Raw genomic sequence first — 46,757 nt, forward strand, 5'->3', positions numbered from 1 at the left:
ATGTTAGGGCGACCAGACATTTTTATTGGCTCCTTTACTTCTTACATAAGTCTATCACATCTTTAAAAAAATGGTATCACTACCAATTTTTACAAACTTCTCAACCTGCTCAAATCCTAACTGCTCCCACACTCGTTGTGCCCGCTTGTTAAAGCCCGCGATCGTCACGCGCAACTGCTGCATCCCATAGTGCTGTGCCCCATATTCCGCGACAGCTTGAGCATAATATTTTCCACGTCCTTGACCTACCAAATCTGGTCGTATGCCTATACCAATGTCAAGGGCTTTCTCGCTGTAGTCTCCACCTGGCACTTGACCATCTGAGCCGAAAGAGCAATAGCCTTCGAGTTCTTCTTGCAAGTTTAAGATCGCATAAAAGGCGTTTCTTGAATCAAGCAGATAGCACAAGTCCTCTTGAAGAGTATTGGCATCAAAGTTGTAGTAGTCATACGGAAAAGTGTAGCGCCAGTCCAAGATTGCCAGTGCCTGTTCCTTCTCAAGTAGTCGAAATGTAAGCCCCACCTTAGCTTTCCTGCAATAGTGCAATCTAATGTTCGCAATCACCGGACGGAGATAACTTCTGCTAAAAACAGCATACTTCAAAGTTCCGTTGCACTGCGGTTCTTAGATCGCAGATTGGTCAAAAGGGTCTGTAGGCGTACCCTGATGAAACACCATTTGCCAACCTGATGAATCTAACCGCCAAATCGACGAGCGGTTAGTGTGACGGAACAACTCTCCTGATGGATTCACATGAGCATCTCGATAGGTGAGTAACGCGATCGAGTCTGAGAGCTTGTTCACAACAAAGTCTTGAGCGTGAACCTGCGGTAGCTCCGGATCACTTGGCAATGACATCAGTTCATAATCGCGCGTATATGTTGCTCCTGAGCGACCGAACTCCTTGAAATCATGAGCAAGCAACTGGGCCAAGCGCTCTAGATTCCTGCGGCACTCAGGTCGATGAAGTTCGCACTCTAGTTCGCGCAGTGTGGCTAGCAGTGATAGGTTCTCCATTGGATTACTCCATGACTTCGGGTGAAAGGTTGCTCCATTTCATTGGTATTCCCCATATTCCATGCTTAAAAAAGCGATCGCCACTTTGTCTAAACCTCACTTTCTGATAAAAGCCAACTGCTTCTTCTGCGGCGTTGACAGTAACTTCATTCAAATTATAGCTACATCGGGTGAAAAGTTCTCGACCAATTCCTTGCCCAGAAAATTCTCTTCGGACAAACAGTAATGACAAATGATTGCCCCTCTTAAAGGCAATAAATCCAACAACGATTTCATTCCACGTTGCAACTAGCGTTTTCTCATCACTCAAGATTCTGTCTCTTAATTCCTCTGGATGACAAATCTGTAGCCATTCGGCAACACTTTCTGGTGTACCATCTGTAAGTTCCCATAGAACCGCAGCAGCCCACATACAACCACTGATTTGATACTCGTCTCCAATCTGCGGGAGTCTGTAGGTAATTGTGTCCATGACTGTATGTAAATAACCTTTCGGCAACATTAATCTGAAAGGAGTAATGGTTGGGTTACTTTCCTGGAGACTAAAACGGAGCGGCATAACGGTGAAGTTATGCGGCGGCAGATAAACTCGAACTCAGCACCAGCGGCTTTCGACCGTCCGCTGCCATGAAGTGTTAACTCGCGCCACGCACCCTGGCATACATAAACGCATCTCTAGGGATTGCTGAAATGTTAGGACGGATCTGATAACAGCGCAACCTCCCTTCACACACTAAACCACTCTTTTCCAGAACTTTAACTGAAGCAAGGTTCTCCGTATCGCAAGTTGCCCAAACCCGATAAACTTCTGGCAAGCTGATTGCCCATTGCACTACTACAACAGCCGCTTCTGTTGCATATCCTTGTCCCCAATATTTTTGATTTAGCAAATAACCAAAATCAGCCGCATGACCTTCTACACAACAGGCGATTGTACCGATGGGTCGGTCATCAGGTTTGACTATAAGAACCCAAGAAAAATTGCCTGATTCCCATTGTTTGACCTTGCCCTGAAGAGATTTCATAACCTCGCTGACATCAGTGCGGGGGCAGTAATCCATGTAGTAAATGACTTTAGGATCGCTAGCGTATTCAAAGATTGCCTCTGCATCTGAGAGACGAGGGCGGCGTAAAATAAGCCTTTCCGTTGTAAACACTTCAGGAGCTTGTAACACGAGAGGGCTGCGAAGGTCATTGCTGAATGATTCTGAGCTTGATTGACTTTCTGATGAAGAATTTTGCATTTGTGACTGTGTTATATTGATTTGGATCACACTACTATAATCATTCTTGGCAGCGATCTGTTTTTCTTCTTGGGAGAAAGTCCTTCCTTCGCCTAAAATCCCATCTTCCTCTAATTTCAATGACCAGCTAAGAACGACATCCCGTACAGCCTCTAGCACACCTTTTGCTTGTGATATATCAATATGTATTTACATTTCCAATGGAATGTCATCGTACTCTCTTAAAAATTATTCCAATGCTGGTGGCCTGGTAATTAAAGAGGAGTTTTTATCCTTCAAACTTTCAACAAGTGTTTCTATTTCACTGATTGGTTGAAGAACAGGTCGTTTAGATATGAACTCGTGAATCAGAGAATGAACTATGACTGGTATCCATCCCTAATAAGGATTACGTGCCTTTAAATCTCCAAACATGAAGCGATATTGAGGGAGATATGATCTCCCAGGATAGCCATTAAGTTCTTTTTCTACCCATTGCTGAAACTCCTGAATATTGAGTTTCCTTGCAACAACCAAAGCTTTTCTTAGTAGAACTAACACGGAGATTTCTGGATTAAGCGCATCTCTTTGTAGTTCCAAAACTAATGAACCCATAAAGCTTCGTTGACCTTGCTTCAAAAACTGCATTTTTCTTCTAACGTGTCATTTAAATTACTCTTTTGAATTGCCCTGTCTATAATTTTAAAGTGCTGCCCTAACCGATAGCCCAGCATCATAACTTATAATTATGTTGCAGTTGCGGTACAATACTGCATATATTCTCAAGATACCGCATATCGATGACGTATGTCAACCGCTTCTTACTCCCCATCAGAATATCCTTTCCTCGATCGAGTTCGCCACATGATTTGACTCAATTACTTAAGCCGCCGCACTGAAAAAAGCTATCTATATTAGATTTTAGATTAGAGAGCATTTAGAGTCGATCGCACACTTTCGGCGATCGGTGCATTATGATAAAGCAAGCAGCGATAAAGTCTCATCTTCATAAAATAACTCGATCGCGTTAAAATCCCGACGCAGCAAATTTTCAATTTGCAATGTCGAACAGTTTCCCAGGCGAAGCCAAATAACTTTCGGTGGATTCCCCAATACTAAGCTCAGGTCGTGCATATCCGCGTCTTTCGAGACAATCATCAAATTATTGTCTTTTGCATAATCCCAAACTATTGGGTCGATCGTTGCTTTCATTCCCACATCTCGAACGTGAAGCGAATTTGGGAAAATATCGCTCAAACGATTCGGCAACTTGGGCGACAAGTTTTCATCAAAAAGTAATTTCATGCCGATAAGGTCGCAGTCATAAACCGACGCTCGCGGTCAGCAGCATAAGCAATGCAGGCTTTTAAATCTTCTCGCGTCAAATCGGGAAAATCGTCGAGAATTTCTGCTTCGGTCATCTCGGAAGCCAGGTACTCAAGCACTTCATAAACCGTAATTCGCAAGCCGCGTACACAAGGCTTACCACCGCGTTTATTTGCTTCGATCGTGATGTGGTTTCGGTAGTTCATAGTTGGAATTTTTTAGAATCTCCTCGTTTGAGGTTTGGCGAAAAGATTGGATATACTAGCTTGTTGCATGGGTGCGCGATCGAATAATTGTATTGCAGTTGCGGTACAATACTGGATATAATCGAGTAATACCGCAGCTCGATCGTGTATGTCAACCCCTTCTTAATTATATTTTAGATTAGAGTCGATCGCACACTTTCGGCGATCGCAAAAATTGAGACATTCATCACAACTTCTTCACGCACGAATAACTGTAACGGTTCGCCCCATAGGTGTCAGATGAATTTCAGTATTCAATCGTTCTTCTAATTCAAGCGCATTCTCGCGACGATCGAATATCACCAACCAACCAGAATCTTGTCCCAATCGAGCCAAATATCCATCTAACTGTTCCAACCCTTTACTCAACGGATCGACTTTCCGAGTTCGCCAAACCTTCAGTTCAATTCCCAATGTTACGTCACCATAACGCAAACATAAATCCATTCTGTCGCGTCCGATCGCATATTCCCGTTCCAACGTTCCCCCACCATTAATCACCCGATGCAGAAACGCCATCAACACTAAATGCGGGGCTATTTCGGGATAAGATGCACTTTTGAGTAACGGTTCGCCATGTTGCAGCCAAAACGCGAGAAACGCTTGCAGGAGTGCATCTGGTAGTAGTTCGCCGCGATCGTTCAACCAACTCGGACGGATAATCGGTAAACTATCTTGCGGCCCTTGCGCCAAAACTCGCGGCAACACTTCTCGATAAATCGGATTGGCGATGACTAAACCCCCGGCTGGATCTCGTTTGAGCAAGCCCAAATCTACGAGGTATTGGCGATCGTCATTAGAAGATTCTGGCAATTCTCGTCCGGCTAGCATCGGCTCGATAATGGCTTTGACTCGGTTTTCTCGCAGTCGTTCTGCCAAACTATCTAAATGCGTATCTTGCCGTTTTATTAGAATTTCTTTGGCTTCTAAAATATGTTGTGGTGTAATTTCTATAGATTCATCGGTAACTAATTCTTCTACAATTTCCTTAGCTAAAGCATTCACTAACCAAGGTTGTCCCTGAGTCAGTTCAAAAGCTAAGGCTACGGCTTCAGGTGTAAAAACTTGTCCGGTATCTTGGGTATGTTGCGCGTAGAGTTCCGCGACTTCTGAGGCATTAAAATCTCTCAGAGTAATCGATCGCACTTTAATATTAAACGGACTGGATGTATTGAGTCGATCGCTTCCCCCCGCAGCCACTTTGTAATCGCGAACATCCCGCAAACCAATTAAACCCACCGATTGCGGAAACGCTTTCGGGCGATTGGGATAACCATCGCGTAATTGGCGCAGAATAGAAATCAAAGCTTGGTCTTGTAGTGCGTCAATTTCATCGATGAAAACCACCAAAGGACGAGGAGAAGATTGTGTCCACAGGCTGAGTACATCGCCGATTTGCTGTCCCGGTTCCGACGATGGCCAAGCAGGCGGCTGCAATTCTGGGGGAAGTCGAATCGAAATCGCCCGTCGCCAAGCACCGAGAATGGCATCCTCTGCACCCGCGATGTCTTGACTGAAGGGTGCGCCGACTTCAACTGACAGCATCACGGCGGTGTATTGTCCGCTTTCGGTGAGTTGTTTGGCTAACGCCAGCATAGCGGTGGTTTTCCCCACTTGCCGGGGTGCATGGATGACGAAATAGTTGCGTTGAGCGATTAACCTTTCTAAGCTTGGTAAGCGTACCGTGGGCGACAGTGCGTAATGAATGTCTTCTTGGCAGGGGCCAGCAGTATTGAACCAACGCGGCATAGGTCAACTGGGGCGAATGGGGCTGCTCTCAGTTTAGTGTACTGTTGTTGGAATGGCGTTCTAGTGGTAAAGCGGGGGTTTGTATCGACTCTTCGGCCCCGATGAAACTCTCTCAGAGCGAAAGTCGTGCTCGATTCTTGATTCATAGAAGGGAAGAACCCCAACTCCCAACTGCCAAAGTTTCACTCTTCTACCCGATCGCCCAATTCCGCCAAACGAGTGCGAGACTGCCACCATTTCGGCTGCACTTTGACAAATAACTCCCAATATACTTTGCCTTCAATTAACTTTTGAATCTGTTCTCGCGCCGCACTGCCGATCGACTGTAAGCGGAAACATATAACTCAAATGAGTGACACTCAAATGTGTGAACTCACACAAGTTTCACTATAAAAAGCGACTGTGAAGCCACCGAAGACAGCAGTTATACCTGAAATATCAAATGAAAACACTCGAATGCACAGAGGATTCCCATCATGTTTACAGAAGAAAAAACTCTCAATAATCAAGCTATCGCTGTCGTCGCCGATACAACTTCTCAATCAACTCTTGCAGTTGCTGAAGCATCTGGAATCATGAAACCCACTTTAAAGCGGGGTTCTACTGGTCAAGCGGTCAAGGAACTACAACAGCTTCTATTTCATTGGGGGTATTATTTTGGTGCGATCGATGGTATTTTCGGCATCTATGTTGAAAACGCCGTCAAAGGCTATCAACACCGCGTCTTTTTAGCTGAAGATGGGATTGTCGGTTCTCTAACCTGGCAAGCACTATACTCTGGTGCACCTGTGAATATGCCGACTCTCATGATTGGTAGTTCAGGTAATGCCGTCAAAATTGTTCAGAATGTCTTGAAATTGAATGGATACTATTTCGGTTTTGTTGACGGATACTTCGGGGTTATGACCAAAGTAGCGACCATCCAGTTCCAAACGATGAAGGGTTTACCAGCCGATGGAATTGTCGGGCCGAGAACTTGGCACGCTTTGAGCAAGTTACCGCACTAAACAACGGTATATCTCACTTGTATAGGACTTACGTGCCGACTCTAATTGTAGGGTGCGAAACCCGCACCTTACAACTACGGAAGTTTAATTTCTCGGTTGTTGCGTAAGTCCTGTTAGTTAAGCTTTAATCATTTATGAGGTTAATCAAATGACACATTCTGCTATCCTTGAAGCTACAGCAAATTCTGCAGAAAACGGACAATATCTGGCTGAATTTTTTCAGGAAAATAATGGAAACTACTCGGCAATGCGAGCGATGAGTTTTATTGCACTGATTGCAGCAATTGGGTTTGGCGTCATCACAATAAATAGCAAGAATGCTGATGGCAAATACATTACAACTTCTTTTTTAGTTGCTGCTTTTGCACCAAAAGCTGTTCAAAAATTTGCCGAACGTCCTTAAAGAGTTGACAGTTGACAGTTGACAATTGACAGTTGACAGTTGACAGTTGCTGGCGGAGTTTTTAGGACAATGATTTAAACTGAACTTCTGCCTGCGAGGGGAAGTTCAGTTGTAAAATCTCTCAACGATCGCCCTTATTTGCTCCATCAGTTCGCTTTATTCTTCTACCCGATAGCCCAATTCCGCCAAACGAGTGCGAGACTGCCGCCATTTCGGCTGCACCTTGACAAATAACTCCAAATACACTTTGCCTTCAATTAACTTTTGAATCTGTTCGCGGGCCGCACTGCCGATCGACTTGAGCATACTGCCGCTTTTACCGATTAAAATACCTTTTTGGGAATCCCGTTCGACGTGAATTGTCGCTAGAATCCTAGTAATTTTTGCTTCTTCTTGAACGATGTCGATCGCAATTGCTACCGAATGCGGCACTTCTTCCCGCGTCAGCAGCAAAATCTGTTCCCGAATCAATTCGCCCATAATAAAGCGTTCCGGCTGGTCAGTCACCAAATCTGGCGGATAATAATAAGGCCCAACCTCCAAATGTTCGATTAACAATTGTTGCAGGGGCTCGACACCCTCGCCCGTGAGAGCCGAAAATTTGACAACGGGCCACTCAGGATTGACAATTTGCTCGTAAGTTCGATCAATCAACACGGAATCCTCCGGTTGTTCGTCCAACTTATTCATCCCCAAAATCACCGGAACTTTGCAATTGCTGAGAATTTCGACAATATATCGATCGCCCCCTCCCGATTCCACCGAACCATCCACCACAAACAGCACCACATCCACCGACTGAATCGCTGTGCGGGCATTCTGCACCAAAACCTTGCCCAATTGGTGATGCGGCTTGTGAATTCCGGGAGTATCTACAAAAATTATTTGTGCTTCAGGTGTCGTCAGGATGCCCCGCAGCCTGTTACGCGTCGTTTGAGACACCGGCGAAGTAATCGCAATTTTCTGCCCCACCAACTGATTCATCAGCGTTGATTTTCCGACATTCGGGCGTCCGACAATACCCACAAAGCCCGATTTGTAACCCGCCGGAGCTGCGGGAACCCCCATAATGTCCGATACGTCGATAAATTTACTATCTTCCACCAAAATCACCTATTTTCAAGCCCCTTCTCTGTCTATTGTCGCCTGAAAATACTCAAACGCCCATCAATGCACTGTAGCATCTTTCTCGTCCTGCTATCGCCCGCAACACTCAAAGCTCGATCGAGCCGCAAACCAGTGTTAAAACGTGATACGCGATCGGCAAAACTTGATATCTGAGACAAAATTTGATAAAGTTCCAATGACATCGCTCAAAAATGAATCATTCTGGTAAAACCGACTCCCCAATGCTGTAACAACTTCAGATGTGTAAATATCTAACTCAACTGAAACTTTTCTACAGTTTGTCAGGCCAACCAGTTTTAACATTTTTGAAGATGTTTGGTAATAACTTAGGTAAGTTGAACTCAAACTCAAAAGCTGAATATCATCAGGCGCTTTCTCAATAAAAGCTAGTGTCTTTTGAGCCTACCTAAATTAGTGCTAATCGTCATAAAGTTGAGGAGATGAATCAGATGAAATCGAAATTATTTTGGAGTTGCTGCACCGTTTTGGTAGCAAGCTTGCCTGTTCCCGCATTGGCTCAAACAAGCCCTCCCACCAGCCCTCAAGCAGGTATTGACTACAAGGGTGGCTCGAAGAATTACCAGTTGGTACCGGGCAGAATCCAGGACAGAACGTTGCCCAGAGCCTTTGACTTTCCAATTATTACCAATGTTGGTACTGACACTAGCATCACCTCGGATTTCCTAATTACCGATCAGTTTCGCGCCCCAGCGGGTCGTACAGAATACACCAGTGCTCTCACCGCCTGGGCAGCATCAATCAGAGAATGTCTCGCCAAACAACCACTCTTGATTCGAGCCAGCACTAAGAACCCGATTCAGATTAATGGTAGAGTAGGCACGATTGTCAGAAACGCAAATAACCGTGCAGTTTGCAAATAAGCCAGCAATATCATGGGGGCTAAATTGACCGTAATTGCTGTAAGGGCGGGTTCACCAATATCTCCCATGCAATCATCGATACAGTAAACCCGTCACCGCAGCGATATTGGGGTCAATCGAGGCCAGTTGATATAACTTCCGCTATCTTAAAGATAAAAACTAGAGAGTGTTTTTGAACAAAAAGAGCAATAGAAAACCTATTGCTCTTTTTGTTGGCGAAATTTCAATTAATATCTATTAGGGCTTCTATGATATCGGCTGAAATGACATCATAGAAGAGGTTTGTAGTGAGGAATGCAAGTCCTTAAACTGTGATAAGGACTTGCATTCCTCACTGCAAACGACATAATTACGCAGAAACCAGATTTTTTCCAAAAAATCCCGTGGAACCCGAGGGATATGGATTTTAAAACCTGGTTTATGAAAGTTTGTCTGCGTAATTCACGATTTAGTAGCGCAAAATTCATGTGTACTCAGTAAAATTTCGCCATAATCAGGAATCCAAGCTAGCCACTGTTCTTCCGAAGATTCACACAACAGCCACGCTTCGTCAAAGCTGAATGCGGTTGGCGGATTGAACAATTTAACCCACATAGAAGGAGCCAATTTTGGTGCAGGTACGGCGCAGCCAAATCTTTCCCAGTCGCGGACACTGGCGAAGCTTCCGGGCGTTGGTTGGGATTGCCAAGTACGAATATCTGTTTGCAGTTGCATAATTACTCCTGTCTAGCTAAGAGTCTGCACCAGGGCCCGGTTGAAACAACGCAGAGCAAAGGCGCAGATAAACTTTGATTATGTAGTCTATGTTACGGAATTATCTATGCGAATGTGTAACGTTGTAGCAAAAATTTACAATCGAGAGGAAAAAACTGGCTCAAAGCTGAAAAGGTCGATCGGCTATTGTTCAGCTCGGCAAAAATCGCCTACCATAGCAAAAAACATCTGATTTATTTCAAAAATTCTGACATGAACCCAACTGCAAAATCCCAGTGGAAAACTCTAGACCGCTTTGTAGAAATCAACTCACGTTGGGTAAAACTAATCGCGGAACATCTCGAAACAACAGAAGGAAAAACAGTAGAATATTGGCGAGTAGAAAGAGCAGATTCAGTTGTAATCTTGACCATTCAAGCTGACAAATTGCTGTTTCCCCCACCGATGTATCGCCCCGGCGTGGCAGAAGCAACCCTGGATTTTCCCGGCGGTCGCGTAGAAGCGGAAGCCACACCAGCAGCGGAAGTTCCAGCTATACTCAAAAAAGAGCTAGGCGTGACAGAAAGTGCGATCGCCCGCATCGAACCGATCAACACCCTTGGCTGGGCAATAAACAGTTCCTTCTCCAATCAAAAACTCTACGGTTTTGTTGCAGAATTGCACCCTACAGCAACAGTAAGCCCCGAACTTATCGGTGCTGAATATCCTGTCACCCCAGACGGAATTCGCGACTTGCTCAAAAAATTAACTTGCCTCCAATGTCGAGCCTTACTGCTAGAATGGCAAAATCAAGTCGATTTTAGATTTTAGATTTTAGATTTTAGATTTTAGATTGGGGAATTGTCCCCCGATGCTCGCTGATTTGAATTTTAGGACTTACGCTTATAAACCAGGTTTCTCTGCCAAATCTTGGGTTCAGCAGCAAATTATCTAAGAAAAAAACCTGGTTTCTAGCCCCTTGTCTGTAAGTCCTAAAATTCCTGAAAACCCAAATCACCGGAACTAATCATGCCTCTCAATAATGAAGTTGCTGTCGAATGCCTCGACGTGACATATCGCCTCAACCGCAGGCATTTAGTAGACCAACTCAATTTCAAAGTGCTGCAAGGAGAAGTTTTAGTATTGCTGGGACGCAGCGGTAGTGGCAAAACTACTACCATGAAATTGATTAACAATTTACTAACGCCAAGCAGCGGCGAAGTTCTTGTCATGGGAAAACCGACAACTCAGTGGAACCCAATTCAACTGCGCCGAAAAATTGGTTATGTGATTCAAGAAATCGGTTTGTTTCCCCATTTTACCGTCGAGCAAAACGTCGGTTTAGTGCCAAAATTAGAAGGTTGGGAGGGCGCTCGTATTCAATCTCGCGTCCGCCAACTGTTAGAATTAGTCAACCTCGACCCCCAGCACTTCGCCAAACGCTATCCCCATCAGTTATCCGGCGGACAGCGGCAGCGGGTAGGCGTCGCTAGAGCACTGGCGGCTGACCCTCCGATATTGTTAATGGATGAACCGTTTGGTGCTTTAGACCCGATTACTCGTCTGGAATTGCAGCGGGAATTCGGTCAATTGCAACAGCAACTCGGCAAAACTGTGATTTTTGTGACTCACAGCATTCAAGAAGCTTTTTTGTTAGCTTCTAGAATTGGTTTGATGCAAGACGGACGGTTGGTTGAATTGGCAACACCTGATGATTTTCTCAAATCTCAGCATCCAGAAGCTGGGGCATTTCTTGAATGTTTGCAATTACCCGGGACGGGGTAATAATATGATGTGCGATCGCATCATTCGTTTATGGCTATGGGTCGCTTTTTGAAGCTGATGGCGGGAAATTAAATATATTGGTGAACCCACTCCTACGAGATATTCGATTATACCATAATTTACAATTCCGAATTCCTAATTACTAATTCCCACATGATGCAATTTATCAACCGCTATGGCGCTGAGATAATTCAGCGCGCCAGTGAACACTTATATTTAGTAACTGTTGCAATTTTTATCGCTCTTATTGTGGGGATTCCCCTGGGAATTTTAGCCACGAGAAAACCAAAATTGAAAAAGCCAATTTTGGGGTTTGCTAATATTATGCAAACAATTCCTAGTTTAGCTTTGTTTGGCTTGCTAATCCCTGTGCCGGTATTGGGGGGAATAGGCGATCGCACGGCAATTATCGCCCTCACTCTGTATTCTTTACTGCCAATTATCCGCAATACTTATACTGGTATTGTCGGGGTCGATCCAGCGATTACGGAAGCCGGAAGAGGCATGGGGATGACTGATATGCAACTGTTATGGCAAGTGGAAATTCCCCTGGCACTGGGCGTGATTCTGGCGGGGGTGCGAGTTGCTGCTGTAATTGCGATCGGACTTGCTACAATCGCCGCAGCAATTGGCGCGGGTGGCTTGGGGGTGTTTATTTTCCGTGGCGTTGCTACCGTCAACAATCAGTTACTTTTGGCTGGGGCAATTCCGGCTGCTTTAATGGCCTTAGCTGCGGATTTTGGGCTGGGTTTGGTAGAAGCGCGCCTCTCTAAAAGTACCTTAAAAACTATTAATGAGGACTAAAATTCTGGCTACCTTCCGTCAGCGTTGTCACTCTCTGCGAACCAGAAGCATTCGCAGGATTCGCTATCAGATTGCGGATTTCATTTGAGCGTTCAATGTACTCTCGATCGCTCAAAACAGCTTGGCTTCCCTCCAGGGAAATAGCATCTGCCAAATCGATCCAAGAACGGCAACCGCCGTATTCAGGAATGTAGGGAATTTCGCGGATTTCTGCAAGGCGATAAGCCCGCAGCAAGAAAATATAAATTGGCTGAGTTTGTTTCCATTTCAGGCGGTCACTGACAAATTTTTCATTCCAAATATGGTACGGAAATAGCGCAGTAATTGCCGGTTCCCAAGCTACCAAAAAAACATCAGTAATCTCCGCCCAACTACCAATTCTAATAACTTCAGGATGCCAACCAGATTCAACAGTATTGACTTGATGTGCAAACTCCGGCTTTAATAAATCCGGCTGTTGGTGTTCAAAAGTTGGATACAGCAAAACCTGTTTGTCAGTGACATTAAACTGTCCTGCTTGCTCGCGAATTCCCCCCTTCCGCAACAGCACAATGGTTTGACCTTGTTCCAAAGCATTAACTGCTACATTCCATTCTTTCAGCGCCCTAGTAGTTGATTTCATGGGAATTTAGTTGGGTTTTAACAATAGTAACAAAAATCGGTACTTTCAAGCAAGTACAGCCATTTCTTCCTGTTAAAATTGGCGTAGTCCTGACTATGCAGGACTACCCTTTATTGCTAAATTCTCACTGCAAAAGATGCTGCTAATTCCCGTTCTGGTTCCATGCCAACTGTAGGCGGCATGGAACGATTTGCTACTTGCTCGATCAGTTGTAAATGTTGTGGCAGCATTTTAGCTAAACTGTAGCGTTCTAGGGCGGTTTGACGGGCTTTGATGCGAATGTCTGCCATGCGGGTAGGATGGTCTAAAACTTCATCAATGCGATCGGCTACTTGTTTCGGTGAGAAGTAATCGACTAGCAAACCGTTTTCTCCGTCGCGGATAACTTCTCTGACTGGCCCTGTGTCGGAACCGATTACTAAACATCCGGTTGATAGAGATTCAATCATTGACCAAGATAGCACAAAAGGTCGGGTCAAATAAACGTGTACGTCGGATGCTTGAATTACTTTTAGATAAAGCCCGTAAGGTAGGGGCCCGACAAAGTGAACTCGCGACAAGTCTAGGGGTACTTTTTTGAGCATATGGTCTTTGTAAGACTCGCCGTTGGGTAAAGAACGCCCATAACAAACTCTTTCTGAACCAACGATTACGACGTGACAGTTGGGGCGGCGTTCTTGTACATAGGCGATCGACTCAATGAATTCGGGAAAACCTCGGTAAGGTTCCATTCCCCGCGATACGTAGGTGACAATTTCATCAACGCCAGACAAGTCTAAGTTAGGCAAAACCAGTTTAGCACCGGGGTCTGGTTTGAAGTAATCGGTATCTACGCCGTCGTGGAGTGTGGATAATTTTTGTTGTAATTCTGGGGGAAATTGCGATCGCTGCCAATAAGTGGGGGACAAACCCCAATCGCAAGAGTATAAATCGATCAAAATCGGCGCATTTTTGATTCTAATTCTGGCCATATCGTCAACTGTTAAAGGTTCCGCTGGGTCGAAATCTGCGTCGGAACCAATAGCATGATAAAACCACTCGAAATAGCACAAAAGCGGTGTATTTGGAAAAGCTTCTTTGACAAACAATGTCGGCCCCCAACCGGAATGTCCGCAGATAATATCGGGTACGAAACCGTCTGCTTTGAGTTGTTCTGCCATTCTAAATACGGCTTGTCCGTAGATGACGGCACTTTCTAAAGGGCGGACGTATTGGTGAGTCTGCGCGTGGGGTTCCCGGCTGGGGGTAAATGCTGCTTTCCGCACGCCGGGAATGTTCCACTCTGGGCGCTCGTTTTTAGTGCCGAAAACAATTTGATTTTTGGGATCTGCGCCTAAAGCCGTGATAATGTGGCGGTATTGGGCGGGGAAGTTGGGATGGAGAAATAATGCTTTCATTGTCAGTTGTCTGTTGTCTGTTGACTGTTGACTGTTTTCTGTTGTTAGTTGGAATAAAATATTTTGAGGCGACTAAAAAGCTTTGGTTTTATTCATTGGGGGTTGGTGCTTTGCAGATCCAGACACAATCTCGCGGTACTGAAGATGTATTTTTCAGGATAATTTCATAGTTTAAATGATGGAGAAATTTTTCCATAATTGTATCAGTCATAACTGAAAATGCAGTGCCGTCTCTGCGTCCCAGCAGGTTTTTGTCCCACTCGCTGGCGAATTTTTGCCACCCTAATTCGCTGAGAATATTCCCGTGGTGAAAGACGCAAATTCGATCGCCCCGCAGCAGTTTGGGAATTCGAGTCAGGTAGTTGAATATATCTACTGGCTCTACGTGTACCATTGTATCGTAACAAAAGCAGACATCGGCTGAACCTGGAGCGATGCCGTCTAATGTTAAACCGTCGAGTTTTACGTAAGAAACGCGATCGTCTCCCAAGCGCGATCGGGCCGCTTGCAGCATTTGACTGGAAATGTCGGCACAAATTAGTCGATCGCAATATTTCAGCAACAGCGAACCTGTTTTTCCGCCACCGATACCAATTTCTAAAACCGTATGTTCTTGTTTGATGTACGGTGCAATAAATTGCTGTTCTATCAAGGATTCATATTCTGATAGCGAGTTAGCCGCACCGGCACCTTTCCCTATCCATTCATCGCCCAAATAAGCGAGTTCAGGATTATTGTTTTTCCATTCTTGGGCGTAGCTATCCCAAGCTTCTTCGTAATCTATTTTAGGCGGTATTATTTCCATTTTTTTTTTTTCTGTCTCAGAATACACAAACAAAAGTCGCTTGATAGTCCTCCCGGCTGCTCCATTAAGATTTGTTCAATCTCCAGCAATAACTGGACGATCGTTTCACTCTTTGGTTCTCCGTCTGAAAGTCGAGCGTGATCTAAAAAAGGGTAAAGTTCGTGAAGCAACCCCCCACCGGCTAGATTCAACACTTCCACATCAAAGTAGAATTCTAAAAACGGAAGTATCAGCTTTGACCGGACTGCTTCTGAAGGGTCTCTCGCCAATACTTTCTCAATACTTGGACTAGAAAATTTTTCAGTTGTTCCCGACCTTAGCGTGTAGTGAAAACATTTGTAAATGCGATTAATCACATCCTCTTGAGCTTGATTATATATATTGTAGCAATCTCCTATGTATTCATTGACAATAAAATATCCATCGGGTTTTAAACAGTTCCGAACAATTGATAAACATCGTTCTAGTTCTTTGACGTGATGCAGCGAACCCGAGCAAAAAACTAGATCGTATTTTTTCTTATCATCAATCGCAAAAAAATTAAAGTCATCTTGATAAAAATTAATCTCTACTCCCGCTGCTGCGGCATCTTTTCTAGCAATTTCTAAAGAACTTTCGGAAAAGTCAAAGGCATCAATTTGAGTTGCTAATCCTAATTTAGCCATGAGAATTTCGTGATTTCCCACTCCGCAACCAATAGACAAAAGACGATCGAACCGTCGATTTTTGAAATAATTTTTGACTAACCAGGTTAGCCAGTAACCGTGACTCTTACCACCTGACAGCCGATGGTTTATAGCTTTTTCGATAATCGGATTAGACAACCAGTAACCCTGCTTCCCAATTGCGGCTGTTGGGTTACTCTCCCAGTAATTTTTAGCTGTTAATTCCTTGGAGGTGTTCTCTTCCCTGCTGATCGAAATTTGACGCCCTACTTTTTTACCAGTGAGTATTGAAGGATTACTTTTTAGGAGTAAAATAACCTTCTCTAAAAATTTGACCATAAGCTTGAGTCATTTCTGCAAAACTATTCAACGACTCTAACACATATTTAGCATTTTCTGCTAACCGTTGCCGCAAAGATTTATCTTCCAATAAACTATGCAGTGATGCCGCTAGTTCTTCTGGGCGATCGGGCGTGTAAAACAAACCGTTAATTCCCGGTCGCACTTGTTCTTTAATCCCAAAAACGGGCGTTGTAATAATTGGCAAATCGCAAGCCATCGCCTCCAAAATCACTCTTGGAAAACTTTCGACGCGAGAAGTGCAAACAAAAATATCAGCGGCTTTGTAATATTTTCCCGTCTCACCAGTTTCCGGGACTACTGTCACCCTTAGCCGCAACTCGGCTGGCAATTCCCCCACCAACTCGGCTAATTTATTGCTGTAAATACTCGGGCGATCGCCCACAAGAAAACACCTAATTGTATTGTGCCATTTCTCAGGCAAAAGTGAAAGTGCCTTAACTAAATCCTGCTGTCCTTTGCGTTCGCATACCGTTCCCAGCAGCAAAATGACCACATCTTCCGCTGCAACACCTAAAGTTTTTCTAGCCAATTCAGAATTCTCCGAATTTTCCAGTTTGCTCAAATCTAAGCCGTTGTGAATCACTGTAAAATTGTGGTGGCTGTTGAGAGGCAAATACCTGTCCCGCGTTGCATCTGCCACAAAAATAACTTTGTAAGGAAAGCGAAAACACTCTAAAGCTCTCGCCGCAATCTCCGAACCAAACCTGTTAAAATAAGTTTGCCAAGGTTCGCTTTCGTGGACGTTCCACACCGCCGGAATTCCGATTTGCCGTGCGGCATCAATTACAAAAAAGTTTTCTAAAGTATTGGCATAAATTGCATCTACTTTTAAACTGGCAATTTCTGTGCTAAAACTGCGGATGGCTTCATCATAAGCATCGCGCTGGTAGATGTGTTCGAGAGGATTGTCGCGCACAATTACTTCAATTCCCTGCTGTTCGTAAGCTTGACGCAGGGGCCCGTCTGTTACGCAAAGTACGATCGGCTTAATCACACCCTCAGCCGCTAATTTCACTGCAATTTCGTACTGATGCAGCGGCGCCCCCGTAAAATCCAGCGAATTGCTGCACATCAAAACTCTGATAGGATGAATCAAATTCTCTGCTTCTGCTATCAACAAACCAGAATCATTAAATTTTACTTCTTCCTTATCTATTACATCCGTTACATCCGTTACATCCGTTACAAAATCCGTTGCCGAACCTTCTTCCTTCATAAAAACCCGTCGAGGTTGAATATGAAAATACTCATCTTCTAAAGACAAGTGAGGACTGTAAAAACTGTCATCTTTGCCCGCATACTTACGCCTAAAAGCCGCCACTTCTTGAGGATTGTCGGTAAAACCCCTAGAAGTTCCCTCTTTGTGCAACAACTCCGCATCGGGACAATATACGCAGCGATAACCGCGTTCTAACAGTCGGTATCCGTAATCTGCATCATTGTAAGCAACAGCAAAATTCTCCTCATCAAAACCGCCCAATTCTAAGAACAATTGACGCGGAGTAATCATGCAAGCCGCTGTTACCGCAGAGTAATTTCGCGTCACCATCGCCTGAGAAAGATAGCCTCGATTTTCGCTGTTCATCAGCTTAAAAGCGTGACCCGCCAAACCGTGATGCAGCCCGTGAATTACGCCCGCGTGCTGAATTCTGCCGTCTGGATATAAAAGCCGCGCGCCGACTGCACCCACTGCGGAAATTTGAGCATATCCCACCATTTGACTCAGCCAGCGCGGGTTAATTACTTCAGTATCGTTGTTCAAAAACAACACATATTCGCTATCAACTTGTTCGGCCGCGCGGTTGTTAATTGCTGCAAAACTAAACTTGCCCCCAGGATTTTTTATCCTCAAAACTTGGCAATTTAATTGGTTTAAATATTCCAGAGTTTTAGGATCGTCGCTTTCGTTGTCGATAACGGCAACTTGAAAATTTTTGTATGTGGTATTTTCCAGAGAATCTAAACAGGCTTTGAGCAACTTAAGCTGATTTTTAGTAGGAATAATTACCGTTACTGATGGGCCGTTATCCGGGAACTCCTGGGCAAATATGCCCAGATTTTCTTTAACTGCCCATGCGTGCTGAGCGACATTGCCGTTAATTTTTCGGCGGTTTAGTGCGTCTTGAATGGCTTGTTGACCTGCGGCAAAGCTGGCGGGTTTCGCGGCCCCAGATATGGCTGTAGAACCGGGTGCGGTTCGCCAGTGATACAGCACTAGCGGCAGGTGCGCGACGTGGCGAGAAATTTCGGTTGCTCTTAAGGCAAAATCGTAATCTTGCGAGCCTTCCAAACCTATCCGCAAACCGCCTATTTGTTCAAAAATGTGTCTTCTGACAGCGCACAAATGACCGAGATACATATAGGAAAGCAGCAGTTCCGGCGACCATTCCGGTTTGAATTGCGGGGCGAATCGGCGACCTTTAGTGTCGATTTTGTCGTCGTCGGAATAGAGAAAATCGGTGGCTGGATGCGCTGCAAAATATAAGGCGACTTCGCCTAATGCGTCGGGAGTTAGTTCGTCGTCGTTGTCTAAAAACAGGATGATGTCGCCTGTTGCGAGGGCGGCTGCGCTGTTGGTTGCGGCACTGATGTTGCCGTTTTCTGTACGAAATGTGATGCGGATACGATCGTCCTTTTGGGCCCAGCTTTTCAAATTTTCAGCAACAGTAAATTCGGTGCTGCAATCATCGGCAATGCAGAGTTCCCAGTTTGGATAAACTTGATTGATTACGCTGTCGATCGCACTTTCGAGAAAATCTATCTGCGGGTTGTAAACTGGCATTACTACCGAAATTTTTGGCAGGGGTTCCTGGCAGGATTTTAACCGAGAAATCAAGTAATCGCGCGCGCGATCGTTCCACTGATTCACATCCAGCCAAGCGTCATACCTATCAATAGGTTGAGGCACCACAAAACCCGCAGGTGGCAGTAAATCCCCCGGCGCACTAAACTGTTTTTGCTGCCGATAAATCTTCCCCAACTGGCGGAGCACTTTCACAATTTCCCAGGGCAGAGGCAAAATTCTACCAAGACGCTGTTTTCTTTCCCTCGCCCGCTGCTGAATTGCGGCTGTAAACCTTGATAACTCCTCAAACTTATCTGCACTTCGCTGCCAGATATGGTAGCGCCGCACAGTCAATTTTTTCGGCGCTTGAAAAGACAAAATTTCCCCGGTTTCTAACTCAGCTTGCAGAGAAACGTGCCATTCCCCAGGCGGCAAATCGACAAGGGCCTCAAAACCGCTTTCCGAACTGTTAACCCAGTCTGGGAACACTTCGCCGACATCTTTTCGCCGTAAACCGTAGGCGCATTCTACAGAAGTATCGCCGCACAACAAGCTTAATTTAGCAATTTTGCGATCGTGGTGGCAGCACCAACCGGCAAATAAAATTTGACCCTGACGCTGTTCCCACACCACCGGTACATCTAACGATGCTTGAATCGTTGAAACTAACAACGGATAAGCTGCCAACAAATGCCATTTACCTCGATCGTCTTGCGCTTCCAGTAGCACTTCGTGCCGTCCCGCAGGCGCTTCCAATTGAATTGTAAAACCTGATTTCTGCGCCGCCGGAATATTAGAGTGTGCTAGCGCTATATCACTTCTATCTATGCCGTAAACGCCTGGGAAACTCTGGTCTTTAATTCTGGCGCGGACTGCTGTAGTCTCTCTTTTTTGGTTAAAAACCCAGCCCACAATTAGCAGGTTGGAATCACAAACTTGCCAAGTAGTGGGTCGATCTAACGAAAAAATAAATTTAGGGAACCAGTCGCGGATTTTGCGCTGAACTTCCCACAACTTTTCTCTCACTTGCCACCATATTGAAGACTTGATTATAGCAAGTTCGGTGCGAAAATTTTCATTTTCATGGCGGGAGTTTTCTAATTTTTCTTGAGTATCCTTTAATTTTTCCTGATTTTGACTTTGTGCGGTTTCTAACTGAAGTAACTCAGCTAACTTTTGCTGCAAGATAAATTCAGTCTCTTCAAATTGTACCTGAGTTTGCCCTAATTCTGCTTCTAATTCTAATACTTTCGCTAAAGCTGTTTGAAATTGCGATTCTTTGCCGGCAAGCTGTACCTGAGTTTGTCCTAATTCTGTTTCTAATCCGAGGAGTTTCGCTAACGCTTCTTGAAATTGCGATTCTTTGCCGGCAAGCTGTACCTGAGTTTCCCCTAATTCTGCTTCTAATTTTAAGACTTTTGTTAAAGCTTCTTGAAATTGCGATTCTTTGCCTGCAAGCTGTACCTGAGTTTGTCCTAATTCTGTTTCTAATCCGAGGAGTTTTGCTAAAGCTTCTTGAAAATTTGCTTCTTTGCCTGCAAGCTGTACTTGAGTTGCTCCTAATTCTGTCTCTAATCCCAACACTTTCGCCTGGGCCTGGTGAAATTGTTCTTGCCACTGTTTGAGTTCGGAAGAGCTAGTTTTTTGCTGTTTTTCCAGCAAGCGGATTTTTAGCCAATCTTCAAATGGCCAGACTGGAGAGGCTGGGAAATGAATAACTTGATCGATCGCATCTTTCGATTCGCTGCTCAGATTGCCAGCTTGGGTTTCCAAAAGTTCATAGAGTTCTAATGCTTCGGGAAAATATTTTTCTATTAAACTCGGTCTGTGACTTTTGACAATATCGTTGACTAATAAAGATTCTTCAAAATTGTCGCCCGGTATTGCACCTAAGTTAACATTAAATTTTTCGTTGACTCGATCGAGGAAAAGTTCAGGAGTGTTGCCGATGGGGTAAACGTTGGCTAGGAGACAGCGATGGGGGAAACGTTCGTAAAGTTCTAAAACTTTTTGATTGTAGTGAATCCACATTTTTACTGCCATTTCGGGATTTTGCAGCAAGCTGACATCTGTTCCCCGGCGGTAAAGGGAATCGACTACTTCCCAGGGCGATCGATAAACACAGATAAAATTAGGTTCGGGGAGCAAAGTCAGCCAAAAATCCCAAAAAAGGGCTGTTCGCGGGTCTTTCCAACCCCAATGTTTGTGAGGAAGTTGATTTTGGTCGATCGCGCGTTTGGCGATTTCCACGTATTCTGCTGCTACCGGAATCGTTTTTTCCAACGTACATCCGAGTTCATCAATACCGTGCGATCGCAACACACTTTTGTGAAACTCCACAAAATCAACATTCTCGAAATGACCTTTCACATTTCCGTCAGCCGGACCCACTAACTTTTTGCCAATATCAACCCCAACTTTCTGAAACAAAGAAGCTGTTAAAGACGTACCGGAACGGTGCATTCCGGTAACAATAAAAACCGATGGTTTGCTGTCATTTGTACTCACAATTTATCTCCCTTCTCCCTCGCCCTAATTCCCACACCAAATTTACTCGTTACTCTCCCGCTAAGCCCAGGGATTGCCTGACTTGAAACCACGCGCTTCTGAGCTTCCAGAACTTGCTGCTTTCCATTGCCAAAACCCGACACTTCGCTTGCTCTAGTTCTTCCTTGAGATTAATTAGCTGATTTTGTGTTTTATCCAACTGCGTTTGCACAGATACTAACTGCTTTTGAGTTTGCTCCAATTGCGTTTGAGCTGAAACTAATTGAGTTTGAGTTTCTTGCAAGTTTCTTTGATATTCTTCCAACTTTGTTTGAGTAATCATTAACTTATTTTGATTTTGCTCCCCTTCTGTCCTAGCCGACGCTAACTGAGTCTCAAGTAATTTGAGTTTGGTCTTAGTAGACCCCAATAAAGACTGCGATTGTCTTTGGTTAATCAGCGAGTTAACAGTGCAAGTTTCCAGAATCCATTCCCAACCATAGTTATTGATTGCTTTGACTATTAACACATCCTCCAGCGCCACAGTCTTTTTGGGTAAATAACAGCTCCAACCAGACTGCAAAGCCCCATCAGTTTCAAAATATCCAGCCACATCCGGGCGATCGTAAAAAGGCTCGCATCTCTGTACAACCTCGCCGTTTACCAGCACTTGCAGCTCCTCAATTCGACCGTCGAGATTCACATCAGCTACCCATCCTTCTAGATACAAATTCTCCTGATTCGTAAAAGCAGCAACATCAATATATCCTTCCGGGTGATGATTGAATTTCAACTCCGAAAAATGTTTAACTAGCTCCTTTGTGACAACATACAAATCCTGAAACCTGCATATCCCTTTTTTGATGCGGTGAACAAAAGCTTTGCCTCCGCTAACTCGCTCGACAGTTTCTCTTACAAACTTTTCAGTTACATAAGTTGTGCCGTATTCTTCCTTGTCTAAAGACTGACTTTCGCTGTTGGCGCTGAACAAAATACCGCTGGCAGGCATTTCTACATCAGGAGCCCGCAAACACTCATCGTGAACGCTAAACATCAAAACGCCATTAGGAGTCAACAAATCGTACAAATTTTGCAGCCAACTTGTAAAAGTTCTTTCCGGCATATGGCTGAAAAAAGAATTAGCCAGAATGCAGTCAAACTTGCGGTCAATTAAATAATTTTCTGGTTTTCCCGTTGAGACAATACCGTTGACCCCCAAGTATTCAGTTTGAAACTTAACCGCATTAGCATAAATATCAGAAACCCAAATTCGTTCCGGCGGTATTTCCTGAATCAAAAACCTGGTAAATCGACCGTAACCGCAGGCAAAATCTAGAAAAGAGGGTACATTTTCAAAACTGCCAAAATGCCATTCCACAACTTGTTTAACCGTATCCAAGATGCGACGCCCGATCGAATAATAGCGCACCCAAGCCCGCTCGCGATCGTCTTGGACGTTGTTCAAGCTGAACAAATACATTTCATCGTCTTCGCAGATATGCAGTTTAAAATTTTCGGGAAACTTAGCTTGATCTTGAATAAATGCTTTGATTACGGGATTTTCTACTAAATCTAAATTGATATCGTTCATTGTTTTTACAGAATTTTAGATAACCTCTGTTGACTGCTCTTTCACTAGAGTATCAGCATTAACAACAGTTAAACACGGTTCGATCAGCAAGTCAACGATACCGTTACCGCAGGACTCAGTACAAGACTGAACCCTAAACATCGCCACATCAACGCAGCGATCCAGATAAGTTAAATCTCCATCTACCGTTCCCACAACCCCAGCATTCAGAAAATAAACACCCGGATTCAGCAAACATTTAAAATTAAACTTCACTACAATTGTCGTTCCAGCTTCCACATACCTAACTGACTGAGTAGAAGCCTTCAAAGAAGCACCCGCCAACTCAAAACCGCTAATCGTTTTAATCAACATTCCAAACCTAACTTTGGAAGTTGACCGGGAGAAAGTGACAGAGTAAGTGTAAATATAATCTTGACGACCAAGCAAGTGATTTACCACATTTCCCTTCAGCGTCTCGATGTGGGGATTGATAATTTCCGCTCCGCGAGACGGATACCTTACCGTATTCGACGGTATCATCCCCGGATCGTAAAATTCCTCGTAATATTCCTTGGGTTTGGAGAGATGTTGAGCGGGTTTAACTTCCCTCTTTGTGCTTTCTAAATTAGCATCCTGAAGGTGGTCTTGACTTTCCTGTTTTGTCAGTTGGTTCAGAGCTCGAATATCTGACTTCAACCCCAAAACCTGATCCGGATCGGCATAAATCAGCTTTTGATACTTAGAAATTACCACTTTCGGCGTGTGAGCAAGCAGCAATTCACCGCTATCCATTAAAATCGCCGACGTACAAAGTTGCACCACAGAAGTAGCAGCGTGAGAAACAAATAAAATCGTTCCGCCACCTTCTTGAATGCTTTGCAAGCGGGCAAAACACTTGCGTTGAAAAGCTTCGTCCCCCACCGAAAGCGCCTCGTCAACCACCAAAATATCTGGCTCGACGCTAGTCGCAACGGCAAAAGCTAGTCTGACAAACATACCGCTAGAATAAGTTTTGACTGGCTGTTCGATGAAATCGCCAATATCAGCAAAAGCAGCTATATCGTCAAATTTTTCTTCAGTTTCTTTTTGATTAAATCCCAGTAACTGAGCGTTAAAAAACACATTTTGTCGCCCGGTAAATTCCGGGTTAAACCCGCTTCCGAGTTCCAACAAAGCGGAGACTCGCCCTTTAACATCCACGCTTCCTGTGGTAGGAGTCAGCGTCCCTACAATTATTTGCAGGAGAGTGCTTTTTCCTGAACCGTTGCGACCGACGATTCCCAGAGTTTGTCCTTGAGGAATTTCCAGATTGATGTCGTGTAGGGCCCAAAATTCGTCAGCCAGTTTTTTGCTGGGGTAAATAATTTCCTTTAAGCGGTCTCCTGGACGATCGTACCGCTTAAAGCATTTGGAAACATTTTTTAGTGAAATTACATTTTCTGTCATCCGATTTTAGATTTTAGATTTTAGATTTTAGATTTTAGATTGATATTATGTCCGCTCTCACTAAAAATAGATTTGTAGTCAGGACTTTAGTCCTCGGATTTTTATGAGGAGTAAAGTCCTCACTACAAACCTTTATTGGGATTTTAGATTTTAGATTGACTGTATATCTCAAACAAATTTACAGCACGTCAGCAAAAGCGGGACGCAAACGCCGGTAAACCGCCAAACCTCCACAAAATATAACAGCAGAAATCAGCGTGGCGACACCCCATTCGCCCCAATGCTTAACTTCTCCAAGCAGTATGAGGTCTCGATAAACCTCCGAGATGGCGGCCATTGGATTTAGCCAAAATACCCACCCTCGCCACTCTTGGGGGATGATTGATGCTGGGTAGACGATCGGCGTCAAATAAAACCAAAAATTTAGAATAACACCTAATGTCTGAGGAATGTCTCGCAAAAATACAGTCAAGCCCGCTGTCAAATATCCCAAACCAGCAGTTATCAGCAACTGAGGCACCCACACCAGCGGCAGTAAGCATAAAGTAGCGTTGAGCTTTTGCGACGATACTGCTACTATCACAATCAAAGCTGCTAAACCCAGAGAACTTTCAAGAAAAGCTGTAAAAATCGGCACTAGGGGCAGCAAACCGAGGGGAAATACCACTTTTTTCACTAAATTCGGCTGTCCCACCACCGATACTGCCGACTTGATCAAACCGCTGGTGAAGGCAGTCCAAGGCAGCAAACCTGCAAACAACCAGACTCCAAATGTAATGTCGCTGTTTTCTGGGAAGCCTGCGAGGCTTAGCTTTACCTTGAGGACGATCGAAAATACATAAGTGTAAATCACCAATTGCGATAGCTGATTCAGCAGCGGCCACAAATTGCCCAGAATCGAGCCTTTGTATTGAGATTCCAAGTCCCGGCGCACCAAGGTTGCCAGCAGATTCAGCTTCGCCCACCGGCGGGACGTACTTGCGGGCAGCCTGCCGCGCACCCTTCGGGCCTTTTGGGCAACTCCTTTCACCGTTCTCAGCAATTTTTTCGCCCTCGTTCACTCGCTTCACACCTAAATCAACTCAAGCTACAATTGTGCAGCTTTTGCTAAACCGCAATTATTCCACAGCCCCGCCGCTTTGATCAAGGATCTGCCACCCTGGCTTGGGCTTCTTCCTTCTTTCTTCTTTCCCCTTCCTTCGGAGGTTATTTTAGCCGATCGCCGATCGAACTGCTGAACCGAGCGCTAGTTTTTGCTCGTCGTCGTAGCCCCACCGCTGGAAAAATTTTTCATACTCGCCGTTGCCACTGTGCAAACTTTCTAGCATTTGCGACCCTATAGTTTGACACGCTGGCATTTGCAGCATTTGAATTAAATTGCGCGATCGCTCCTGCACTCTAGCAGAATCGGCCGCCATTTCCTCCTTTTGCTGGCGCGAATGATGTACAACCATTGCCGCCGACATCGCCAAATTTTTCACCAGCAGTTCTGCTACGATCTCAGGAGCCGATCGCAGCGCCTCGACTACTCCGGGTGACGGGTGATCTGCCTCCGGTCGATCGTCCGTTAGATAGGTGACAAAAAAACCCCTAGCACCGTTCTGTGTTTTCACCAGAGATGTAACAGCTTGCTGGATGTCGGCTTGTAAAAGTCGATCGGCCTCCATGAACGACAGTAAAGATTGAGTCAGCTCGATCGCCCCCTCAAAAGTTATGCTTTCCGATGCTAATAAAGAAGATGGAATACTCATAACGAACTCAATAATTTTAAAGATTCTGCTAACAATTGTAAACACTTCCCGCTGCCCGAACGCAGATAAATATGGCTATTATATCCTCCAAACAACAGCCCCCCGATCCAAATCTACCTGAAGACATAGCCCCTGCCCGTCGCAAAAAAGCCGCCAAACCCCAGGCGGAATCTCTGGTAGAAGCGCAAGAACTACCCGACGAAATCAATAGCAAACAAGACGACAAAATCCGACCCCAGCGGTTAGCTGAATACATCGGGCAAAAAGACTTGAGAGAAGTTTTGGCGATCGCAATTGCAGCAGCCAAATCTCGCGGCGAACCTATGGATCACCTGTTATTATACGGGCCTCCAGGGTTGGGAAAAACCACAATGTCGCTAATTTTAGCAGCAGAAATGGAAGTTGAATGCAAAATCACCACCGCCCCAGCTTTAGAAAAACCGCGAGATATTGTCGGATTGCTGATCAACCTCAAAGCAGGCGACGTGCTGTTTATCGACGAAATTCACCGCTTATCTAAAGTTACAGAAGAAATCCTCTATCCGGCGATGGAAGACTGCCGCTTAGATATTACGATCGGTCAAGGAAAAAGCGCCAAAATCCGCAGCATTCCCCTGAAACCCTTTACCTTAGTAGGCGCAACTACAAAAGTCGGATCGCTGACATCTCCATTGCGCGATCGCTTCGGCTTAATCCAAAGATTGCGCTACTACGAAATAGACGAACTTAGTCTAATTGTCCAACGAACCGCCCAAGTTCTCGACACTCAAATAACCCCAGAAGGAGCCACAGAAATTGCCCGCCGAGCTCGCGGAACCCCCCGCATCGCTAACCGTTTGCTGCGGCGAGTTAGAGACTACAGCGAAGTCAAAAACTTAAAGCCAATTGATGCCGAAGTGGCCTCACTCGCCCTGGAATTATTCAACGTCGATCCGCTAGGTTTAGATTGGACAGATCGGCGGATTTTGACAGCAATGATTGAGAACTTTAACGGCGGCCCAGTGGGCTTAGAAACCCTCGCAGCTTCTACAGGAGAAGACACTCAAACCATTGAGGATGTATACGAACCCTACTTAATGCAAATCGGATTTTTGCAGCGGACAAATCGCGGGAGAATGGTAACGGTTGCTGCTAGAAAACACTTGAATTTTATTGAATAAAAAATGGGATCTGGGCATTGGTTATTGGTCATCCATTATTGGAGCCACTCCTAAATAACTAATAACTAATGACTTATAACTCCTCTTATAAATTAAGTAGGGTACGCTAGGCGTACCTTACCGCTATAAGTAGTGTGAAACCTGTTTTTGCGCCCAGGAATGAACTCATAACCAATAACCAATAACTAATAACTGCTAATGTAAATTATTTTTCCATCTTTTTGACATCCGTAAAATCAGCTTTTAAATCATGGGAAGCCAGCGACCAATTACGCAAGACTTTTTCTCGCTCAGCCGTAATTTTTAGAGCTGTTTCCCAAGTAAAAGTAAAAGAATGAAAAGAATCCGCATCAATTCTATCTTCATCCAAATCCACAATAACTTGCTTAAAAATCTCAAATAACTCTTCTTGCAACCGATCTATTTCCTCAAAAGTTCCGGCTTGGCGGCTTCTTTGAATCAAATTTAGAATAATCAAATTAAACTTGTCAGCTCGATTTTTTTGTTGCTGCAAAAAGCGCGCTCGCAACTGCAAAATCCAAGAAGCAAAAAGAGTAACAAACGAAAAAGACAAACCGATAACATTGGAATTTGCTGCTATAAAATCCGGCTTTTCGCGATCGTAATAAGCCTGAGCGCCCTCATGTACGGGCAAAGCCAAACCGCCGCTTTCCGACGGCTGACTAATCATGGCTGCCAAAGAATTAGCAGCCACCAAATTGCGGCGGTACTCGAACAAAATCCGCGTAATTTCCTTAACTATTTCCGGATCGACATCCTGACGAACCAACAGAGTAGCCTGCACCTCAACGCTAGGCAAATCCACATCGGGTACTGCTGGAGCGCCCTTGTAAGTACCCTTAGGAATCAAGTTAGCTTCCAGATAAGGCAACTTAATTTTCATCGCCGCCGCTTGGTCGATGGGCACCAACTTTCCCTGCGTATTTTGCAGCAAATCGCTAACCAAATCGTTCCCCAGAGGTAGCACCCGAAAAATAGCATCAACCTCGCCGCTAGCAAACAACTTAGTAGCCTCAGTCCAAGAGCCAGCAGTATACTGAAAATCGCTTGCTTTCAAACCGTAATGTTTGCTGACAAACCAAAAAGAACTATAAGAACCGCTGCCTTGAGCCATCAGCGCAATATGTTTTCCTTTTAAATCAGAAACACTTTGAATTCCCGACTGTTCCGAAACAATTAAATGAAAAACTTCCTTATACAAAGAAGCAATTACCCGCGCTTGGGGCACAGCAGCCGTATCGTTCTGGACAATAGCTAACTGAGCCTCATTTGCCTCAAGCCGGCGCATATTTTCCTCAGAGCCTTGAGTCTCAACAACTTTAATCCGCAGGCGCGGATTTTGTTGAATAACTACCTCAGCAATTCCTTGTCCGAAAGGATAATAAAAGCCTGTCTTGGTTCCCGTCGCCAACGTTAATTCATAAACTCGCTGCTTGTCTTGGTGCAGATTCCACCCAAAAGCTCCAATCAAGACAACACTTAATAGAGCAATGGGAAACAGAAATTTATTTTGCATAGAGGTTGAGACTCGATCGTTAGAATGGCAAAATCAAAAGTATTATCGATGAAAATGAAAATAGGACTCGGAAAATTCGATGCGCCCGATTGTGGAGGAGCCAATAGCCAATTCCCTGTTTTGTCGATGCTTTTAGCCCCCATCCGATGGGGGATTTCCCCTAGGGGATTTTAGATTAAGATTACCACTCAATCTAAAATCTACAATCTAAAATCTACAATTGTCCGATGCTTTTAGGCCCAATGCCCAATTCCCAGTTCCCAATTCCCAATTCCCAATTTCCAATTCCCATGTTACTATAGCAATCCTCGCATCATTTGCATAATTCTTGTAGGGGCAATCCCACGCCCGGTTGCCCGATAGATAGCGGGTAGGCAAAGAAAGGCACTACCCCTACAAATTTATCTGAATCATTTAGGATTGCTATAATGACTTATAACTCCTCTTATCAATTACGTAGGGTACGCTAGGCGTACCTTACCGCTATAAGTAGAGTGAAATCACTTTTTGCGTCCAGGAATGAACTAATAACCAATAACCAATAGCTAATAACTGCTAATCTCAATTATTTTTCCATATTTTTCACAGGAGTCAAATCAGCTTTTAAATCATGGGAAACCAGCGACAAATTCCGCAAGGCTTTTTCCCGATCGGTCGCAATTTTAAGAGCTGTTTCCCAAGTAAAAGTAAAAGAATGAAAAGAATCCGCATCAATTCTATCTTGATCCAAATCCTCCATAACTTGCTTAAAAATCTCAAATAACTCTTCTTGCAACCGATCTATTTCCTCAAAAGTTCCGGCTTGGCGGCTTCTTTGAATCAAATTTAGAATAATCAAATTAAACTTGTCAGCTCGATTTTTTTGTGTCTGCAAAAAGCGCGCTCGCAACTGCAAAAGCCAAGAAACAAAAAGAGTAACAAACGAAAAAGACAAACCGATAACATTGGAATTTGCTGCAAAAAAATGCGGCTTTTCGCGATCGTAATAAGCCTGAGCGCCCTCATGTATTGGTATAGCAAAACTACCGCTTCCGGACGGCTGACTAATCATGGTCGCCAAAGAATCAGCAGCCACCAAATTGCGGCGGCGCTCGAACAAAATCTGCGTAATTTCCTTAACTATTTCCGGATCGACATCCTGACGAACCAACAGAGTAGCCTCCACCCCAACGGTAGGCAAATCTACATCTGGTACTGCCGGCTCGCCCTTGTAAGTACCCTTAGGAATCAAGTCAGCTTCCAGATAAGGCCGCTTAATTTTTATCGCCGCCGCTTGGTCGATGGGCACCAACTTCCCCGGCGTATTTTGCAGCAAATCGCTAACCCAATCGCTCCCCAGAGGTTGCACCCGAAAAATAGCATCAACCTCGCCGCTAGCAAACAACTTAGTAGCCTCAGTCCAAGAGCCAGGAGTAGACTTAAAATCGCTTGGTTTCAAACCGTAATGTTTGCTGATCAACCAAAAAGAACTGTAAGAAGGGTTGTTTTTATCCATCAGCGCAATATGTTTTCCTTTTAAATCAGAAACGCTTTGAATTCCCGACTGTTCCGAAACAATTAAATGAAAAACTTGCTTATACAAAGAAGCAATTACCCGCGCTTGGGGCACTGTCACCGTATCGTTCTGGACAATAGCTAACTGCACCTCATTTGCCTCAAGCCGGCGCATATTTTCGTTAGTGCCTTGATTCTCAACAACTTTAATCCGCAGGCGCGGATTTTGTTGCATAACTACCTCAGCAATTGCTTGTCCGAAAGGATAAGAATGGCCTGTCTTGCTTCCCGTCGCTATGGTTAATTCATGGACTCGCTGCTTGTCTTGGTGCAGAGTCCAGCCAAAAACTCCAATCAGGACAACGCTTACTAGAGCAACGGGAAGCAGAAATTTATTTTGCATAGAGGTTGAGACTCGATCGTTAGAATGGCAAAATCAAAAGTATTATCGATGAAAATGAAAATAGGACTCGGAAAATTCGATGCGCCCGATTGTGGAGGAGCCAATAGCCAATTCCCTGTTTTGTCGATGCTTTTAGCCCCCATCCCTGGGGGATTTCCCATAGGGGATTTTAGATTAAGATTACCACTCAATCTACAATAGTCCGGACACTTTTTATATGGCCCAATGGCTTATTCCATAGGACTTTGAGGCGAGCGTGGATAATTAAATCAATATCACCTCTACCCCAGACGCGGCATTTAATTCGACTTTTTTATGATGCTTGCCCTGTAAGACTTGTAGTATCGTTCCAAAAACTGTCCGGAGTATTGCAATCTAAAATCTACAATCTAAAATCTACAATCTAAAATCTAAAATTGTCCGATGCTTTTAGGCCCAATTCCCAATTCCCAGTTCCCAATTCCCAATTCCCAATTCCCAATTCCCATGTTACTATAGCAATCCTCGCATCATTTGCATAATTCTTGTAGGGGCAATCCCACGCCCGGTTGTCCGATAGATAGGGCGTAGGCAAAGAAAGGCACTACCCCTACAAATTTATCTGAATCATTTAGGATTGCTATAATGACTTATAACTCCTCTTATCAATTACGTAGGGTACGCTAGGCGTACCTTACCGCTATAAGTAGTGTGAAACTACTTATAGCGGTAAGGAATGAACTAATAACCAATAACCAATAACCAATAACTAATAACTGCTCATATAAATTATTTTTCCATCTTTTTGACCTCCGTAAAATCAGATTTTAAATCATCGCAAACCAGCGACAAATTCCGCAAGCTTTTTTCCCTATCGCTCGCAATTTTTAGAGCGGTTTCCCAACTAAAAGTAAAAGAATGGAAAGAATCCGCATCAATTCTATCTTGATCCAAATCCTCCATAACTTGCTTAAAAATCTCAAATAACTCTTCTTGCAACCGATCTATTTCCTCAAAAGTTCCGGCTTGGCGGCTTCTTTGAATCAAATTTAGAATAATCAAATTAAACTTGTCAGCTCGATTTTTTTGTGTCTGCAAAAAGCGCGCTCGCAACTGCAAAAGCCAAGAAACAAAAAGAGTAACAAACGAAAAAGACAAACCGATAACATTGGAATTTGCTGCAAAAAAATCCGGCTTTTCGCGATCGTAATAAGCCTGAGCGCCCTCATGTATTGGTATAGCAAAACTACCGCTTCCGGACGGCTGACTAATCATGGTCGCCAAACGATTAGCAGCCACCAAATTGCGGCGGCGCTCGAACAAAATCTGCGTAATTTCCTTAACTATTTCCGGATGGACATCCTGACGAACCAACAGAGTAGCCTCCACCCCAACGGTAGGCAAATCTACATCTGGTACTGCTGGAGCGCCCTTGTAAGTACCCTTAGGAATCAAGTTAGCTTGCAGATAAGGCAACTTAATTTTCATCGCCGCCGCTTGGTCGATGGGCACCAACTTGGCCCGCGTATTTTGCAGCAAATCGCTAACCAAATCGCTCCCCGGAGGTAGCACCCGAAAAATAGCATCAGCCTCGCCGCTAGCAAACAACTTAGTACCCTCAGCCCAAGAGCCAGGAGTAGACTTAAAATCGCTGGCTTTCAAACCGTAATGTTGGCTGACTAACCAAAAAGCACTGTAAGAACCGCTGCCTTTATCCATCAGCGCAATATGTTTTCCTTTAAAATCAGAAACGCTTTGAATTCCCGACTGTTCCGAAACAATTAAATGAAAAGCTTCCTTAAACAAAGAAGCAATTAGCCGCCCTTCAGGGACGGCCTCAGTATCGTTCTGAACTATAGCTAACTGAGCCTTATTTGCCTGAAGCAGGCGCATATTTTCCTTCGAGCCTTGAGTCTCAACAACTTTAATCCGCAGGCGCGGATTTTCTTGAATAACTACCTCAGCAATTGCTTGTGCGAAAGGATAATAAATCCCTGTCTTGTTTCCCGTCGCTATGGTTAATTCATAGACTCGCTGCTTGTCTTGGTGCAGATTCCACCCAAAAGATCCAATCAAGACAACACTTAATAGAGCAATGGGAAACAGAAATTTATTTTGCATTAAGGTTGAGACTCCATAGAACGTGGCAAAATCAAAAGTATTCTAGTTAAAAATGAAAATTGGACTCGGGAAATTCGACGCACCCGATAGTGGAGGAGCCAATGCCCGATGCCCGATGCCCGATGCCCAATTCCCAATTCCCAATTCCCAATTCCCAATTCCCAATTCCCAATTCCCCATTTCTCATGTTAATATCCCTCAGAATAGAAAACTTTGCCTTAATTGACTGCCTGGATCTAGAATTTGGCCCGAGTTTGAACGTATTTACAGGGGAAACCGGCGCTGGTAAATCGATTATCTTAGATGCGATCGATGCAGTGTTGGGCGGAAAAGTCGATCGCCGATCGATTCGCACCGGAGCAGCGCGGGCAATATTGGAAGCTACCTTTGAATTGGACAAAGCCGCAGCTTTGTGGCTGGGCGAGCAAGAAATCGAACCCATAGACGGAAATTTAGCCGTTTGCAGCCGGGAAATTAACGCATCCAGCGGTGCTCTACGCACCAGATCCCGCCTGAACGGAATTCTCGTCAACCGCCAGTTAATGGATCAACTGCGCGATCGGCTGGTCGAAATTACCGCCCAAGGCCAAACCGTCCACCTCGGACAAGAAACCCTCCAGCGAGAATGGCTTGATTTATACGGCGGCAAAAAGCTCACTGAAGCGCGATCGATCATCGCCTCCGCGTGGCTGGGAGCCAACAACGCCAAAACAGCCCTCAAACGCAGGCGTCAGTCGGAACAGCAGCGACTGCAAAGACTTGATTTGTTAGAATACCAAGTCCGAGAACTCGGCGAAGCCCACATCGAAGACGCCGACGAACTCGAACAGCTAGAACACGAATCAATCCGGCTGGGCCACGTCGTCGAATTGCAGCAGCAGAGTTACCAAGTCCACCAAGCCCTGTACCAAAACGACGGCGACAGCGCATCAGCCGCCGACTTGTTGAGCAAGGCCGAAGTAATTTTAAGCGACATGGCGGTTTACGATGTGCAGTTGCAACCAATCCTAGAAATGGTCAGCGATGCTTTAGCTCAAGCCACAGAAGCCAGCAGGCAAATTAGCAGCTACGGCGAACAATTAGAAGCAGATCCCGAAAGACTCGAAGAAGTAGAAGATCGGATTCGGGAACTCAAACAAATTTGCCGCAAATACGGGCCGCTCAAAGAAGCGATCGCCTACTATCAAAGCATCCAAAACGAACTAAACGAACTTTTAGAAGGAGGCGAGTCAATGGAAGCCTTAGAACTCGCATATCAGAACGCTTTAGAGCAATTAAAAGACGCTTGCAGCCACCTGACCACTCTGCGGCGCGAAGCAGCCCTCAAACTAGAAACGCACCTCGTAGGAGAACTTAAGCCGTTAGCAATGGAAAAAGTGCAGTTTCAAGTCGAGATATCGCCTTGTACCCCAACCGCGACCGGTGCCGACCAAATCGCCTTTTGTTTCAGCCCCAATCCGGGCGAACCTTTGCAACCCCTAGGCGCGATCGCCTCTGGGGGAGAAATGAGCCGCTTTCTGCTCGCCATCAAAGCCTGTTTTTCCCAAATAGAAAGTGCCGGTACGCTGATTTTTGACGAAATCGACGCCGGAGTCTCCGGGAGAGTCGCCGGGGCGATCGCCAAAAAACTCTACCAACTCTCGGACAAACACCAAGTTCTCTGCGTCACCCACCAGCCGCTGATTGCTGCGATGGCTGATTTTCATTTTCGCGTTAACAAACAGACGATCGAAGCAGAACCAAGTATCGACGAAGCCGCAGCCAACTCCGAACCAATGGAACGTACAGTAGTCAGAGTTGCCGCTCTCAACAGTGAGCAGCGGCGGGAAGAACTCGCCCAACTCGCCAGTGGCCGGTCAGCAACAGAAGCCATCGCGTTCGCCGAATCCCTGCTTGTCGAAGCCGCCGGATTGCGCCAAACTCAGTCGGCCCAACTTTAGATCAGACCCTCAAGCCGATCGGGGGGCCAAAAGGCGGAGTTTTTTCCGAGTCGGAGGTTACACTAAAAATGTCAACCGCAAATTTTACAAAAAAAAGCTGAAAACCCCTTGAATTTAGTGGGATGAAAGCTCAGAACAGCAAAATAGAGATAAATTCTAGTTAAAAACCACAATTGTGTAGAGAAGGGCACACATCACTAGCAACTGGTAGTGTCACAATTGCGGCTAGTCCCACAATACCACCCCTCTTTCAGCAGTCCTCCCGCCAGTACGCATTCATGTTACTGCGGGCGATCGGCTCAAAGATCGGCAGAACCTACTTAAACCAGGTACGCACAATGTCAAAATCACTTAATAAACCATTTAAACAAGATTCGCGCTCTCTAAAAAGATTGCAGCACTCCCACCGCCTCGTTACTCTCCCACCCTCCGTTGGGCAGCAAGGTCAACTGAATTTCCCTTGCCTTGTGGCCGGAGTTCTGTAAACTGGGAAATACTTTCACACATACTTGAGTCTTGTGCGACAGGTGACTCACTAATCAACTTCCCCACTCTCTTCGCTTAGAGACTAACCCTTACACTTAAGCTTCTGTAAAGGTCTATGAAATCTGCATCTTCCACCAATTACTCTTCTCTGGACAACGTGATTGATGTCGCTGTTGTCGGCGGTGAAAATCATCATCAGGAACATTATTCTCCCCCGGAAATTAGGAGCAGTGCAATTATCCCGCGCCAAGGAAACCTTTCCGGCATTCTCGACCTTCTAAATAAGCAAAGTTTCACAGTAGTAGTTAAGGAAGTAGAAGACAAACTTAAGGTTGTCAATCAAACCCTGGGAATGCTCGACAATATCCTGGAGAGCGAGGGATTTGACGCCATCCTCAACGAGATGTTGCAGTCGATTACCCTCAAAACAGGGGAATTACTGAATGCCGATCGCAGCACGATATTTTTATTAGACGACGAAAAAAATGAACTCTGGGCAATTGTAGCCAAAGACGAAAATGGCAAAAACCTAGAAATCCGAGTTCCGGCCCACGTGGGCATTGCAGGAGAAGTAGCCACGTTCCAAAAAGTGGTTAATATCCCTTACGATTTTTACAACGACGAACGATCGGCTAACGCCAAAAAAACTGATGAAAAAACGGGCTACCGCACTTATACAATGCTGGCAATGCCCCTAATTAATGAAGACACAAAAGAGTTAGTAGCAGTTGTTCAACTGATTAATAAACTCAGACCAAATCACGAAAAATACCCGACTTTAGACGAACAAATCGACAGGCACGGATTTACTAAAGAAGACGAACAAGTTTTTAAAGAATTTGCTCCCTCGATTCGCCTAATTCTAGAATCGTCCAAGTCTTTCTACGCAGCAACTCAAAGACAACGGGCCGCCACGGCGCTGATGAATGCCGTCAACGCTCTTTCTCAGAGCAGTTTAGACTTAGAAGATACCCTAAAAAGGGTGATGGATCAGGCCCAAGAACTCATGAACGCCGATCGCAGCACCCTGTGGCTGATCGACGAAGAGAAAGACGAACTGTGGACGAAAATCCCGATGGGCGGCAACTTGAAAGAAATTCGCATACCCAGAACCGCCGGTTTTGCAGGCATCGTCGCCCAATCTAGCGAACCACTGCTGATTCCCTTTGATGTGTACGACGACCCGCGCGCCGCCACTTCCAAAGAAGTAGATCAAAAGTCGGGCTACCGCACTTGCAGTATGCTTTGTATGCCAGTATTTAACTCCGACAAAAAATTGATTGGTGTCACCCAATTAGTTAATAAAAAACGACAAGGAGAATTCCCGCCCTACAACCCGGAAGATTGGCCGCACGCCCCCGATCAGTGGAAAGCGAGTTTCAATCGCAACGACATGGAATTTATGAAGGCGTTTAACATCCAAGCAGGAGTGGCGCTGCAAAACGCCAAACTGTTTGCAGAAGTCAAACAACAAGAACAAAGACAAAAAGATATGCTGCACGCCTTGACTAACGGCGTGATTTCTACAGATAAAAAAGGCAATATAGTAGCGACCAATCCCAGTGCCAAAAAATTACTGGGTGTCAGCGAGGCAGAATTAGCCGAAGGTCAATCTTTGCGCGAGTTGATTAAGTTAGAAAAAGGCGATTTTGCCAAATGGTTTGATGCGTCTTTGTCTCCCGAAGACGATAACGACCGCCAGCAGTATTACCCAGATCAAGTTTTGCTTACCTTGGAAGGAGAAGGGCAGAGTATCAATCTCTCGATTAATTCAATGACTGACGCTACCGACCCCAACAAGGTCAACGGCGCGTTAGTCGTCATGGAAGATATTAGCAGCGCCAAGCAAATCAAAAACTTGATGTACCGTTACATGACTCCAGAAGTAGCCGAAGCTTTGTTAGCTTCAGGCGATACTGGATTGGGCGGTAAGCGCAAAAACGTTTCGGTGCTGTTCTCAGACATTCGCAGCTATACCACACTTACGGAAAAATTGCAAGCCGAAGAAGTGGTAGTGATGCTGAATAAATATTTTGAAGTGATGGTAGATGTCGTATTCGAGTACGGTGGGACTCTCGACAAATACATCGGCGACGCTCTGATGGCAGTTTTTGGCTCTCCAGCGCCCCTAGAGGATCATGCTTGGTGCGCCATGCAAACGGCGGTGAAAATGCGGGAAAAACTGGCTGAGTTTAATCGAGATCGCGTGGCAAATGGCGAACTGCCGATCGGCATCGGTATGGGCGTACATTCCGATGAAGTTGTCAGCGGCAACATCGGTAGTAGCAAACGCATGGAATTGACTTCTATAGGAGACGGCGTAAACCTCGCCTCTCGCTTAGAAGGCGCTAGCAAGCAGTACGGCACAGACTTGATTATCAGCGACAATACTTACAGAGATTATGCCGATCGGCTCTACGTGCGAGAACTCGACTTTATTACTGTCAAAGGCAAAAGCGAACCTGTAATCGTTTACGAACTCGTCGGCATCCGCGAGGGATACTCGCCAGTGGGCAAGTCACTAACCGAAACACAGCAACAAATTATAGAACATTACACCAAGGGGCGCGAACATTACAAAACTCCAGTCAGCCAAAGACTCTCAGAAAGTGAGGTGAAAAACATCTTAAATGAGGTCGCCGAAATGCCAGAGGCAGAGATTAAGAAACTGTCCTACAATCTAGAGCAACAGTTGGAACACGAACTCAAAAACCTGTTATATCAACTGAAAAAGCTGTCAGAGTACGACCCGAAAAACCTGTCCGAAGCAGACAAACTCATCGTACTGTTGCAGCCAGAAATCCAACTGCTGAAATTGGAAGGAATCAAAAACCTCTCGGAAGACGAAGCCAAAATGCTGCTGCAAGCAAAAATCAAGCCCCTATCAGCAGACGATATTAAATACTTGCAAGAAGGCGAAGTCAAAAAGCTGTTGGAAGCAGACATCTTAGAACCATCAAATCCCCAAATCAAGAGGCTGAAACCCGCAGAAATCAGGCAGCTATTGCAGGCGAAAATTAAAAGTCGGGCCTGCGAGACAGTTGCAGAAATGTTAGATGAGGAATTTGAAAACCTGGGACTCGATCGGGTGAAAAAACTGCTGAGCGAGTTTAAGAAAGCCTTAGAACCAAAAGCCAAGCAAGCCTTTAAAGACGCTGAAGGCGAATTTAACGCTGTTCTGGAAGTTGACCCGAAAAACAAGGCAGCTAAATTGCACGTCGATCGCTGTATGTTATTTCAACATCGGTTTTCAGACGTACTCAACTGGGATGGTGTGTGGAATCTCACAGAAAAATAGCAGTGGCCCACAGCAAATGCTGGCGGTGGCGTCAGGGTTCGGGGCGGGGGCGATCGCGATCGGGGGTGCGCCTCCCATCCCACCACCAATTAACCTGAATATCCTATTGAGGTAATTGTAAATAAGCTCCAACAGGTATTATGGTTATATAACCGGATTTGAATTTGCCAGCGAGATGCCGGGGTTTCGCCCTAGGTGTTTCGTTCGCACTACCTACCGCAACAAACTTAGCACTTCTATTATTTGAAGCGCTTAAAAATAGTTATGACTGGCGGCAGCGTTACCCGGTTTCTGAGAAAAATCTTGGAGAAAGGCGACGAAACATCCGCTCAAAAACCGGGTTTCTCACCCCGCCCGCGTAAGTCTTAATAGCGTTAGCGGCTCCTAAAAAGAGCTGACTTCGCAGATAGTCAATGTTCTAGTCTTAGATATAGAAAACCACTAGCGTCAGTTATGGATAATTGGAATTCGCAATCGGGAGATGTTGAGTGGGTAGATCAGGTTTACCAACTATTGCTGGAGATTGCCCGGAGCTCCCTGTCAGATATCCCCAGAATCCCGGAAAACATCACTGTTAAGGCTATCCCTCTGATCCAGAAGGTACAAAGCATTCAGCAAAGACCTGACGGGCAAGTGTTCAAATCCGGTTCCTTTTCAGTAAACGATCACGAATGGGTCGATCGGGTCTGTCAACTATTGGTAGAACTAACCAGCGCGTCTTTGTCCGAACAGCCCAAAATGCCGGAAAACCTTGCAGGCCGATCTTTAGCCCTGGCTGATCGAGCACAAAAAATTAAAGAAGATATCGAAGAAAATGCAGCCCAAACCCCAGCAGATGAAGAGGAGAATTCCTTACAGTCTCCAGACGCGCTGCTTTCCCTCTTGCACCACAGTTTGAAAACTCAGCGCGCCAAAAGCTACAACCCCGATGCCCCCGAATGGCAGCAAGTCTTGAGCCTGCTCGACGTAGTGCAATCAATTTACAAGCAAATCCAAAATTAAATTCAAGCTTAACTCAGGCCGGTCTTTATGGTGCTTGATCGCTGGCTCTTAAAGGCGGTTGCTCTTTGACAGAAATTTTTTTGCTGTAGCCCGAACATTTCCGATTATTGCGCTTTTGTCAACTACACTAGGTTTAATCGGTTCTAGGGCAAAAGAACATGAGCGGAGAAAACATCGGCGATTTGTCAAAAGAAATATTAGCCGATCGCTATCAGTGCGATCGGCGGCTGGGCAAGCAAGCAGGAAGGCAAACTTTACTCGCCCGCGACTTAAAAACCCAAAAGCAAGTAGTAGTCAAACTCCTGTCATTCAGCAGCGACTTTAACTGGGAAGACTTAAAACTTTTCGAGCGAGAAGTCGAAACCTTAAAATCCCTATCCCATCCCGCAATTCCCCGATATCTCGACTCCTTTGAAATCGACACGCCCAAGCGCAAAGGATTCGCCCTAGTTCAGACTTACATCGCAGCCAAATCCCTACAAGAATATCTCTCAGACGGCCGCACCTTCAGCGAAAGCGAAGTCAAACAATTAGCAACAGCATTATTAGACATCCTCGCATACCTGCACCAGCGACAGCCCCCGGTGATTCACCGCGACATTAAACCCAGCAATATCTTACTCAAGAATCGATCGGGTAACAGCGTCGGCGAAGTCTACCTAGTCGATTTCGGTGCAGTTCAAACCCTAGCAACCCAACAGGGAAAAACAGTCACCGTTGTTGGAACTTATGGCTATATGCCGCCCGAACAATTTGGCGGGAGGGCCGTTCCCGCTTCCGACTTGTATGGCTTGGGAGCAACATTAATCGCCTTAATTACCAAGCAGCATCCAGCCGATTTGCCGCAGAAAGATTTGCAGATCGAATTCGAGCAAATGACCCAACTAAGCCCCGGTTTTACCAATTGGCTGAAGTGGATGACACATCCCAGTTTAGAGCGCCGTCCCGCCTCAGTTCAGATGGCAAAAGAAGTTCTAGAAAAACCGCCGCAAATCAATAAATCTTCCCTGCCATTGAGAAAGAAACAGCCCGTGTATCATCCCCTGGCATTAGGGACTCGTGCGATCTGGTACAGTTTTGTTACCGGAGTTATAGCGGCAGGAGCTTGTACACTTATTTACGGCTCCTTGTTTATGGGTTTGATGACGACGACGGGTTGGATCGGGATAACTTTAGGGGGGATAACGATGATAATTATGGCAGTCTTTGTGAGTCTTCATTTCGGCTTGCTGCTGGGGTTGGGAAATGGAATAATCATAACGATCGTGACCCTATTGTGGTTTAATCCCCTCACTAACCCCAAACTTCACCGACAGGTTTTAAGTTCAGTTAGTATGCTAATCTCCGCCTTGATAACTATCTATTTCTTTAAAAATATGAATTTTAAACCTGAATGGGATTCCAATTATATTTTGTTTGCGATTGGACCCTCGCTAATTACAGCACTATCTCAGGGGGAAAGTAGCAAGTTTATTGCCCGGTGGTATCAAAAAGACAGCGGACTGTAAACTTTAAAATAAGAGCGTGTTTGGTTGATTAGTTATCATTTTTAGCGGTAGTGAATAATCACAAACTACCGACGAGATACCTGAGTTTTAGAAGAAGTCAGGTATCTAATCTAATCAAAGCAAAGTGTTTAATTTAAAGTTAAAAAAATAAAGGTCAAAAACATGACTTGCAAAGTATTAGCAGAACGCTACGAAGTACAGCGACAACTGGGAAAACAAACAGGTCGCCAAACGCTGCTGGCTCGTGATTTGCAAACTCAAAAATTAGTTGTAATCAAACAGCTATTTCTCGGCAGCGATTTTGAATGGCAAGACCTCAAGCTATTTGAACGAGAAGCGGAAACTTTAAAAGCACTTTCTCACCCGGCAATTCCCCGCTACCTCGACTATCTGGAAATTGACGAACCAGAGAGTAAAGGATTTGCCTTGGTACAGACTTATGTAGAGGGAAAAACTTTGGAAGAGCATTTGCGATCGGGGCGTACTTTTAGCGTAAATGAACTGAAAGAATTAGTAAAAAAGTTGTTGGAAATTTTGAATTATTTGCACAAGCAAAATCCGCCTGTTATTCACCGCGATATTAAACCCAGCAATATTTTACTGCACAGCAGATCCGGTAACTCTATCGGAAAAATTTATTTAGTTGATTTCGGTTCGGTGCAGAACCAAGCTGCAAAATTTGGCGGTACAATTACAGTAGTAGGAACTTATGGATATATGGCACCGGAACAATTTGGCGGGCGATCGGTTCCGGCTTCTGACCTCTACGGTTTAGGTGCAACTTTAATTTATTTGGTAACGGGTTTGCATCCCACGGAAATGTCGCAGCAGGATTTGAAAATTAAATTTGCAGATCGAGCCACGCACCTCAATCCTAGTTTAATTGATTGGCTGGAGTGGATGACAGAACCGAGTTTGTCCAAACGGTTATCTTCGGCTGAGGAAGCATGGCGAGCGCTCAAAAATCCCCGCTCGATCGAGAAAATTCACAAAGATTATATAACATTGCAGCCACCTGGTAGCGAGATTAAACTCACAAAAACTTCGGAGTTTGTAGAAATTGTAATTCCGTCGCAGGAAGTGAGTTTGGGTTTAAGTGCCCTGCTTGTGACCGCGGTTGCTGCGAATATTGTTCCCTTCGGCTGTCTTTTAGTTTATATTTTAAATGCAATCAACGACGGCAGTAAAATCACTAATTTACCGATAGATAGTCAAGTTATTATTATGATAGCCGGCGGTTACTTAGCTCTGGTTGGAGTAATGTTAGCTAGGGTAGGAGTAATGTTTCTGTTGGCACTGTTTCGCCGAGAACTTCGCCTCAGAATCGATCGCCAGCAAATCTGCTGTAGCAGCCATCTACTGGGGTTGAGATGGAATCATGCCAAGCCATCTCCCAGGAAGGAGATTTGCCAGTTGGAAATTCAACAACGTGAATATAGAAACAGCGGTATAGGTGTAAAAGTTATAAAAGTTATAAAAGTTATGATTTTTGCTTTTTCAATCCCTAGAGAGTTATATCAAGCGGCATCATTACTTATGCAGAAGCGCCACTCGGAAGTGAGATTAGGGAAAGTCTATCAGATGATAGTTCAAGCAGGCAAGCACAAATATCAGTTAGGAGAGAAGGAGGGACTAAGTGAATCAGAAATCAAGTGGTTAGCAACCGAACTGAGCCAGTGGTTGGGTTTGAAAATTAAAATAATTTTGACAGACGGTAAAAAGAATAAATGGTTCTGAAAATATCTCCGATCGCCCAAACAAAGCATTCCCCTCTCAAACTGTGGGATGGGCGTCTCGCCCGTCCCCTCTCTCTTGTGTGGGATGGGCGTCTCGCCCGTCGAGTGTATTCCCCCAGCCGGCGACACACTCGTCCGCTTTCGGTCAATCTCATGCAGCATCGAGCCCGATCGCCCGTAAAATGCTATCAAAGGGATTTGGCAAGTAGCACTCATCCCAATCATCTGTTAACTTGGAGATATTGTTGTGGACTTATCGCTAATTCCGGCACAGCCGAAACCAGGACTGCTCAACGTCCTCATCGAAATTACCGCCGGTAGCAAAAACAAGTACGAATTTGATAAAGACTTACAAGCCTTTGCTCTCGATCGGGTGCTTTCTTCCTCAGTCCAATATCCGTGCGACTACGGCTTCATACCCAATACCTTAGCCGATGATGGCGACCCCCTCGACGGCATGGTAATGATGGATGAGCCCACATTTCCAGGGTGCATAATCGCAGCCCGTCCGATCGGAATGCTGGAAATGATCGATGGAGGCGACAGGGACGAAAAACTTTTGTGCGTTCCCGACAAAGACCCCCGCTACGCTCACTATAAGTCCCTCAAAGACGTAGCCCCCCACCGCTTGGACGAAATAGCCGAATTTTTTAGAACCTACAAAAATTTGGAGAAAAAAGTCACGGAAATTCTGGGTTGGCAAGATGTCGATCAAGTCATGCCCTTAGTCGAAAAGTGCATCGCAGCCGATCGCAAATAAGCCCCTAGCCCGCACTCCTCGACTGCAACCCGACTAAAAACTCAGGAGGCCGAACTTAAGGCGATGCTGCAGGTCTAGGAATGCAGTCGAGGCACAGGTGGCTACAATGTCAAATCAGTCGTGAATGCCGAGTCACCGGAACGGCATTCCTCAAAACTCCATCCCGGCCCCAATCGTGAAAAAAATACTACTCCTAGAGTAAGATGAAGCGCAAATTCTACCCCTGGAAAATGCGTTCTACGTTGGAGGAAATTTTACCCGAACACTCTTATTCGGCGCTATCTTAATCTCAGAACACAGAACACGCCGGGCAGCCCGCAGGGTGCAAAAAATAATCTTTCAAGCGTGACATCTCCTACACCAATCGGTACGGTTTAGGCTTCTAATAGCCCAAGTGTGCGGCATTCGGATGGTTTCCCGATAAACCGCTTTTTTATAGTACAGATTGCTAAAGACTAAAAACTAAAAAGTAAAAACTAAGATTTCAACTCCCAAGTTCCTGCCGCCAAAACTAAAAAAAATGCCAGATTCCGCACCCTCTCTAGCCAATCCACAGCCTTCCGATCACAAAGCCACTATGGAAAATAGTCCTTTGACCGAGTTTGTCGTTCAGTTTTGGGGCGTGCGGGGCAGCATCGCCACCCCCGGCACCAAAACACTTCGCTACGGAGGGAACACCTCCTGTGTAGAAATGCGATTGGGCAAAAAACGCCTGATTTTTGACGGCGGCACCGGTTTGCGAGTTCTAGGCCTCAACCTGCTGCGGCAAATGCCGGTGGAAGCCCATATGTTTTTTAGTCATACTCACTGGGATCACATTCAAGGGTTTCCGTTCTTTACTCCCGCCTTTATCCCAGGGAACTGCTTTCACATTTACGGTGCGATCGCCCCCAACGGCACTACAATCAAACACCGTCTTGCCGACCAAATGGTGCACCCCAATTTTCCCGTCCCCATCCAGGTGATGCAATCAGACCTCAAATTCAACGATTTGACGCCTGGGGATATTCTCGAACTCGACGATGTGAAAATAGAAACGGCACTGCTCAACCATCCTAATACGGCGATCGGATATCGAGTCACCTGGGAGGGACACACGGCCGTCTACTGCACCGATACAGAACATTTTCCCGATCGGCTAGACGACAATGTGGTACACCTAGCTCGCAACGCCGACGTGCTGATTTACGACGCCAACTACACCAACGAAGAGTATTACGACTTCAAAACCCCGAAAGTCGGCTGGGGACACTCGACTTGGCAAGCAGGAGTAGAAATAGCGAAAGCTGCTGGAGTCAAAAAAATCGTGATGTTTCACCACGATCCGGGCCACGACGACAATTTTCTCGATCGAGTCGAAGCAGAGGTGCAGGCAACGTTCGCCAATGCCTGCTTAGCCCGCGAAGGCATGAGCATACCAGTGATTTAGGCAACAAATCAATGCAGGCTCAAAAAAACCGCCGCGAGAAGGCAGAAATTAGCAGCGAGAAGGCAGAAACACCATGAACCACAAAAACCCCCCCAAGCGTCGCTCTCGTGGCTTGCGGGGGCTTTACTCAAGTTTGCTGGTGTTGATAATTGTCTGCTGTACCGGAGGCGGATGGGTAGCAGCCCAGACTGCCGGCTCTAACTCTCCGGCGCGACTTGCTCAAGTGTCTGCAATTGAAGATAATGGCACAGTCGATCGAATTCCCGATCGCTACCAACTCGGACAGCAACTGTACCTAGAAAACTGCGCCACCTGTCACATCGGTTTACCGCCGCAAGTCTTACCTACAGAAACCTGGCGTCGGTTGCTGCAAGATCCCCAACACTACGGGCAAACAATCAAACTGCTAGTAGACCCCCCCCGTCTGCTAGTGTGGAACTACCTGCAAACTTTTTCCCGTCCCCAAGCAAAAGACGAAGAACTCGCCTACCGAGTCGCCAGTTCTCGCTATTTCAAAGCACTGCACCCCAAAGTCAAGCTGTCGCAACCCGCAAATATCAGCAGTTGCGTTACTTGTCACCCCGGCGCGTCTCAATACAATTTCCGCAAGCTTACCGCCGAGTGGCAAAACTCTCCGTAACGAAGATTAAGTTCGTAATTATATCCGAGTGCGATCGTCTCGCTCGCACTAACCAGAAAACGGCGATCGCATTCTGAACTAGAGACGTATCCAAAGTGTGGGTGCGATCTTTCAATTCATGCTTACTGGGCATCGCACCTTACAAATAACCTCTCGCTTTACCCTCATCAATAACTCTGGTGGCTAAGGGTGAAGTTGTGCGACTGCCGATAACGTCTGTTGCAAAACCGACCAAACTGGCTAGTCCGTTCCAACCGAGTGCTTAGCTGCAGCTTTAGTGGCATAGAAGTAAAAAATCTGTGCCTTTAACTACTTTTTGACCAATTGTTATGATATCTTAACTTTAGCGGAGGCTAGTTCAGACAATTTAAGAAGCCTGGTTATCAAGTAACCTGATTTATGATTGACCGTAAAAAAATTCAACTGAAATGGGAAAGTTATTGGTTTAAAACCTTTGGGAGATGGCGCTCGTGTCCCTTGAGCTGCCCAATAGACAGACCTCATCCTCGGCATATTTTTTGGAGTTGGATTGGCAGTTTTTTGGCAATTACTGCAACGTCCTATCTTGCTGTAAAAACTAATTCTCCTTTACTAATGGCTCCGTTTGGCGCAACAAGCGTTCTGATCTTTGGTGTCCCAGACAGCCCTTTGGCTCAACCCCGGAATGTCATTGGGGGCAATTTCTTAGCTGCTCTCACCAGTTTAATAATTCTGCATTTTCTCGGTTCTTCTCCCTGGGCGATGGGAATGGCTGTTTCTAGTGCGATCGGAATTATGCAGATTACCAGAACTCTACATCCGCCTTCGGGAGCAGTTGCCTTAGTCGTAATGATGACCAAACCAGACTGGAAATTTTTGCTAACACCTGCTTTCGAGGGATCAATAATCTTGGTCTTGTGCGCCGTCATCTTTAATAATTTAGCGGCAGAAAGGACCTATCCCAACCACTGGTTGTAGCACAATACGGTTCACTTAACGTTTTTTGTCTGCAGCCGTCCCCGCGTGGCAATCGCAGAGATTATGACATTTCTCGGCTAAGGAATGAGAATTAAATAACTTCCACAAGGAAAGTGGGATGGGCGTCCCGCCCGTCCAAAAAGGACGGGCGG

General features: G+C 45.2%; 40 protein-coding genes and 1 pseudogene. 16 read left to right on the forward strand and 25 right to left on the reverse strand.

Annotated features, from left to right (window positions below):
* Positions 1-54: 54 nt before the first annotated feature.
* The 9 genes and pseudogenes from QUB06_RS24515 to QUB06_RS24555 all read right to left on the reverse strand — a co-directional run.
* Positions 55-522, reverse strand: coding sequence for a GNAT family N-acetyltransferase (locus QUB06_RS24515; protein WP_333437495.1), 468 nt, complete (start codon positions 520-522; stop codon positions 55-57).
* Positions 523-624: 102 nt separating this feature from the next.
* Entirely contained in the window at positions 625-1,017 is a 393-nt protein-coding gene (locus tag QUB06_RS24520; protein WP_333437496.1) for a DUF4440 domain-containing protein, read from the reverse strand.
* A gap of 4 nt (positions 1,018-1,021) precedes the next feature.
* A complete protein-coding gene (locus tag QUB06_RS24525) occupies positions 1,022-1,489 on the reverse strand; it encodes a GNAT family N-acetyltransferase (RefSeq protein WP_333437497.1) in 468 nt (155 codons plus the stop codon).
* A gap of 163 nt (positions 1,490-1,652) precedes the next feature.
* Positions 1,653-2,450 (reverse strand): GNAT family N-acetyltransferase, encoded by a 798-nt coding sequence (locus tag QUB06_RS24530; RefSeq protein ID WP_333437529.1) that lies wholly within the window; start codon positions 2,448-2,450, stop codon positions 1,653-1,655.
* 189 nt (positions 2,451-2,639) lie between these two features.
* Positions 2,640-2,888, reverse strand: a complete 249-nt coding sequence (locus QUB06_RS24535; RefSeq protein ID WP_333437498.1) for an AbiTii domain-containing protein — start codon at positions 2,886-2,888, stop codon at positions 2,640-2,642.
* Between the two features lie 324 nt (positions 2,889-3,212).
* On the reverse strand, positions 3,213-3,545 hold the full coding sequence (locus QUB06_RS24540) for a DUF5615 family PIN-like protein (RefSeq protein ID WP_333437499.1): 333 nt from the start codon (positions 3,543-3,545) through the stop codon (positions 3,213-3,215).
* Complete coding sequence (locus QUB06_RS24545) at positions 3,542-3,772, reverse strand: DUF433 domain-containing protein (RefSeq protein WP_006634608.1); 231 nt, start codon at positions 3,770-3,772, stop codon at positions 3,542-3,544. The genes QUB06_RS24540 and QUB06_RS24545 overlap by 4 nt, the downstream gene beginning before the upstream one ends.
* 237 nt (positions 3,773-4,009) lie before the next feature.
* Positions 4,010-5,560 (reverse strand): ATP-binding protein, encoded by a 1,551-nt coding sequence (locus QUB06_RS24550; protein WP_333437500.1) that lies wholly within the window; start codon positions 5,558-5,560, stop codon positions 4,010-4,012.
* Positions 5,561-5,742: 182 nt separating this feature from the next.
* Positions 5,743-5,889 (reverse strand): annotated as a pseudogene (locus tag QUB06_RS24555) (GTPase Era); the annotation flags it as partial.
* 147 nt (positions 5,890-6,036) lie between these two features.
* On the opposite strand from QUB06_RS24555, the gene QUB06_RS24560 reads away from it, so the two are divergent.
* Together QUB06_RS24560 and QUB06_RS24565 are read left to right on the forward strand one after the other, a co-directional pair.
* The gene (locus tag QUB06_RS24560; RefSeq protein ID WP_333437501.1) at positions 6,037-6,567 is read left to right on the forward strand and encodes a peptidoglycan-binding protein; all 531 of its coding nucleotides are present in this window, start codon (positions 6,037-6,039) and stop codon (positions 6,565-6,567) included.
* 148 nt (positions 6,568-6,715) lie between these two features.
* Positions 6,716-6,970, forward strand: a complete 255-nt coding sequence (locus QUB06_RS24565; RefSeq protein ID WP_333437502.1) for a hypothetical protein — start codon at positions 6,716-6,718, stop codon at positions 6,968-6,970.
* Between the two features lie 156 nt (positions 6,971-7,126).
* Here the strand turns inward: QUB06_RS24565 and era are convergent, their stop codons facing one another.
* Positions 7,127-8,038: a GTPase Era gene (gene era / locus QUB06_RS24570; protein ID WP_199292477.1), complete on the reverse strand. Its 912-nt coding sequence runs from the start codon at positions 8,036-8,038 to the stop codon at positions 7,127-7,129.
* Positions 8,039-8,106: 68 nt separating this feature from the next.
* Entirely contained in the window at positions 8,107-8,280 is a 174-nt protein-coding gene (locus QUB06_RS24575; RefSeq protein ID WP_333437503.1) for a hypothetical protein, read from the reverse strand.
* A 267-nt stretch (positions 8,281-8,547) separates the two neighbouring features.
* Between QUB06_RS24575 and QUB06_RS24580 the strand changes: the two genes are divergently transcribed.
* Positions 8,548-8,979, forward strand: a complete 432-nt coding sequence (locus QUB06_RS24580) for a hypothetical protein (protein ID WP_333437504.1) — start codon at positions 8,548-8,550, stop codon at positions 8,977-8,979.
* Between the two features lie 441 nt (positions 8,980-9,420).
* Here QUB06_RS24580 and QUB06_RS24585 read toward each other — a convergent pair whose 3' ends face one another.
* Positions 9,421-9,693 carry a hypothetical protein gene (locus tag QUB06_RS24585; RefSeq protein WP_333437505.1) on the reverse strand — a complete coding sequence of 91 codons (273 nt, stop codon included), beginning with the start codon at positions 9,691-9,693 and terminating at the stop codon, positions 9,421-9,423.
* A 252-nt stretch (positions 9,694-9,945) separates the two neighbouring features.
* On the opposite strand from QUB06_RS24585, the gene QUB06_RS24590 reads away from it, so the two are divergent.
* The 3 genes from QUB06_RS24590 to QUB06_RS24600 all read left to right on the forward strand — a co-directional run bounded on the left by QUB06_RS24590 (position 9,946) and on the right by QUB06_RS24600 (position 12,261).
* The gene (locus QUB06_RS24590) at positions 9,946-10,503 is read left to right on the forward strand and encodes an NUDIX hydrolase (protein WP_333437506.1); all 558 of its coding nucleotides are present in this window, start codon (positions 9,946-9,948) and stop codon (positions 10,501-10,503) included.
* A 198-nt stretch (positions 10,504-10,701) separates the two neighbouring features.
* Positions 10,702-11,457 carry an ATP-binding cassette domain-containing protein gene (locus QUB06_RS24595; protein ID WP_333437507.1) on the forward strand — a complete coding sequence of 252 codons (756 nt, stop codon included), beginning with the start codon at positions 10,702-10,704 and terminating at the stop codon, positions 11,455-11,457.
* Positions 11,458-11,610: 153 nt separating this feature from the next.
* The gene (locus tag QUB06_RS24600) at positions 11,611-12,261 is read left to right on the forward strand and encodes an ABC transporter permease (protein ID WP_333437508.1); all 651 of its coding nucleotides are present in this window, start codon (positions 11,611-11,613) and stop codon (positions 12,259-12,261) included.
* Here the strand turns inward: QUB06_RS24600 and QUB06_RS24605 are convergent.
* The 9 genes from QUB06_RS24605 to QUB06_RS24645 all read right to left on the reverse strand — a co-directional run bounded on the left by QUB06_RS24605 (position 12,248) and on the right by QUB06_RS24645 (position 26,155).
* The gene (locus QUB06_RS24605) at positions 12,248-12,883 is read right to left on the reverse strand and encodes a DUF1802 family protein (protein ID WP_333437509.1); all 636 of its coding nucleotides are present in this window, start codon (positions 12,881-12,883) and stop codon (positions 12,248-12,250) included. The genes QUB06_RS24600 and QUB06_RS24605 overlap by 14 nt on opposite strands.
* A 116-nt stretch (positions 12,884-12,999) precedes the next feature.
* Positions 13,000-14,280: a glycosyltransferase family 4 protein gene (locus QUB06_RS24610; RefSeq protein WP_333437510.1), complete on the reverse strand. Its 1,281-nt coding sequence runs from the start codon at positions 14,278-14,280 to the stop codon at positions 13,000-13,002.
* Positions 14,281-14,368: 88 nt separating this feature from the next.
* Complete coding sequence (locus QUB06_RS24615) at positions 14,369-15,085, reverse strand: class I SAM-dependent methyltransferase (protein WP_333437511.1); 717 nt, start codon at positions 15,083-15,085, stop codon at positions 14,369-14,371.
* Complete coding sequence (locus tag QUB06_RS24620) at positions 15,076-15,909, reverse strand: class I SAM-dependent methyltransferase (RefSeq protein WP_333437512.1); 834 nt, start codon at positions 15,907-15,909, stop codon at positions 15,076-15,078. The genes QUB06_RS24615 and QUB06_RS24620 overlap by 10 nt, the downstream gene beginning before the upstream one ends.
* Before the next feature lie 136 nt (positions 15,910-16,045).
* A complete protein-coding gene (locus tag QUB06_RS24625; RefSeq protein ID WP_333437513.1) occupies positions 16,046-21,406 on the reverse strand; it encodes a glycosyltransferase in 5,361 nt (1,786 codons plus the stop codon).
* Positions 21,407-21,455: 49 nt separating this feature from the next.
* Positions 21,456-22,976 carry a methyltransferase gene (locus QUB06_RS24630; protein ID WP_333437514.1) on the reverse strand — a complete coding sequence of 507 codons (1,521 nt, stop codon included), beginning with the start codon at positions 22,974-22,976 and terminating at the stop codon, positions 21,456-21,458.
* A 15-nt stretch (positions 22,977-22,991) separates the two neighbouring features.
* The gene (locus QUB06_RS24635) at positions 22,992-24,404 is read right to left on the reverse strand and encodes an ABC transporter ATP-binding protein (RefSeq protein WP_333437515.1); all 1,413 of its coding nucleotides are present in this window, start codon (positions 24,402-24,404) and stop codon (positions 22,992-22,994) included.
* A 178-nt stretch (positions 24,405-24,582) separates the two neighbouring features.
* Positions 24,583-25,434: an ABC transporter permease gene (locus QUB06_RS24640; protein WP_445251419.1), complete on the reverse strand. Its 852-nt coding sequence runs from the start codon at positions 25,432-25,434 to the stop codon at positions 24,583-24,585.
* A 181-nt stretch (positions 25,435-25,615) separates the two neighbouring features.
* Positions 25,616-26,155, reverse strand: a complete 540-nt coding sequence (locus QUB06_RS24645; protein WP_333437516.1) for a hypothetical protein — start codon at positions 26,153-26,155, stop codon at positions 25,616-25,618.
* Between the two features lie 71 nt (positions 26,156-26,226).
* Between QUB06_RS24645 and ruvB the strand changes: the two genes are divergently transcribed.
* On the forward strand, positions 26,227-27,315 hold the full coding sequence (gene ruvB / locus QUB06_RS24650; RefSeq protein WP_333437517.1) for a Holliday junction branch migration DNA helicase RuvB: 1,089 nt from the start codon (positions 26,227-26,229) through the stop codon (positions 27,313-27,315).
* Between the two features lie 205 nt (positions 27,316-27,520).
* On the opposite strand, the gene QUB06_RS24655 is transcribed toward ruvB, so the two are convergent.
* The 3 genes from QUB06_RS24655 to QUB06_RS24665 all read right to left on the reverse strand — a co-directional run bounded on the left by QUB06_RS24655 (position 27,521) and on the right by QUB06_RS24665 (position 32,849).
* A complete protein-coding gene (locus QUB06_RS24655; protein WP_333437518.1) occupies positions 27,521-28,852 on the reverse strand; it encodes a TAXI family TRAP transporter solute-binding subunit in 1,332 nt (443 codons plus the stop codon).
* 565 nt (positions 28,853-29,417) lie between these two features.
* Positions 29,418-30,749, reverse strand: a complete 1,332-nt coding sequence (locus QUB06_RS24660) for a TAXI family TRAP transporter solute-binding subunit (protein WP_333437519.1) — start codon at positions 30,747-30,749, stop codon at positions 29,418-29,420.
* A gap of 768 nt (positions 30,750-31,517) precedes the next feature.
* Positions 31,518-32,849: a TAXI family TRAP transporter solute-binding subunit gene (locus QUB06_RS24665; protein WP_333437520.1), complete on the reverse strand. Its 1,332-nt coding sequence runs from the start codon at positions 32,847-32,849 to the stop codon at positions 31,518-31,520.
* 185 nt (positions 32,850-33,034) lie between these two features.
* On the opposite strand from QUB06_RS24665, the gene recN reads away from it, so the two are divergent.
* The 8 genes from recN (at position 33,035) to QUB06_RS24705 (ending at position 45,648) form a co-directional block, all read left to right on the forward strand.
* Entirely contained in the window at positions 33,035-34,789 is a 1,755-nt protein-coding gene (gene recN / locus QUB06_RS24670) for a DNA repair protein RecN (RefSeq protein WP_333437531.1), read from the forward strand.
* 601 nt (positions 34,790-35,390) lie between these two features.
* Positions 35,391-38,573 carry a GAF domain-containing protein gene (locus QUB06_RS24675; RefSeq protein ID WP_333437521.1) on the forward strand — a complete coding sequence of 1,061 codons (3,183 nt, stop codon included), beginning with the start codon at positions 35,391-35,393 and terminating at the stop codon, positions 38,571-38,573.
* A gap of 453 nt (positions 38,574-39,026) precedes the next feature.
* Positions 39,027-39,575, forward strand: coding sequence for an inorganic pyrophosphatase (locus QUB06_RS24680; RefSeq protein WP_333437522.1), 549 nt, complete (start codon positions 39,027-39,029; stop codon positions 39,573-39,575).
* Positions 39,576-39,733: 158 nt separating this feature from the next.
* Positions 39,734-41,083 carry a serine/threonine-protein kinase gene (locus QUB06_RS24685; protein WP_333437523.1) on the forward strand — a complete coding sequence of 450 codons (1,350 nt, stop codon included), beginning with the start codon at positions 39,734-39,736 and terminating at the stop codon, positions 41,081-41,083.
* 162 nt (positions 41,084-41,245) lie between these two features.
* Positions 41,246-42,820, forward strand: coding sequence for a serine/threonine-protein kinase (locus QUB06_RS24690; protein ID WP_333437524.1), 1,575 nt, complete (start codon positions 41,246-41,248; stop codon positions 42,818-42,820).
* A 246-nt stretch (positions 42,821-43,066) separates the two neighbouring features.
* On the forward strand, positions 43,067-43,579 hold the full coding sequence (locus QUB06_RS24695; RefSeq protein ID WP_006634582.1) for an inorganic diphosphatase: 513 nt from the start codon (positions 43,067-43,069) through the stop codon (positions 43,577-43,579).
* A 520-nt stretch (positions 43,580-44,099) separates the two neighbouring features.
* Entirely contained in the window at positions 44,100-45,008 is a 909-nt protein-coding gene (locus QUB06_RS24700; protein ID WP_333437525.1) for an MBL fold metallo-hydrolase, read from the forward strand.
* 73 nt (positions 45,009-45,081) lie between these two features.
* Positions 45,082-45,648 (forward strand): diheme cytochrome C, encoded by a 567-nt coding sequence (locus QUB06_RS24705; RefSeq protein WP_333437526.1) that lies wholly within the window; start codon positions 45,082-45,084, stop codon positions 45,646-45,648.
* Here the strand turns inward: QUB06_RS24705 and QUB06_RS24710 are convergent.
* The gene (locus QUB06_RS24710; RefSeq protein ID WP_333437527.1) at positions 45,620-45,781 is read right to left on the reverse strand and encodes a hypothetical protein; all 162 of its coding nucleotides are present in this window, start codon (positions 45,779-45,781) and stop codon (positions 45,620-45,622) included. The two genes, QUB06_RS24705 and QUB06_RS24710, sit on opposite strands and share 29 nt — an antisense overlap.
* A gap of 266 nt (positions 45,782-46,047) precedes the next feature.
* Between QUB06_RS24710 and QUB06_RS24715 the strand changes: the two genes are divergently transcribed.
* On the forward strand, positions 46,048-46,605 hold the full coding sequence (locus QUB06_RS24715) for an HPP family protein (RefSeq protein WP_333437528.1): 558 nt from the start codon (positions 46,048-46,050) through the stop codon (positions 46,603-46,605).
* Positions 46,606-46,757: the final 152 nt, after the last annotated feature.

This window comes from Microcoleus sp. D2_18a_D3 (assembly GCF_036702455.1).
Taxonomy (GTDB): domain Bacteria; phylum Cyanobacteriota; class Cyanobacteriia; order Cyanobacteriales; family Microcoleaceae; genus Microcoleus.

Bases quoted from the DNA above. Each gene is read 5' to 3' on its own strand.
- QUB06_RS24605 (WP_333437509.1), bottom strand. From the start codon at position 12,883: ATGAAATCAACTACTAGGGCGCTGAAAGAATGGAATGTAGCAGTTAAT.
- QUB06_RS24665 (WP_333437520.1), bottom strand. From the start codon at position 32,849: ATGCAAAATAAATTTCTGTTTCCCATTGCTCTATTAAGTGTTGTCTTG.
- era (WP_199292477.1), bottom strand. From the start codon at position 8,038: ATGGGGGTTCCCGCAGCTCCGGCGGGTTACAAATCGGGCTTTGTGGGT.
- QUB06_RS24560 (WP_333437501.1), top strand. From the start codon at position 6,037: ATGTTTACAGAAGAAAAAACTCTCAATAATCAAGCTATCGCTGTCGTC.
- QUB06_RS24610 (WP_333437510.1), bottom strand. From the start codon at position 14,280: ATGAAAGCATTATTTCTCCATCCCAACTTCCCCGCCCAATACCGCCAC.
- QUB06_RS24575 (WP_333437503.1), bottom strand. From the start codon at position 8,280: ATGTCATTGGAACTTTATCAAATTTTGTCTCAGATATCAAGTTTTGCC.
- QUB06_RS24680 (WP_333437522.1), top strand. From the start codon at position 39,027: ATGGATAATTGGAATTCGCAATCGGGAGATGTTGAGTGGGTAGATCAG.
- QUB06_RS24645 (WP_333437516.1), bottom strand. From the start codon at position 26,155: ATGAGTATTCCATCTTCTTTATTAGCATCGGAAAGCATAACTTTTGAG.
- QUB06_RS24715 (WP_333437528.1), top strand. From the start codon at position 46,048: ATGATTGACCGTAAAAAAATTCAACTGAAATGGGAAAGTTATTGGTTT.
- ruvB (WP_333437517.1), top strand. From the start codon at position 26,227: ATGGCTATTATATCCTCCAAACAACAGCCCCCCGATCCAAATCTACCT.
- QUB06_RS24685 (WP_333437523.1), top strand. From the start codon at position 39,734: ATGAGCGGAGAAAACATCGGCGATTTGTCAAAAGAAATATTAGCCGAT.
- QUB06_RS24585 (WP_333437505.1), bottom strand. From the start codon at position 9,693: ATGCAACTGCAAACAGATATTCGTACTTGGCAATCCCAACCAACGCCC.
- QUB06_RS24545 (WP_006634608.1), bottom strand. From the start codon at position 3,772: ATGAACTACCGAAACCACATCACGATCGAAGCAAATAAACGCGGTGGT.
- QUB06_RS24630 (WP_333437514.1), bottom strand. From the start codon at position 22,976: ATGAACGATATCAATTTAGATTTAGTAGAAAATCCCGTAATCAAAGCA.
- QUB06_RS24690 (WP_333437524.1), top strand. From the start codon at position 41,246: ATGACTTGCAAAGTATTAGCAGAACGCTACGAAGTACAGCGACAACTG.
- QUB06_RS24590 (WP_333437506.1), top strand. From the start codon at position 9,946: ATGAACCCAACTGCAAAATCCCAGTGGAAAACTCTAGACCGCTTTGTA.
- QUB06_RS24635 (WP_333437515.1), bottom strand. From the start codon at position 24,404: ATGACAGAAAATGTAATTTCACTAAAAAATGTTTCCAAATGCTTTAAG.
- QUB06_RS24535 (WP_333437498.1), bottom strand. From the start codon at position 2,888: ATGCAGTTTTTGAAGCAAGGTCAACGAAGCTTTATGGGTTCATTAGTT.
- QUB06_RS24675 (WP_333437521.1), top strand. From the start codon at position 35,391: ATGAAATCTGCATCTTCCACCAATTACTCTTCTCTGGACAACGTGATT.
- QUB06_RS24565 (WP_333437502.1), top strand. From the start codon at position 6,716: ATGACACATTCTGCTATCCTTGAAGCTACAGCAAATTCTGCAGAAAAC.
- QUB06_RS24580 (WP_333437504.1), top strand. From the start codon at position 8,548: ATGAAATCGAAATTATTTTGGAGTTGCTGCACCGTTTTGGTAGCAAGC.
- QUB06_RS24710 (WP_333437527.1), bottom strand. From the start codon at position 45,781: ATGCCCAGTAAGCATGAATTGAAAGATCGCACCCACACTTTGGATACG.
- QUB06_RS24520 (WP_333437496.1), bottom strand. From the start codon at position 1,017: ATGGAGAACCTATCACTGCTAGCCACACTGCGCGAACTAGAGTGCGAA.
- QUB06_RS24655 (WP_333437518.1), bottom strand. From the start codon at position 28,852: ATGCAAAATAAATTTCTGTTTCCCATTGCTCTATTAAGTGTTGTCTTG.
- QUB06_RS24700 (WP_333437525.1), top strand. From the start codon at position 44,100: ATGCCAGATTCCGCACCCTCTCTAGCCAATCCACAGCCTTCCGATCAC.
- QUB06_RS24660 (WP_333437519.1), bottom strand. From the start codon at position 30,749: ATGCAAAATAAATTTCTGCTTCCCGTTGCTCTAGTAAGCGTTGTCCTG.
- QUB06_RS24550 (WP_333437500.1), bottom strand. From the start codon at position 5,560: ATGCCGCGTTGGTTCAATACTGCTGGCCCCTGCCAAGAAGACATTCAT.
- QUB06_RS24525 (WP_333437497.1), bottom strand. From the start codon at position 1,489: ATGGACACAATTACCTACAGACTCCCGCAGATTGGAGACGAGTATCAA.
- QUB06_RS24595 (WP_333437507.1), top strand. From the start codon at position 10,702: ATGCCTCTCAATAATGAAGTTGCTGTCGAATGCCTCGACGTGACATAT.
- QUB06_RS24615 (WP_333437511.1), bottom strand. From the start codon at position 15,085: ATGGAAATAATACCGCCTAAAATAGATTACGAAGAAGCTTGGGATAGC.
- recN (WP_333437531.1), top strand. From the start codon at position 33,035: ATGTTAATATCCCTCAGAATAGAAAACTTTGCCTTAATTGACTGCCTG.
- QUB06_RS24705 (WP_333437526.1), top strand. From the start codon at position 45,082: ATGAACCACAAAAACCCCCCCAAGCGTCGCTCTCGTGGCTTGCGGGGG.
- QUB06_RS24540 (WP_333437499.1), bottom strand. From the start codon at position 3,545: ATGAAATTACTTTTTGATGAAAACTTGTCGCCCAAGTTGCCGAATCGT.
- QUB06_RS24600 (WP_333437508.1), top strand. From the start codon at position 11,611: ATGATGCAATTTATCAACCGCTATGGCGCTGAGATAATTCAGCGCGCC.